We start from the raw sequence: 44,814 nt of genomic DNA on the forward strand, positions 1-44,814 counted from the left end.
ACCAAGTCTAGTACCTTGCGTTTCTGAGTTAGTAATTTTTAAGGTATAAATCCAGGTTAATTAGCTATAAATAAGAGCTTGAGCAGCCAAACAATTCGGTATTATTTCCAGGAATTATCGATTATTTGGCTGAATTATTATTACTTGTTAAGTGTTAAGTATTACTTTAAAATTGACCTTTGACAAGTAACAAGTAACAAGTGTCAAGTTTAAAACCTAGGAGAGATGTGAATGTCCTACAGTGATTTTAAATCTCTAGACACACTAGCTTCTCTAGGGATTGATATGCTAGAACCTGTGCCATCTCTGATTCAAGCAGACCCAATTTACCCCAGTGACTTTCTTCAGGAAGCTCTCAGACGCTTTGTGCCACTAGCAACTGCTATCAATACTGAAAAAGCTCGCTCTGAATATCTAATCGCTCCTATTTTAAGTGAAATTACAGTCATAAACCCTCGTATTAGTCTGTTTTCTGGCAAAAACTTTAATGTAGATCCAGCACAGGGACTTACTGGATTTTTTGATTTCATCCTTACTGATAACCCAGATAAGTTAACGATCAAAGCTCCAGTGGTGGTAGTGGTAGAGGCAAAAAACGAAAATATTAATGAAGGACTCCCTCAATGCCTCGCCACAATGTATGCAGCTCTATTGGTTAACCAAAAAGAGCCAGAGATGGCTGAGCGAACAGTATATGGAACTGTTACAACCGGACAAGTGTGGCGATTCCTGGCTCTTACACAAGAAGGCAAGGCGATGGTGGATCTTAATGACCGCTATTTAACACCTGTGGATGAGTTACTGGGAGTGCTGGTTGCTATGACAACTCGATAGTTTACTAAGTCAACAGTAACGGTTGGCCTGACATCCAGTTTCGTGGAGGACCTAAAGGATTCCTCAAAGTTCTGGACGATAAAACCTTGGGTTTTGTGGATTTTCAAGGAAATCTGCAATACATCAGTGTCGGTAACTTGTCTGAAAGCGATCGCGTTTTTCTATTTTTGATGGATTACGCTCACCGTCGCCGATTAAAGATTTGGGGAAGAGCTCAAGTTATTGATAACAACCCACAACTGCTCAATCAATATTCCCTAAAACCCAGGACTCTGTACCTCACCCAATTAAAAACCGCTATAAGTAGTCGGACAGGTGATGATAGTAGCAATCTCAAGCAATAATTAGAGATTCCAACAATAAACCTAATTTCAGGAGGTTACCATGCAGATTCATGCAGATTTAAGTCAACGAGTTGTTGTCTATAGCGAAGAGCTACCTTGGGTTGATTCTCCTATGGCCGGTGTACAGCGTCGGATCTTGGAAAGGGATGGAGAGGAAGTAGCCAGAGCAACGTCTCTAGTTCGCTATGAAACTGGTAGTTCCTTTTCTGCTCATACTCATGGTGGTGGTGAAGAATTTCTGGTTTTAGATGGCATATTTTCTGATTAAAAAGGAGATTATCCCCCTGGTACTTATGTCCGCAATCCCGTAGGTTCAAGCCATACTCCTAAGAGTGAATCAGGTTGTACGATTCTGGTGAAACTATGGCAAATGTCTCCTGAAGATCAAGAGCGAGTAGTAATCGATACAACTAACAACTCTTGGGTTCCAGGTTTAGTTAAAGGATTACAGGTAATGCCATTACATACTCATAGTACAGAGAATGTTGCCCTAGTGAAATGGGAACCTGGAACTGTTTTTAAACACCATAGTCATTTTGGGGGAGAAGAAATTTATGTAATTGACGGGGTGTTTGAAGATGAACATGGAACTTATCCTAAAGGAACTTGGATACGTAATCCTCATGGCAGTACTCATACTCCCTTTAGTAAAGAAGGCTGTTTAATTTACGTTAAAACAGGACATTTAAATTAAATGTAAATTTAATTCTAATAGTTTTTATAGCGTTTCTAGGATTTATGAGGTATGGTTATCAACCTCAAAGTCCCCCTTGATAAGGGGGATTTAGGGGGATCCCTTTGTACCTCATGGCATAGATAATTGCTATCTTCCAAATCACTACAGAGATAATATCATGAAACTCAAAAAACAAAATCTTCAAGAATCCACTGACAAAATTTACGACACAATTATTGTGGGAGGTGGCGCAGGAGGTCTCTCTGCGGGAATCTATCTCCAGCGTTACTTACTCAATACTTTGATTATCGATAAAGGCAAAGCCCGCTCTTTTTGGATGCAGGAACTCCACAACTACCTGGGTTTACCTCCCGATACCCCTGGTCGTTCTGTTCTTAGACAAGGTAAAGAGCATTATTTGTCTATCGGTGGCGATTTACTAGATGCTTTTGTCGAAGAAGTAATTGATGAGGGTGAGACCTTTGCTGTGCGAGTAAAAGTCGGTCGAAACAATAGTGAATACTATACCTTTCGGGCTAAATATCTGATTGCTGCTAGTGGCATTATTGACTATTTGCCAGCCTTGTAAAATATGCGAAATGTCTATGATTACGCAGGTTATAACCTCCAGGTCTGTCTCATTTGTGATGGTTATGAAATGGCTGATAAAAAGGTGGGGGTATTTGCTAGCACTGCAGGTAATGCGGAAGTAGTTTTTCCTCTGGGTTGGTTTACTTCTGAAATTACTTTATTTACCCAAGGATTGTTCGAGGTAAATGATGAATTGGGACAAAAAATACAACAACAGGGTTATCAAATCATAGAAACCCCAGTTGAGCAATTTTTAGGGGAAGACCATCAGATGACTGGAGTGGAATTAACCGATGGTCGAGTAATTGAGTTAGAAGCTGGCTTGATTTCCATGGGTTCCAAATACCATGCCCAATATCTAGATACATTTGATTTGGAGAAAAAGGGAGGGAATCTGGTTACAGATAAGATGGCCCGCACTTCCCATCCTCGTATCTTTGCCATTGGTGATTTAAAGGTAGGACTGAATCAGGTTGTCATTGCTGCTGCCGATGGAGCATTAGCAGCTACTCAAATTTGGCGGGATATCCGTCGTAGTCAGCCTCCCAAAGCCGCTAATACCGATAGGGTTTTGCGGTGATTAGGTTTAGCAGCTGCAGATCCTGAATGTCTGAGTTTGAGGCAATTTTTCCTTTCCTTTGCCTGCTATATTATGTTGATGCAGTCGCTGCCCATGAGCGACTGCATTGCTTGTGGAAGTGGTACAATTTGTTGTACGTTAGTAAAATGACTCATGAAAATTATCAGTGTCACCGAAGCTAGAGCCAATTTGTTGTGTCCTTTTACTTAACCCATGTAAGGCTCAATACTGCTGACCCAATCTTAATCTGATGGGTGGCTTTTTGGTTAGTATTTTCCAATACCTGCTTAGCCTGATCAGCTTGTTTTAGTTTTGTAATTAACTCATCTAACTTCAGTGCTGGTTGTCGTAGATAAGAAACAAGATAATCATGCACCAATTGATAGCGGTGAGCAACAATATCCGGTACCTTAACCACCAACCCCGACTCTACTAAAATCCTTAACACCAACTCTAATTTATCAGCTTCTGTTCCTAAATGATTAGCTAACTCAGCCTTGGTCTTCAGTGGACGATTCCCTTTTTCATCTGTCAGTAAATATAGCACCAGTTCCGCCACCTGCTGATTCTGTGGTCCACAATCCTCCACTACTCCAGTCAAATACCGCGCCATCAATCCTTGCTTTGAACCCCCTTCCCAATATTGTTCCAAGGTAGTAATACTTTCCGCCTGCAATTGCGCTCCTACTACCTGCAATTCAATCGGACGTACTTCCGAGAACTCCCCAGCTAAATCCTGTACCAATTCTTCAATCAAAGCTGGTTCCAGGTAAAAATGCGATTGTTTAGTTAATTGCTCAATCACCGACTTGGCATCATCTCGGGAAAAATTCCCTAAAGGATAGCGCACATGCTTACTCAATATGTCATTGCCAATAATTTCCATACTCAGCATGGGATTAGCGCTACCCGACCATGCTGCGCGTTCGCTGAAAGCGGGACTCTCGGCAGAGCCGACGCTACGCGAACGTCCATCGCATTCGAGTAAATAATGGAGATAATCCTCCCGCATCGACAGAATCACCTTCACTGACGGAGTATTAAGACACTCTCCTAGGAATTCAAAAAATTGCCGTCGCTCAGCTTTATCCAGGTAAACAAAGAAAAATTCTTCAAACTGGTCAAAAATCAGTACTGTCCGCAAATTGTGCTGTTCATTTTGCCGCAATTGCTGTATAATAATATCTGGACTTTGTAGAGATGTTCCATGCAATGTCTCTAAATTTATTCTATTTAATGCCTCTGCCAATAACCGTCCCAATTCTTCTACCCAATTGCTATAGACTGCCATCACTACAGGCAACACATCTTCTGTACCAATCACAGTCTGTTTCAACCCTGGTACTAATCCCCCATTCACCAGAGAACTCTTGCCCACCCCCGATTCCCCATGAATCACAATTAGCTTGTAATCATTGCTTCCAATCCGTTCAATCAAGCGATTCACATCCTGCTGTCGCCCAGATGCCGCAATTTCTAGCGCTATAGTTTTTCTATTCTCCTCCTCTAGGGGGGCAAGGCGTTGCGCTCCGATCAAATTTGTTGGCAACCCCACCAACCTTATCCGTTGTCGTGGCTGTAATCGACTAGCACCAATAAACCCTCCCCAACCATACTGTTGCGCTAACGATTGTTGATATTGCTTAAGTTGGAAAGCTTGGAGATACTGCCCCTGCTGGAAATAAAGCGATCGCAATCCCTGCAAAATCCGACTGTAAAACCGAGGATTATCCTGAGGTGCAATAACCCTTGCCTGTTCTAGGTGTTGGAGTGCAGCTTCAGCTTCACCTAGCCGTTGCTCAGATTGAGCTAACAGTAGTAGATACAGACTAGTTTGAAGTGAGTGCATTGTCTGGAGTGCATTCTCCTGAATGCCGACTCCTGAGTTAAGACATGGTTTTGTGCCCTCTGTACCCTCTGTTTCCTCTGTTTCCTCTGTGCCCTCTTGTGCCACACCAGAGGAAACTGTCGCTATAGTGTCTAATGCTTTCTGAGCATTTTGCTTAGCCTCTTGCCAACGAGATTGGTTAAGAGCGACTTCTGCTAAAAATCCGTAAGCTTGGGCTTTTAGTGGTGCCAGACCTTGCGCCCCTAATAGGATTTGGCGTTGCTGTAACCCTAGGGCATTGTGAGCTAAGTGATACAAATCATCCCAATCCTCTAGACGTTGCATCACCTCACCTAGTTGATTGATCAACTTAGTGACTAAATCATGACGATTCAACTGCTCAAACCTATCAAGACACTGCTGGAATAATCCTCTAGCATCGTTCCAATAGAGACAGTTTTCTGGTTCCCGAGACTTTTCCCCCTGCTGGAAATAACACAACCCAATGTAAAACAGGACGATTCCCTGACGCTCCAGGAATTGCTGATCAGAAACGGTAATCTCATTTACCGTAGTATCACTCCCGTTTTCTAAGTTATTTATATCTTCTAAATTATCTAGATATTCTAAGTTATTTACATCTTCTAAGTTATCTAGATATTCTAAGTTATTTACATCTTCTAAATTATCTAAATTAGATGAAGAAACATTTTTCCCACTCTCCCCATCTCCTGATCTCCTGATCTGGTAATCTCCCCATCTCTCAGTCTCCCTTGGCGCTGGTTGCCAAAATGCCAAACTTTGCTCATAGTGAGTTACTGCACTACCCAACTGAGAGTTAGCATAGGCCTGTTGACCGCGAAGGAATTCTATACTAGCTTTGAGCGCAGGTTCTAGGGTTTCACCGCGATGCTGTAAATCCTTCAGAGCAGCATCAATTTCCCGGTAACGTAGAATACCTATATCAGTAGGGACAAAATATGCTATAATATTATATTTTAAAATATAGTCAAAGATAGCATCGGTAGTCTCTTGGAGTTCAGTAATTAAGGTTTCTGTTGCGTTCGCAAATTCTATCGGTGTCCCCAAACTCTCGAAATCTGGAGCAAACTGGGTTAGTTGCTGCTGAACGTCATCTGTAATCCATAACACTAAGGGGAAAGGAAGATTTTTCTGAAACTCTTCGAGCACTTGATTAGTAACACTCAGCATCTGTGCTAGATTCTGCACCGATTCTAAGCCCAACACCATCACAGCACTAGGGCGTTCTTCTCCCACTATTGACCGAATGGTGTCATAGAGCACGTTGTCTGATGGCTTAAGGGTTACGGTATGAATGTCAAGGTCCCAGAGTGTTGATAATTGCGCTACCAAACGGAAACGCACCCTAATATAATTACAGCGGGCTAAAATCAGCTTGAACTGTCCCTGAGAGGCTTCTACTGCCGACGCCAGTTTTTTCAGGGCATGCTGATTATCAGTTGCGATCGCATTAGAGTTATCCATCGACCAATGTAGGGTCTTCCCGCCATTTAAGTAGCCATCTCAACTCTCAACTCTAACATCCAAACTCCAAAAAGGGACGCCAAGAGCCAACAACCCTCAACCACCGATTGCTAGGATAACTGTTGCAAAGCCAGTCACATTCAGACGGTCTTCGTTATATAAGGTAGTACGCACTACTAAATCGAGATAAACTCTAGGGCGTAATTCTCCTCGCCAACTAATCGAGTCACCCCCTTGGCGGTAGGGAGACTCTCCGGTCGGTAATCCACCCAACTGCGCACCTTTGTCGGTTTTGCCGGTATAACTCAAAGTGGTACCAGGAATTGTTTCTCCCTGCTTGACTCGGTATAAAACTGGAACCTTGTAAACCACTAGACTGGGGTTTGTTTGAGCCGGTACCTGCGGTACCCAACCAGGTTTAGAAGATACCCCATCTACCGTTAGACGAACAGTACCACCAGCCTGTAGGCGTTCATCACTATAAACTAATACCCGCTGGTTGAGGCGCATTTCGACTCCCCTCAGAGGACTTCCAGTCCAGTCTAGAGAGTCACCACTGCGCTTAAATGCCCGCTGTCCATTGATCAACACTTCAGCAGTTTTATCCTCCGTCCTACTGATGTACCGAATATCAGTCCCTGGTATCAATGAACCAGCTTTCACCTCCTGCCTAACTGGTCCTTTGTAGACCAAGGTAGAGTTTGACCGAGGCTGCCGTTCCAATAGACTGCAACTAGTTGTGGTAGGGACAACAGCCAACAGCACCGCTGTGGCAATTAGTAAACGTTTAAGCAAACTGAGTGCTGAGTTTTGAGTGCTCAGTCCATTGTCTTGAGTGCATTTTCCGGCGTTGCTGAATAATGGAATGATTTTAAGAGTGAGGTAGAATGGGCATCTTGGTGGAACTGGCATCTTGCGTAGAACTGGCATCTTGCGTAGAACTGGCATCTTGCCAGTTTCCTCCTTATTTCGCGCGGGCAGGATGCCCACTCTACTCCTATTCATTACTTGATTGAGCAACGCCCATTTTCCTAAGTCGTAAGACGTGCTCAAGACTGAATCACCTAGTTTATGCTCAGCTCTTGCAGTGTAGGATCTGTTTTCCAAGTCAGGTTTCATGTTTGGCCTCTTTTACATGCAAGCTTGCCCCCCGATCTTCGGTGAATATTGGGGGATAACCTTTTGCCTTTCTTAATTCCTACTATAGCGATTACCAAAACCTATCTGGCTTGGTTAACATCAAATTGGTCACAGTTTCTGCAGTGAGGGCTTCATCAAATAATAATCCTTGTCCATATTCACATCCTAAATCTTGCAAAATGTCTTTTTGTTCTTGGGTTTCTATTCCCTCAGCAATTACCTCAATTTTTAGCTTTTTAGCTAGATTAACTATCGCTTCTAGCGTATCAAAAGTTTTGCCATTTTTTTGAAATCCTTTGCTAAGAAAAGAACGGTCAATTTTCAGGATATCAATTGGCCAATCATTTAGATAGGAAAACGATGAGTATCCGGTGCCAAAATCATCGATACACAATTTTATATTTCTGTCTTTAAGTTTCTGCAAGATAGTGCTAGCAACTGAGGCATTATCTACCAACACACTCTCAGTAATTTCCAGCTTCAAGTTCGCCCCACTCAATTCTAAGGTGGTGCAGATTTGGTCAATCTGGTCAATCAGCTGGGGTTGGTTGAGTTGAATACCAGACAGATTCACACTGATACTCAAAGAAGAATAATCAGGAAACTGGTCTTGCCAAAAGCTTAACTGTTTGCAGGCTTCCCGCAAAATCCATTCCCCAAGGGGGATAATTAGTCCTGTTTCTTCTGCTACCGGAATAAACTCACTAGGACTAACCTTGATGCGAGTACGGTGCTGCCACCTCGCCAAGGCTTCAAAACCAATAGTTTTGCCCGTTGTCAGGGACACAATTGGTTGATAATTCAGATGCAATGTTTCGTATTTAATTGCCTGTTGTAAGTCGGTTTCTAACTGTAGTCGCTCAATAGCTCTCTGTTGCATACTAGGATGAAAAACTTCTGAGGAGCCAATACCTTCTAATTTGGCATAATACATCGCCGTATCTGCCGCTCGCAGCAAATCTTTCGGTTGCTCATACCCCATGGTACTCAGGACAATACCAATGTAGCAATTAGAAGACACGACTCGCCCATTGAGTTCAAATGGGATGGAAATCTCCTGATGGATACGCTCAGCTGTCTCTTTCACCTGATCTAAGTCTTGGATATTCGAGAGCAAAATCCCAAATTTATTCTCTCTCATCTGTGCCACTATATCCTGATCACCGATGCATTTCTGTAAGCGTTGAGCAGTAGCAACTAGGAGTTGTTCACTGAGTAGATCACCTAGACTGTATTGGATAAGTAGGTAGCGACTGAGAGTCAGACATAGCACAGCAAATACATTATCCTTCTGAGTGTTTCCAACAATTGGTTCATCCCAGCAAAGAGTTGGTAGAATCGGGTATGCCATCGGTAGACATTTGCGATTGTGAATTGGCTTTACTGGCTTAAACCACTGGCGAAGGTAGTATAAAAACAATGTCCGATTAGGCAAACCGGTCAATTCGTCATAAAACGTCAGGTCTTGTAACCTCTTGATTGCCTTCCGGTAATTTTTGCGCACCTTTGCTTCTCTTAACTCCCGCTCCACCGCCGGAACTAATCGTGCTAACTGGTGTTTAAGTAAATAGTCATGGGCTCCCGCTTTCATAGCAGCGATTGCCATATTTTCCTTAATCGAGCCGGAGACGATAATAAACGGTAAGTCTAAGCCTTTTTTTTGTAAGAGGAGTAAGGCACTAATGGCGCTAAACTTAGCCATGAAGTAATCAGCAATCACCAGATCCCACCCTTTATTATCTAGGGCTTCGTTCATTGCTCCTGGTGCTTCCACTCGTTCATAAATTGCTTCGTAGCCACCATTTTTTAGTTCAACCACTAGCAACTCAGCATCATCTTCTGAGTCTTCGACAATCAAAACTCGCAGTGGTTTATTCATAGATTTACCCTATCTATTCATCAATAATTTTCTACTTGATTAGAAAGATTGTGTCTTAGGAGATAAGTAATCTCCTTATAGAAATACAACTAGCTTAAGTTTACCTCATTTTGATGTAATTAATGGGCAAATTTTGATGAGTATACATGATCCAAAATTCAGAAATCAGGACAATAATTTAGCAAGGTTAGTGGGAGGAGCAATAACGATTAGTGGATTCCCAAGCCAATTTCTCCTAAAAATTCCTGGAAAATCAATTATTCTGACTCGAAGCTCCTAACTCGAAGCTTTTGACTCGGAGGATAGTTGGTTATGTATAATTCAGGTAATTTTAGGTTTAATCCCAACAGATCTAGAACTAGTTAAAACAATTGAACTATCCTCCGCGTCAAGCACAGGAGATTATAATTGGTTATAAGAAAAGCAGGCTTCAACTACCGACTTTAGTATAGGTGCGCTTGACCCATTAAGAATTAAATTCGCCACGGGTCGCACCTCCTGTTGACCTTGGTGAACAGGAGGTGCTTTGTAGTGCGGATTATCCTGGAAATCTTTGCAAAGTTGACCATAGGAATACTCTTGTGTTTTCGACCAACTCGGTACATATCATAAGCATCAAAGTAAGTGTAATACTGACAGTTTTCGTTTAGAAGTCTGTCTTACTGCCTACCAAGCCTGCTTGTACATGTTGTTGGCTGGTTCACACCATAAAACAAGTAGGTCATTAGTTTCATCTGGTATGTTCCCAGACAATAATCCAGATAATAATATTTTCTTTGTCCCGTATTGCACTAGTTAGATCACCTCCTAATCACAAACAAAGTAGACCAGGGGTGTGCATCCCCTAACTTATTTTCATCCCCCGCGTCAAGCATGGGGGCAAACAAGCTGCGATTTCTGTAAATTCAATTCCTAACAGCTTAAATTTACTAAGCGCCATAATTAACCTTAGCCATCTTCAATCCTGAATTTTCATAAAAAAGAAACCCATGGCTGCCATTTTGCCATTTTTATGTTTGGATTTGCATTAAAAATGAAACACATGGCTGCCATTTTGCCATTTTTATGTTTGCAAACAGATCATCAATTGTAATTTAACTAGTGCTAATCATTAGATCAGTAGTGATGGCCATAGTTTTCAGGTGTGGAGGAGACGAAGCAATGGTGTTATTATAACCAATAATTTGTGAAGGGTGGAAAGGTAAAATAAAAGGTTGCTCCATCGGGTCACCGCTAACTCTCGAAAGCTCTAGCAAATCGTCAATGAGTTTCCACATATGCTGACTGTTAGCAGATATACGTTGGAGATAGACTAATCCTATAGCCAACGACTAGCAATTGGCATCCGCCAGCCAGTACCAAAGGCGCGGTCAGTAACCTTTAAGCCTGGGGCAGCTTGTCGGCGCTTAAATTCAACACGAGCGACTAGTCGGATGATTTTGTTAACCACTTCGGGCTGATGACCTGCATCAATAATTTGCTCCGGGGCTTGGTGCTGGTGGATCAGTCGCTCCAGAATATCATCTAGGATATCGTAGGATGGCAAGGAATCTTGGTCTACTTGACCAGGTTTTAATTCAGCGCTAGGGGGCTTAATTATAATGTTAGAAGGAATAATTTCTGTTTGGCTTAAAGGTTGTTCGCCTTTGGCGTTCGAGTCAGTTAGGTTAGCCGGTTGAGGCTGATCAGGTTGAAGGTTAGAAGAGGAGTCTGAAGGTTCAACCTTGACCCTACTAACCTGCAAATCCTGATTAACCTGGGACTCCTCTGCCTTAGAATTTAGCCACCGACATAGGGAGTAGACCCGGGTTTTGGGAACATCGGCAATTACAGCTAATCCACCATTCATATCACCATAGAGGGTACAGTAACCCACTGCCATCTCTGACTTGTTGCCAGTAGAGAGCAGGAGATAGCCAAATTTATTAGCGATCGCCATCAGTAAGCTGCCCCGAATTCGGGATTGAATATTCTCTTCAGCCACACCAAACTCTGTCCCGGCAAATAGGGAGGCTAAGGTTTGGTCAAACCCCTGCATCAAGGAACCAATAGCTAGGGTGTGAGTCTTAATACCTAGGTTTTGTGCTAATGAGAGAGCATCTTTGACGGAGTGGTCAGAACTGTACGGAGAAGGCATGAGAATCCCCAAGACATTGTCTGCTCCTAAGGCGGCGGTGGCAATAGCAGCTACAAGAGCAGAATCAATCCCACCACTCAAACCAATTACGACTTTTTTAAAACCACACTTACGGGTGTAATCCCGGACTCCTAGGACTAAGGCTGACCAAATTTCTTCGTCTAGGCTGGCTGGGGCTGGTGCTATGGCTGCCGATGGTGGAGACTGTATAGTTGTTTCTGGTGGGGTGACCAGATCCTGTGTTTCTCGGTCATATTCCAAAATGACTAAGTCTGTTTCAAAGGCACGGGCGCGACATACCATCTCACCAGCCTGATTAAATGCTACACTACACCCATCAAATATCAGGTCATCATTGCCTCCTAGCTGATTGGCGTAGAGGATAGGTGTATGGTAACGGCTAGCGCTATGGCGCAACATTGCTTCCCGAGTTTTCTGTTTACCCGCGCTATAGGGTGAGGCGGACAGGTTTACCACTAGGTCTACACCCTGTTGAACTAAGTCTGTGATGGGATTGACTTGATAGCTGCGTTTGCCCCAAAACTCTTCATCGTTCCACAAGTCTTCGCAAATGGTAACACCGATTTTAATTGGGGAGTGGGCATTCTCAGTTGTGATTCGTGATGGTTGGTGATCAATGGTGAAGGAATTACTCTCCCGTCCTGGTTCAAAGTAGCGGTTTTCATCGAAAACATCATAGGTGGGCAAGAGTCGCTTGTGAAAAATCTGCCGTACTTTTCCCCCCTCTAGTAGAGCAATGCTGTTATATAAAGGTTTGCCACCAGCAAGCTCTGCTTTGGTATTCGGTGTTACTGTCCCCACCAAAACCGCTAGAGACATTGGTAGCTGCTGAGCTAGTTGTTGCACTTGTGTAGTCATCGACTCTCGAAACTTGGGATTGAGCAGCAAATCTCGTGGTGGATAGCCACACAAGGATAATTCTGGTGTCAGCAACAGACGCACATCCTGACTCGCAGCAGTCTTGGCTACTTCAAGAATCTGTTGAGCGTTGCCTGTAATATCACCAATGGTGGGGTTGAGTTGAGCGATCGCAATCTTCATCATTTTTGCTTGTTTTTTATAGTTTAGGCCATCTACTTCACACAATCTTTAGTAATCTGGGTTTGGTTAGTAATTAAAGGCGAAAATATACAGTTTATATCGTATATAAAAATTTTTTTTATATAAAAAGTAACTGGCTCATGATTAGCATTTTTCTTGGAAATTGCTTGGCTGGTTTTATTCTTTGATTACCTTGGAAAATAAACTCCAAAGCTTGCTGCTGATATCTTTGAACAATTTCTGGACAAACATAAATTTTAATAATTCCTAATACCGGTAATTATATAGGCATCTCATTTATGAAAATTTAATCGTTATATTTATTGATATTTAATTTAAAAATAATCCTAGGATTTTAACGAAATTAAACATAAACGTAAACTCGAACGTAAACCCTAACGCAAACCTAATACTTGATAGTGTAGATTAAGTAATCAAAAATAAATCATGAACGTAGAAGAACTCGAAAACCGTTATCGAGAAGAGATTCAAAGTCTAGCCAACCAACTTCAAAATGCAGTTCTCGGACTGTCTCAGACAGAAGCAAAAATTGCTAAGATGGGACGGTCTATAGAGAACCTGAGCGAAATCCTTCAGGAATTTCTCCTACAGCAGAATCAAAAAAACTAATTCCATGACTGATGAGACAATCAATGTCAATGATTTCCTTAACAGGACTTACGCAACAACCTTATCTGTAGGGTGCGTTATTAACCAACCCTACTTACTACTTAAGGGAACTTCTGGCCTAGTTTTGCGTAAGTCCTGCCTAAGACTTCAAACTCATATCATCTCCGGTACCATCGGTATTGTATACCACAAGAGTGTTTGGCAGGGGGCTCAACTTTGTGGCTCTCAAGACAAATGACAAAAAAAGCTGACTGGATATCAATTGGTTATTTCTTCCTCTATGGCTTGTTCTATTTCTCTGAGAAGCGCTGGTTTGACTAGATAACGACGAGCTCCTAGTCTGAGAGCTCGCTTTTTGTCTGCTGGGAAGGAGTAGGCAGAAAGGATAACTATAGGGATTGTTGCCCATTGGGATTTCTTGAGTTTTTCGATCAAGGTAAAGCCATCAACTTCTGGTAATTTGAGATCCAGCAGAATCAAGTCAGGTTGAAAGTCGGCGAGGTCTCGTTTAATGGTTAACCCATGGGGTAAAGCGCAAACGTCATACCCTTGCAACTGAAGGTATTCAGTGATAACTTCTCGATTAAAATCGTCATCCTCAATGAATAGGATTTTATGAACCACAATTACAGATGTTTTTTCATTGCTAAATAAATACCAACGGTTTATCCTTTAAACGAGCATATGCCTCCGCATCAAAGCGGTCCAAAATTCATGGACGATCTGCTCCCTGAGAGACTTTTCAACTAGTATCAGCCAGGAAGCATAGCTTTAAAAGACGAGGGCTAAAATTGTAATAATCAGAGACGTTTTCCCAAAAAAATGTGGTGTACAGTCGATAAATAGTATAGATATTTTTGAGGGTAAATACATCTCGGAACAGGTCAAAGGCGACAGAATTGTCTGCCAATTTGTTGCGCAAATGCCGATAACCATAGTCCAAAATTTGATTATGGTCAAAGGCGAGCTGCGGCACATGCTCGATGGAATACCAGGCAATACCACTGACATCATCTGTGTTGAATTTAGCTTCTTCTAGTCGCTCTAGGGCAAAGTAACTGACGGATAGGTAACCCATGGCGTAGTGGTGGTTATAGGTAACCTCGACTCTAACCAATTTTGGTTGATAACGACCTAGTTCTCCGAAAGTGTACAGTTGCTCTAGGTTCACGTTGTTAACTCGAATTTTCTCTGCCCAAATCCGTTCGCGTAGCGTGGCCAAACGCGCCCCGCGTGGCCCAAAGGCCAAGGCCAATCGGCAGCATGGTCTAATGATTCTCCGTCCCACACCAAGGTTCCTGGTAAACTCGATTTACCGAGGAAGGCTTCCTCTTGGAGTACCAAAAGGCGGCTTTGTTGGGTATTGACGGAAAAAATCACATGACGGGCCCTGACCTGGAGGTTGGCTAGAGCTGGTAGTTTGACCTTTATATTGCTGCTTTGGGTCATTGGTACAACTGCTCTTGATGGATATAGTCCTTAACCAGAGGAGTCAGTGCTGTTGTATCACCATTCTCACGATACGCTGTAGAGGAAACTGATGGTACCGTAATATTAGCGATCGCTAATTGTGCTCCTAGATGCTTCAACTTTTCTAAACTAGCCTGATCTACTCCATATCCTGAACGAGGTATCACCAGCAACTGTACTTGTTTTAACAATTGTTCAATTTGATACCAACGGGGCATCTGACGGACTAAATCAGTACCAATCACCAGAGTCAAGTTTGCCTGTAATCCCCAGCGCTGTTTAACTAGTGCTATGGTTTCCAAGGTTCTCGGGCTACTCAAGTCGGGGCTGACACGGATCGGATTTTGATACGGGTCAATCTCCTCAATCAGTAACGTGAGCATTTGGGAACGTTGTTCTAGGGTGGTCTGATGAGACTTGAATGGATTATCTGAGGCCCAAACCACCACTTGGTCATAGTGATGGGATAGCCACTGGAGAATGGCTTGATGAGCACAAGTTGGGGGATCTGCACTGGTACCAAACAGGGCAATATTGACCATAGTTAGTTAAAAGTTAGTTAAAAGCTCAAAGGGGTTTGAGATTAGGTTTGCTCTTCAGCATCTAGTGCGTGAAAAGTGATCTAAGCCTAGCGTTGGGTTTTAGCTTCAGAATTATAAAATTTAAACGCGCCACGGATTAGGGTACACTCAAAGGAAACAGAATGCGATGGACTTCGTCCCGCTTTCAGCGAACGCTTGAACTGCTACAAGCTATATATAGCTTATTTGCTTAACTCCTGATACAAATGGTGATAGCCCCCTAGTTGAAAGACTTTTGTCAATCAACTAGGGGGCATGACAGTAGGTACAATCGACAGAACCTGAGAAATGGGGCAACTCAAATAGGATTTACCCAGAACTCCAACTGATCAGGACTTACCTAGTAACTCCCTTGAGTAAGGTGAGTTGATAACTCACCCTACTAAGCTGTCGCCTATTTAACTTGTCTATTTTTGAATAAGCGGGAAAAACTCTACAATCCTCTCCCCTTGACGATTCAATTTATAAATCAATTAGATGTAAAGGCGACCGATATATGCCTGATATAGATGCCTGACAGCTGACTTCCCCCTCTTCCCGCTGTTCCATCTGTTCCATCCCACCACCAATCATCTCTCTAAAAGTGCAACGCCCCTCAAACTGTGGGAGTTTCAACCGCCCGTTCGCTTAGCGTGGCCAAACGCGCCCCGCGTGGCCCATTCGCGTAGCGTGGCCAATAGGCCAAGGCCAAGGCCAATCAACTGCTGCGATCTCACCTCCATTGCCTAGGCCCTATTGTTTCAAAATAAACACCGGATCCTGAAAGTTTAATTCAATGCCCTCCTGGTCAAAGAAATCCTTGATCATTTTACGAAGCACTAGCTTAATCAGGCGGTGCTTTCCAGGTTTAACTTTGGTAACGGTTCTTATGGACAGATCAAAATCCCCAAAGTCCTCGATTCCATCCACCTTGGTCGGTTCAATTACCTCGGAATACTTCTCTTTTAACTGGTGTCCCACCTTTTCGATCACCCTGTACACATGATCCAGGTCAGCATCATATTCTATCCCAACTTCCACTACAGCATAGATATAGTCCTTGGAGTAGTTGGTAATTGAGCCAATATCCCCGTTCCGAATAATATGCATTTGACCATTGAAGTGTCGAATACGGGTAGTTCTCAGTTCAATCGCCTCCACAATCCCCTCGGCTTCCCCTGTTTGGATATAGTCACCTACCAGGTAGTAGTTTTCAAAGAGAATAAAGAATCCACTAACCATATCGTTAATGAGATTCTGCGCCCCAAGACCGACCGCTAGCCCCACAATGCCAGCACCCGCTAGGATTGGGGTGGCGTCAATTTCTATGGTATCGAGGATCAATATACCCGAACCGAAGTAAATCAAGTACTTCAGTAAACTCTCTAGTATGGGAATAATCGTTAACCGCTTCTTTCGCTGCACATCAGTCAGCTTCGGGGACCTAAGCAGTGCTTCTTCGAGGAACAAATTGGCGATCACGATCAAGCCACGACTCAGGAAGATGATACCGATAATTTTGACAGCTTTCGATCCATAGGTGGCTAAGTTAGCAATTATCTCTACTTGCTCAACCACCAGGGTGGCCATGGTAACATAGATTATATATTCTAGGCACCCCTTAAAGAAAGGAATCCGATGCCTGAGATTGCTATAGAATCGCAGGATATTATCAGGGCTAGAGTATTGAACAGTCAGGTTGTCTATGCTATCGATAATGACCACGATGGATCTCAGAATGAGCAACCCGATTCCAATAATCAGATAGATGTTAAGAAGAACGTACAGATACTTAGTTGTGGATTCTGGCACTTTCAGAAACTGGGTACACCAGATTAGGGAAAGCAGCCAGAGTCCACTGGTAAGGATTTTGGTTAAGTAACTGAACAAATCCTCAATGCTTTCATCACTAGCAGTGATTTGTTCTAGTTTCTTTGCCCGAACGCAGCCATAGTTGAGCAAACGCTGCAAGGGTTTCATGGCGAACGCAACTAGCATCAGAAGGCAGATGCATTTGCCTAACCCAGTGCCAAGGGTTATCCAGAATCCTTTGGGAATATTGCTCACTAACCCAAGTGTGTATTCCTTGAGGTCTTTCCCGCGATAGATCAGCCAACCGTTGCCACCAACAATTAGAAGGCATAGCGCTATACAACAGATAACGATCAGCGCCTGGAGGTTCTGGCGGAGGTTTCTAGCATTGCTGTTCACCTTTTGGAACCAAGCAACTCTGATCAGTTGCTTGAATAGTATACCCACCAGCCAGTTGACTAGACAGAAAACTACGATGACCAGGCTGACTTCAGCCAAGATAATAATTATGTTGTTCACTTAACAAATTAGCTCAACCTTTCAGTATAATACAATACTTTACTTATTAAATATAAATTATATTCTTAACTACAATTAAATTGATACCACTACAGGAAGGTTCATCCACCGCCTCATAGCCAGAAGTTCATGAAGGTTTCAAAAGGTTTTTCTTGACAGTGTTCCATGGACAGGAGACCTCTAGGTCGATCTGCGCCATTTGATCACAACTTGAGCTCAGATCATCAGTTGAGCTTAATTTCACATTATTTCACATTTATTTCACATTTATTTCATAATTAATCCCTGTTGTTACTTATGCTTCATAAGCTTTGCTTAAAAGGTTTAATGGTGTATTGTTTTATTTAATTAAAGAATTAAACAAGTATCTAAACCTGGAAAAGCGAACATTCAGATGAGAGCAACAGAAGTTAACCCTTCCAAAGCTGACGGCTGAGGAGCTGATAGATGAATAGTTACCACCTATTAGTTTATCGAATTTATAGCACGGAAGTGCCGGTGATATCCCTGAGGATCTTAGCTAAAGCAATTGCTATGGCTCTATTACAGAAAATAGGGAATAGGGAATAGGGAATAGGGAATAGGGAATAGGGAATAGGTAAAAAATTATGTCTACCTCATTAATATCATAACCGCTATATTAAAAATAAGTAATAGATATAATAAAGTCAATAGAGAGAATAAAATTAAAAAAATATTGATTAAATTGCCACCTAGTTTATTCTAAAAGTCCTAAGGGATGTTTTTTTTAGACAAGGTTGATTGTAAAAAGGTTGACTTGGCTATAATTCAGTCTATTAATCATTGATCATTGATCATTTTTCACAAGCCTTTATCCTGTTTTAAATAATTTTATTGACAGTTCTAATTCGTGGTTTTTAGAAAGGTTTAATCGCCGCCATTGCAGCAAGGGCGTGATTGCCCACTCGCGAAGCCAGGTAAGGTTGAACGCGATGGACGAAGTCCCGCTTTGCTGCGAAGCGCGTGGCCTTTTGGCCAAGGTTTGAAGGTTGATGGTTTGAAGGTTGAAGGTTGAAGGTTGAAGGTTGAAGGTTGAAGGTTGAAGGTTGATGGTTGATGGTTTGATGGTTGATGGTTTGATGGTTGATGGTTAATGGTTTGATGGTTGATGGTTGATGGTTTAAGATAGAAGGTTTGATGGTTGATGGTTTGAAGGTTTGATGGTTGATGGTTGAAGATTAGAGGGTTAACAACTGAAAGCCGGATGTATAACTGGCAACCTGTAACGTTAAACATGTAACATGTAACCTGTAACGTAAAATATAAACTTTATAACGTTAAACCTGTAACCTGTAACCTTGGCCAAAAGGCCACGCTACGCGAACAACCTGTAACCTTGGCCAAAAGGCCACGCTACGCGAACAACCTTCAACCTGTAACTTTCAACCTGTAACTTTCAACCTGTAACCTTGGCCAAAAGGCCACGCTACGCGAACAACCTGTAACCTGTAACGTTAAACCTGTAACGTTAAACCTGTAACCTGTAATCTGTGACCATTCAACTGATCAGGTGATATATGCTAAAAAAAGCCATCGTATTAGTATCTATAGTACTGCTTGCCTGGGCTACAGTTGTAGCAATTGATACCTTCGAGGGATATCAAGAGAGGATAACCATTGCGATCGCAGCTCCGTTAAGCAATGCTAGTGAATCAGCCCAACGCTCAGGCAGAGCAATGGTAGACGGTGCTCAACTTTACATTAAGCAAGTTAACAAGGCTGGCGGTGTTAAGGGGAAAAAATTTAAGCTTGAAGTTTATGATGACCAAGGCAATCCGGATGTGGCACAGCAGGTTGCGAAGAAGATTGCTCAATCAAATGCGATCGCAGTGATTGGTCATTACAGTAGTGGGGTATCTACGGCTGCTGGCAAAGTTTATCAAGACTATAAGATTCCTGCGGTGACCGGCTCAGCTACTGCTGATGGGGTCACCCAATCGAACAGTTGGTATTTTCGCACCATTTTTTCTAACAGTGCTCAGGGTACTTTTATTGCCAATTACATCAAAAAGATTCTGGGATCTTCAAAGATTAGCCTAGTTTCCAGCAGCAGCAGCTATGGCTTGACCTTAGGGAAGACTGTTGAAGAGACGTTTCAGGAGTTAGGGGGAGAAGTAGTCAGTAAGTGGGTATTAGGGGATGATATAGACCAAGGCATAGAAACGATTTATCAAGATTTATTGGCTTTAAAAAATAGTGGGAAAGACCCAGGAGTGATTGTGATGACAGCGAATCGCAATCAAGTGGCTGGATTAATTGCCAAAATGAAGAGTTCTGGGATGGATTTCCCCATTTTTGGCGGTGACTCTTTAGCAGAAATATCCCTGGCGCAACGGTTTGAATACTCCCCAGAGGAGAAGGATGAACCAGGCTTCTTTACCAATGGAATTTATGCCATTGCTCCGATTATTTTTGACATTTCTGATGATGGGGGTCAACAGTTCAGAAACGAATTTGAAAAGCAGTACAAACAAGCGCCGGGATGGGTGGCGACTTGCTATTATGATGCGGCAAAAGCCATTGTTGAGGCAATTAAACGCTCTGATATTACCTGGGACGATTTACCGAAAGACCGTTTGATGCTTAAAGAAAGCTTAGCAACTATTAATAGCCAGGAAACGGCGTTCAAGGGGGCAACCAGAAATATTTATTTTGACTATTATGGTAATGCAGTAGCACCCGTTTTTGTGGGTATTTTTGATAGAAGAAATTTTATTTCAGCATTTAGCCAGCTGCAAATAATCCCGGACTTACGGGCTGTTGCTAATCTGGAGGAACAGCTCGACAGTGGTGAAATTGTAAAGGTTGGTAATAACTATATGGTAAAAACCCATATCGTTTACACCGGGATGGATATCAATGAGATTAGTCACATAGATGAAAAAACCTCCTCATATTTGGTTGATTTTTTCATTTGGTTTAGGTACCAAGGGGATATTACAGCCGACCAAATCGAGTTCACAAATTATGGCATTGAGCGGCTAGATTCAGGAGAAAAATTGACCTTAAAAGAACCGATAGATACAGATTTAAACAATGATATAAAATATAAAGTATACCGGGTTAAAGCCGATTTTCATGAAAAGTTTGATTTTCACGATTACCCGTTTGACCTTCAGACCCTATCAGCGAGATTTCGACATCTCAACCTAACTCGGGACAAGCTAATTTATGTAGTGGACTTCGTGGGAATGAGAGATACCACTACAGAAGAAGTTCTCAAAAATTGGAAGACAGCTAAAGTGTTTGATCAGATTACCGATTGGAGTGTTGAGAGTGCTGCCTTTTTCCAGGATACGGTGATTAACAATTCCACGTTGGGCAATCGACGATTTATAGACACAGATTCGGATATCGAATATTCTCGATTCAATGTGGTTATTAAAATCAAGCGGGATTTAGTCAGTTTTAGTATCAAGAATCTTTTGCCTCTACTATTTTTTGTGGTGGTGGGATACCTGTTTATGTTTCTCCCCTTCGATCACATGTCCGTAGAAGCAGTAAGTGGCTTGCTACTAGCGATTGTATTTTACCATCTAAGCTTGATAGAAGGACTACCGGAGGGGGTTGGCTATGTAGTGGCTCTCGACTATGCCTTTTATATCGTTTACATACTCAATGGCTTACAGTTGTTGATGGTGGTGATTGGGAATAGTGAGGGGTTTCAGTCTGGTAAAATCAAGATTAGCAAATTAATGGAGTTTGGAAGAGTGGCGTTTCCAGTGATTTTGGTAGTTTATACGTCTCTTCTGTGCTGGCGGTATTTGTAGTTATTTGTTATAGCGGTTTACGATTTTATTAAGTACATATTTCTGGTTTTTTAGGGAGCAGGGAGTAGGGAGTAGGGAGTAGGAAATAGAGCAGTTGGCATTCAATCTAAGTTATTGATTAATGTGACAGGTTACCTTTTGGAGGTAGCTATGGTGAGCTGTTGTAGGGCATCAGAAATTTCTACAGGTAGTGGGCTTGGCTGATGAAGTTGTCGGGTTGACGTGGCAAGACTGGCAACAGAGGCAGCTGTGCGTTTTTGGATGGTGTCTAAGGATTCTGGTGGCTTGAGTCGTTGACCTTGTTTGATGACTTGTTCGAGCAGGGGTTGTTCATGATCTTGGCAGGATTCAGCCATTAATCCTAGCCGGTCTTTGATCACTGTATCTTGGTGAAATTGGCGATAGATTTGCTTGCGTCCTGGATAGGTGACTTTGCTACTGGACTGTTTCATGGTGGGAATGCCATCAATTTCTACTAATTTGTAGACTCCATTGACTGGGTTTCCAGTGACTAGGCGAGTTCCGAGTCCATAACCGTCGATACAAGCACCAGCCTGTTTGAGTCTGGCTATTTCATACTCGTCTAAATCCCCACTGGCAAAAATTGAGACATTGGGTAAATGCGATCGCACTTTTTGGGACAAGGTGACTAAATCCCCAGAATCCAAACGTACTCCAGTCACTTGGATTTCTCCAGCTGCGATTCGTTGAGCCAGACTTTTAGCGGCTGCTACTGTATCATAGGTATCTATTAATAAGGGAGCATTGGGAAAATAGCGATAAAAGGCCGTAAAAGCATCCTGCTCACTTCCAGATACTGCTGTGATCGCCATGACCAAAGCATGAGCCATGGTTCCTTTAGGCTGACATCCTAATTTCAGGGCTGCTAATACATTAGATGTGCCATCCAACCCACCTGCTATAGCTGCTCGTGCTGCCCACAAGGATGCCTGAGGACTAAAGGCTCGTCGAGTGCCAAATTCTAGTAAGGTAGCCTCGGCCCCCGCCACATCTCTTAGCCGTGCTGCCTTAGTGGCAATCAAGGTTTGATAGTTAATTGTATTGAGTAGGTAAGTTTCTACTATCTGTGCTTGCCACAGAGGAGCATCCACCCGCAACAACGGTTCATTAGCAAACATTGCTGTTCCCTCAGGCACTGCCCAGACATCACCGGTGAAGCTTCCTTCTGCTAAGAGTGACCAAAACTGTTCCGGTGCTCCCTGAAAAATTTCTGTCTGTTGTAATGCTTCTAGTGCCTGGGGACTAAAGCGAAACTGTTCCAGGTAGTCGAGTACCTGGGCGAGTCCCATAGCAATCAAGTAACCAAAGCCATTAGGTAAACGTCGCGCAAATAGTTCAAAGGAAGCTGGTTTTTGGGCTAAGCCTTCACCACTATAACAGGCTGTCATGGTCAGCTGATACAGGTCAGTTAATAAGCTATAGTCCTCAGGTGTAGGTATTAATTCCTGGTGTTTATCATTCATGGTAGTAGTGTTTAAGTAGTAATGTTTAACATAAGGTAAAGGAACTTTAAATAGGTACAGATTTGTTAACAAGCCTCTCAAAATTTCCAAACAAATCTTAGTGATTAGTCAAGCTTGATAAAAGTATTGCAAATATTGCCAAACAAATATTACTAACCTGCCACCAAACCGATAATTCTCGATAAGATAAAGTACACCAAGACAAAAACGTCTTTCAGTCTTTACTGAGAGTTAATACTCAATAATTTGAGAACAGCAATTTGATGAGAGCAGGAAAGTAATCGTGAACCACCAGAAAAGCTAAAGGTTCGCGGTAATTATAACCACTGCTGCTGTTTTCAACTCTAACTCAACTAATTCAGGAGAGCAATTTTATGGGTTTTTACAAACTATTGGAAAGCAGTATTCAATATCTTTCTGAAGCAGTAGCTAGGATTTTTGGTCCTAATGATGACATTTATCCTGCTATTGGTGTTCAACCCTTTAGCGGTGACCCCTTTGAGCAGAAAGAGGCATCTTGGTAAATTCTTCGGTAAATTCTTCGATTTTAGCTAGAATTTGAACGCTAGTTATAGTGGTTCTTGCTGGAATACACAACACCCTTAGGGGCGCACAGCGTGCGCCCCTAAAGCTAATGTGGGGTTGCCTATTGGTGGGATGATTTAAGCTGGGAGCGAACACTGTGATGTAGGTCATGTGGTAATTTAGCGGTTCTCATAACTCCCTACTCCCTACTCCCTACTCCCTACTCCCGTTAACTCAGGCGTTGCCAATTTTCTAGTGGTTTACCGTGACAAAATTGCTTTCACCTTTGCTTTAAACATATGAAGCTTCCACCATCTGAACGAGGTGGTGGTGTCCTATGCTAACCTGGAACTACGAAGCGTCCACAGGTCACATAGACAAGCCCAGCTTCTAGGCGGTCGTCGAGATCTTTTGCTGGAACGACCCTCCTCGCCATTTCTGCGAGTGAGTTTAAACACGCCTCTGGCACCGATGTTGTAAGCACCGTTTAAATCTGCATTAAACCGCTTACCTGAAGGGAAGGTTGCCAAGGAGTATTTTTGGGAATTTCGTTTGACCGTACCAGAGCCATCAAAAGCCAACTTTGAAGTATAGGCAGCAACAACCTCTATTACTCTGCCACCTAATTCAGCCCATTTCATTTCCGTAAAATCACGAATCTTTGCTTTAAGCCAACCGTGGAATCTTTGCCTTAGATTAGACCGCTTTCGTCCACCCTTCGGCTTCCATCCTTTAAGATTCTCAAATACGATCGCTTCAGAGTTAAATTTCTCAGCCATCTCAACAATTCGCTTAGAAACTATGTGGCTGATTTGGTTGTTGATTCTTTGGCATTTTTTATAGGTTTTAGAGCAGAAACCCTTGTGAAGTTTGCCGCCTTTACCCATAGTTTTAGATGCTCGTACAGATACGGATTTTAGTCGTTTATCCCTGCGGTCTATGTCTCTTCCAAGGTGAATAAAATCACGATGGATTACAGTGCCGTCATGGGTTACGACTGCTACGGTAGCCGTAGTGTTTATACCTAAATCTACCGCAGTAACATTAGCCTCTGGTTTGCGTTTTTCTGGCTTACAAGTGAATGGAACAGACAGATGGCAGCACCTATCATTGAAAATCAACGACGGAGACATCATTTTGTTTGTAGTCACCTGGTGGCGCTCTCTTAAAACGGTGATTTGAACCATAGTCCAGACCCAGTTTTTGCCATCAAAAACTTTGATTTCTACTTGGTCGAAACCATGCAGCTTGTAACACTGTCCTTTGTACAAAGCAGGATAGCAGCCAGCATCACCATTTAGTCTTGGCGGCTTACTATCTCTCTTTTTTCTGTTACCAGATTGCCATTCCCGATATCGAGTAACAAAGCTACTAACCTGTCCAGCCGCAAATGCAATTGCAGCTCGACGGTAATAGCTAGGAAATTTGTAAAAAGCTTTATTGAATTGTGGATATTTGATATTTGGACGCTTGGCTGTTTCATGCATTAACTTTTCGACAGCAGGAGTTAACTGATCTGCTGTCAATCCACCAAGCTCAGACCAATCAGTATAAATAATGCCAACCAAGTACCTACAAGCCTGACGATAAACTTTGACCGTCTCCGCAAACAAGGCTTTTTGTTCGGAAGACGGATTAAGTTTCCATTTGTCAGTTCTGATGACTTTGGTCGGCGTTTTCACTGGTCTATAATAAGATTGATATTTAACATTTTAGCATCCAAAAATGGAGACGACAATAGATTGATTGATGTTCCAGGTTTTTGGCTATTGTTATTAGCGTGGACTAACCATGGAGACGAAACCTTAGAAGAGTAGAGCCTTACTACAAAAGTTTCAACCTTTTATACATAGCCGACCAACCATAAAGGCTCTACTCTTCTTACGGTAACTTTAAAACCTGAACGTTCGCGTAGCGTGGCCTACGGCCAGGTGGGCGAATGCGTCTCACGTTCTGTTCAAACTCTTCTGGTGTTGGTTGAACTTGCTGCCAACTTTCCCGTTGCTGTAAAGCTGTTTGCCAATTTTGGACTGAGGGATAGTCAGCTAAAGAAACGCCGATCTTGCTGAGAAAATATACCGACAAACCGGCGACAATATCGGCTACCGTAAATTGCCCTTCTACAAAATAGTTTTGATCGCCCAATTTTTCGCTATAAAATTTCATCACTGTGGCAACTTGTTTTTGAGCTTGTTCTAATTTTTTTGCTTCTACTTCAATCTCCAAGTTATGGCGCATAAATGTTACGATAGCAGGAGCAAGCTCATTGACATTGACCAGTTCTATCATCCTCACTGTAGCAATAGCTTGAGGATCAGTGGGCATCAGAGCAGGAGTTGGATATTTAGCTTCTAAATAATCTAAGATGGCTAAGGATTCTATCACTTTAAATCCATCATCGATTAGGACTGGAACGTGATGAAAAGGATTGATTTCAATAAATTCTGGCGTAAATTGATCACCATCTAATTTTATTTCAACAGGCTCAAACTCAATCTGTTTTTCTAATAAAGCAATCCATACCCGTCGGGCATTGTTGGACATGGGATTTTTGTAAAACTTTAACATTGAATCAACTCTCCATTCCTATCAACGTTTGATTTATTCTTAGTTTAATATCTACTTTCAAGCACAAGCTCATAAACTGATCTATTTCAAGAACCCTTTAACCCAAGGTGAGGATTTGACTTAAAAAGAACCCTACTGCTGCACTACCGATAGGAACTGTGAGATTATCAATACCGAACTTGGAGAAGGCTTCTAAGACTGTGGCAAAGAATGCGATCGCAATTGACATCAACCAGGTTTGCCAGACATTACCTTGAACAGCGAAAAGGATCAGGCTACTGACTACATAGCTAGTTACCGCCATGGTTCCAGACCCTTCCCAGCTTTTTTGCATCCCCCAAGCCTGATAGGGATGTTGACCAAATTTCTGACCAATCAGTCCTGCCAGTCCATCTCCCCATGCCATCACTAAAATACCAATAGCGGCATACTGGAATTGTTGTAATGGCCAAAACCAGGCAATCACGACACCAATACTGACAGCATAGAAGAAAGTGCCTAGGCTTTTGCGCCCAACGCTGTTAATACCAGGCAAAATAGGAATGTAATAGGACAAAAGAGCGATCGCACCAGCGATAACTGAGGCCAAAATACCTACCCAGGCAGGTATTTGTAGCCACCAAGCCACTAAAATCACGTTACCCGTGCCAATGTGAACAATTTTACGGGTAATTTCTGAATCCCGGGCGGTGCGCTGATGTAGTGTTTCCGCCAGCAGCACAATCGCACCGAGACCGACAGCAATCAGTGCAATTTGCAGCCATAGGGTTGGTATTGATTCTATCGAGGGTACAGAATTAAACAAGGATCTGATGGCAGCATACTGTAAAACTTATTTATTACTGTATTAGATGGGGTGACCATTACATGAAATTTTTACTTATTTGGCTAATTCGAGGCTATCGAGCGTTTATTTCCCCCCTATTTCCCCCAGTCTGTCGCTTTCAACCAACCTGTTCCCAGTATGCTATCCAAGCCATTGAGCGGTTTGGTGTCTTTCGGGGCGGTTTGCTAGGCATTCGGCGTATTCTACGGTGTCATCCTCTCTATCCAGGAGGTTATGATCCCGTGCCTGACGTTTATCCTAATGGTAATAGCGATAAATCTAGAAGTGTTGAACAGGGAACAGGGAACAGGGAACAGGAAACAGGGAACAGGGAACAGGGAACAGAGAAGAAGTAGTGACTCTTGTGGTTTGAGTATGCTGAAAAAACTGATAACTGCTATAACTTATGAAACCTTATCAGCAAATCCCAATTGTAGAGTGTGGAGAACCCCTCATCCCCATTCCCTTAGAACAATTTGCCGCTCGTACCCCTCATCCCTACCAAAAACTGGGGGCACCTTATGGTAAAGCTTCCCCTTATTATCTGCGCCAGAGTGTGATAGAAGCACTCTTTGTGGCTCAAAGCCAACTCCAACAGCAGCATCCAGGTTGGCGCATCCAGATTTTTGATGGCTATCGACCGGTGGAAGTCCAACAATTCATGGTTGACCATACCTTTGCCCAAGTAGTTCAGGCACAACAACTCAACCCAAGCACCCTATCGGAAAAACAACAGCAAGCCATTTGGGAACAAGTCTATCAATTTTGGGCAGTACCCAGCTCTAACCCTATGACTCCACCCCCTCACAGTACAGGTGGTGCGTTAGATATTACCCTGGTCGATGCTACCGGTGAAACCATTGATATGGGCTCTGAGATTGATGAAGTCTCACCACGCTCCCATCCCGATTATTACGCCAATCAACAAGACTTGCCTTATCATCACAATCGACAGCTGTTAAAAAATTTAATGTACTCGGCTGGGTTCCGGTGTCATCCTAGAGAGTGGTGGCATTTTTGCCTCGGAGACCAAATGTGGGCTTGGCTGCGCAATCAAGAAGATTCAACCAATACCTTGATCGCACGATATGGTGGTGTTGAGTGCGGAGCATGTTGAGTCCTGAGTACTGAGTCGGAGAGTCGGTCAGTCCTAAGTGGGGAGCGTGCTAAGTGGGGAGCGTGGTGATAGCTCAGTTGCTGCTAAGATGGTTTAGCAGTGGCATTGTAGTGGAATTGTTAATCAAGTAGCTCAAAGAATGCTACAAATAGACCATTTTTTATTGCCCCTCTTGCCTCTCTTGGCCCTCCTGCTATCTCTCCCTGGCATTAAAGCAAAATGGTATCAGATATCCTATAAAAACAATTAAAAAATAACGATTACTTAAGGTTATATAAGATTTATGATGGCACCTAAGCAAGTATACGTCCTTTTATTTAATGCCCGGACAGAAAACGAGGGAATTCACACCATCCAAATTGGCGATAAGCAAACGGTATTGATGTTTGAAGAGGAAGACGATGCTACCCGCTTTGCTTTATTGCTCGAAGCCCAGGATTTCCCAACAGCAACCGTGGAAGCTATCGATCTAGAAGAGATTGAAGAGTTTTGCCAATCGGCTGGTTATGACTCGGAGTTGGTTACTGAAGGAATGTTGGCCATGCCACCGGAAACAAATCTAGAAAAGACTGATTGGCAACCTGACGTCAAGAAAACCGAAGAACCAGAAATATCAGAGCTAGACCGCATTCGCCGTCAGTTGGAAAATTTATTGTAAACTGATAAAAATTTGAGGAATACTTTTTAACTGTCCCCCTTGACCGGTAAACCAAACAACCAAACAACCTACCAGACACCGAATCGGCAAAGGCGAACAACCGTCAACGGTTCAACCTTCAACCAAATAACCTTCAACCTTCAACCAATGACTAAATAAATAATGCAAAATTTAGAACAACGGGGACATCTACTGACCGAACAGATTAATCCCAATAGTCAGAACCTTGACCAGCTGACATCCCTAGAGTTAGTCGATCTATTTAATCAAGAAGATACCAAAACCCTAGATGCGATCGCAGCAGCTCGTAGCCAGCTAGCTCAAGCCATTGACTGCACAGCAAAGGCATTGCGTCAAGGAGGATGCCTCTTCTACGTGGGGGCTGGTACCAGTGGACGCTTGGGAGTCCTCGATGCTGCCGAATGTCCCCCCACCTTTTGTACACCCCCAGACCTAGTCCAAGGGATCATTGCTGGAGGAGCAGGGGCATTGGTGCGGAGTTCTGAAGATTTGGAAGACCGACGGGAAGATGGTGCAAAAGCGATCGCCCATCGCCGGGTACATGACCTAGATGTGGTGGTAGGCATTACCGCAGGTGGTACCACACCCTTTGTCCACGGCGCACTCCAAGAGGCACGACGGCGGGGCGCAACCACTATTGCGATCGCTTGTGTCCCCCCTGAACAGGTCAGTATTGATGCTGATATCGATATTCGGCTGCTAGTTGGTCCGGAAATCCTAGCTGGCTCTACTCGCCTCAAAGCCGGTACTGTCACTAAAATGGCCTTGAATATCCTTTCCACTGGAGCCATGGTAAAGCTTGGCAAAGTCTACGGCAATCGCATGGTAGATGTGGCAGTGACCAACAAGAAACTTCATGACCGAGCCCTGCGCATCCTCAAAGACCTGACCAACCTCAGCCGAGAAGACTGCGCTCACTTACTAGAGCGCAGTGGACGCCAGGTAAAACTAGCGCTACTAATGTACTGGACAGGATTAGACCAAGTAGAGGGAGCCAGCTTCCTACAGCAAAACCAAAGTGATCTCAGAGCCGCTCTCCAAAGTTGGAAACAAACTAGTACTCCATCAAAATTGAATTGATAATGTTTAACGGATCACAGACTACTGTCACTTTGGTAATCATACTCGTAGCCCTTGGTGTTCTAGGTTGGGGCTATAACCGCGCTCGTTCTTACGGCAAGCTGGGAATTTTAGCCTGGTTACAGTCAGTAGTCTTGACACTGCCCTGGCTATTATTCTTTGGCTTAGTCAGCATCGGAATTTACCTGAATATCGTTGGGATCCTATTTCTGCTACTCGCTTCCACCGGCCTATACATCTACTTGGGCAGGCTCTTACGTGCAGCAGGTCAAGATGAGGTTTGGCGGGAGCGTGCCACCAAACTGTTCGAGGATCAACAACAAAGCAAAGATGCCCAAAAGTCTGAGGAGCAAGATACTGCAGCTTACAACAATTTAACTGCCGTATCCGAGGGTCCGAATACTACCAGGATCGGAGTAGCTACAATTCCTGATGAAGACCTACAACTGATTAAAGAGATTTTTGGGATTGATACCTTCTTTGCGACGGAAACTATAAAATATCAGGAAGGGGCAATTTTTACAGGCAATCTGCGGGGAAACGATGCAGAAGTTGTACATTCTCGTTTGTCAGCTAATCTAAAGGAAAAATTAAGCGATCGCTATCGGCTATTTTTAGTCGATAATCCAGAAGGGAAACCAGTTGTCATTGTCTTGCCCAGTACCAATGACCCACGAACCACTACAGTTGCGCAAAAAATATTAGCCCTGGTTCTGGTAATTGCCACATTTTTCACCACTTTAGAAGTATCTGGGTTACTGCTTGACTTTGATTTATTCAGTGAACCCCAACGGTTTCGGGAAGCCTTACCGATTACCATCGGAATTTGGATAGTTCTGATTACCCATGAACTCGGTCACTGGTGGCAAGCCAAAGCTCACGACATTCGCCTCAGCATACCCTTTTTCCTGCCCAGCTTGCAAATCGGCTCATTTGGTGCTATGGTTCGCTTTGAATCCTTATTACCAAATCGAAAAGTATTATTTGATATTTCTATAGCTGGACCAGCCGTAGGTGGTGTAGTGTCTCTACTGATGCTGATGGCGGGATTATTCCTTTCTCATCAAGGCAGTGCCTTTCAGGTGCCAGCGGAATTCTTCCAAGAGTCAATTTTAGTCGGAGGGCTGGCAAAGTTAGTGCTCGGTAGTGCTCTCCAAGAGTCTTTAGTGGATGTTCACCCTCTCACCATTGTCGGTTGGCTAGGTTTAACCATAACAGCTTTGAACCTAATGCCAGCAGGACAACTCGATGGTGGGCGAATTGTCCAAGCTATCTACGGACGCAAAACTGCTCGACTTACTACCATTGCCACCTTAGTAATTTTGGGGATTCTGGCCTTAATCAATCCAGCCAATCCCATCATTTTGTACTGGGGAATCTTGATTTTGTTCTTGCAGCGGAGTTTAGAACGTCCTAGCCTCAATGAAATTACCGAACTCGATGATACTCGAGCATTGTGGGGGTTATTGGCATTATTTTTAATGGTCGCAACTCTGATTCCCATTAATTCAGCTTTGGCAGGAAGGCTAGGAATTGGGGGTTAATTTCAAGGGTTGAACGCGATTGCGTGGCCTTTTGGCCAAGGTTGAAGGTTGAAGGTTGTTAGGTTGAAGGTTGTTAGGTTGAAGGTTGAACGCGATGGACGAAGTCCCGCTTTGCTGCGAAGCGCGTGGCCTTTTGGCCAAGGTTGTTAGGTTGAAGGTTGAACGCGATGGACGAAGTCCCGCTTTGCTGCGAAGCGCGTGGCCTTTTGGCCAAGGTTGTTAGGTTGTTTACCATAGGCGTTGGGTGTAGGTTAGATTGAGATTTACATGCTTCTTGGGGGAAACTTCAACATTAGTTAATCCTAGTTACACACAATGAGCAAATTTTGGAATAATGGTAAAAAAGCGATGTATTGCTATTCCCTAAAATCCCAAACTTGTCTACCTCATTTAATTTAAGTCTCACTATGCAATCTACTTCCCAAATTAACCAATGTACACTTCTCCCTGAGACCTTAATTAAACTCGCTTACCAGGGATTTCAACGTAAGCATTCAGCCGTCAGCCGTCAGCCGTCAGCTCTACAGCGAAATGCTCCTCACTCTGCGGCGGTGGAGGTCTTAACTAGACTACAACTCGACCTGCTACTGGCTTTAACACCACCTGGGAAAAAGAAACCCGAGAAACTGACTATTGACTGGTATTCTAGCTTACGGAATCGGAGAGCGTAGTACAATGACCTTTGAACTGGTGTGGGCGTACGAAGGGTTTGTGGGAGTGTTTCTTCTATGTTACAGATGGTTTCAATGTGTATCCCAACTACATCCATCGATGGTGACCAGATATCGTCAACCCGTTGTATATGACCCGAGTCTAGGGTGATTTCACTCGATTGAGGCACTATCTGGCTCGGCTACATCCCAAGACTTTGTGTGACTCGAAGTCAATAGAAATGCTGAAGCATTCGATCGGACTGTTAGTGCATTACCTGAAGTTTTGGGAGGTGCCGGTGCCACCGAGGCACATACCTGTCTATCCCTGATTCATCCGGTAATTCAGTAACGCTTTGGAGTTTAGTCATTTCTATGTTGAATTGGAGAAGGAAACATGGTCAATCTGCATAAGAAGTACGAAGTTCAGAATGTTCAACAAAATCGTTCAGAACACGACCCTTTTACCTTGAAAAGGTACGAACAGTTCTTCAGTTTTTTTCAGAAAGGAGCTGTAAAGATTCTTGACGTAGGTTGCAATACGGGTAGAGGTGGATTACGTTTTAAGGAGTTGAACCCGAACCTGACATTATTTGGTCTTGATTGTGTACAAGAAAGATTAGATGTTTTGCCTGAGTGCTATTCACAAAAAGTCTATGGTCTTTCAACAGACATACCTATGGAAGATCGATTTTTTGATGTGATTACTGCTGGTGAGTTTCTTGAACACCTGTATCCTGCCGATGTAGATAAAACATTATGTGAATTCCAAAGAGTGTTGAAGATTGGCGGAAGGCTGTTGCTTACCACTCCCAATCCTAATTACATAAAAAATAAAATCATTGGAATGTCAGTTTACGGTGTCAGCCATTTAACTCAGCATTTTCCAGAAGTTCTGCGATTGAGATTGCAAATGCATGGATTCTCAGGAGTTAAATTATATGGATCAGGTAGGGTATCCCAGTATTTAGGTTGGCATTTTCCGTTGATGTCAATCTATGGTAGCTATCTCGTTGTAGCAAATAAGTACTGATCAGGCTAAGATTACCGTTTGTCTGCTTAAGGAGAAAATATCCCACCTGGAAAATTAAAAGGAAATGTGGCAATTCTTCCAGGGGGTAGGCTGTCCTGGAATGCCCTCCTCTGTAAGGTCAATGGCACTGAAGCAGAGGAATTAGCTCAAGGAGGTGCTAAACCCTCTGCTAAGATTCTCGAAGAGATGAATTTCGTGGAAACTTGGCTCAAAGGTATCGGAGCGAAAGCCGTTAAGCCTGCATCTGAGCTTTATAATATCTTCCATGCAGGCAATATTACTGGTGTAGTAGACCCTCTCTATGGATCCCAAATGCTCTTAGGTGGCACACCCAATTGGTGCGCTTTAGGAACCTTTGGCTATCATTTTGATGTGCGCGGGGGTATCGAAGGTCTTGGTACCAGAGCCTCTGAGAACGGGTTTAAAAGTGTAAGTTTTAGTAAGCCAATTTTCAACATAGGCATCCAGCATCCCCAAATTAAAGCAGTTACTAATTTAGCTGTTGTCAGTCCTGGTTCTGGGTTTCAAGGGTTGGCTTCATCCGCTGGTAGAATTGTGGAATTCAATGCTGGTGTTGGTCAGGCATTGGGGATAGCTGCCATTACTGCCCTTCTTTCTGGCAGGAATCTAAGTAATGTATCCAACTCTGAGGTCAGAAAAGTACTTTTAAGCACGAAGCAACTTCCTCGCGTCTATGGATATGCTAATAATAATGAAGCTAAGAAATTGAATAATTTCGAGTCTTTATTAGTGTTGGTTTGAGAGACTTTTGATAAAGTAAATATTACAGTCGTTTTCCTGACGGGGCGCTTGTCGCCCCGTCAGCTTATATGGTCAAACTTGGGTGAGTTTTATGGAGTCGTGTTGGGATTTGGTGAAGGAGTTAATGAAGTAAAATCCCAATAAACTGGAGTATTATTTACGAGGTATAAGAGCTAGGTCCCTTATTTTGGCTACATTCTAGCTTCCATGTCACCCCTTCAGGATAAACGACTATCGACTGGAATTCAAAATACAAACGTACCAGTACGTGGTTGATTAGTTTTGTCAGTCAACCCGCGCTTGTTCTGTCAGCTTTATAGCCATTCATGCAGGGTAAGCGCAAGAATCAATAAGCCGTAGCTTATTGAGAAAAAAACCACGTCATTCTCAACAAATTAACTCTATTGCGAGTACAGTTCGACGAGATTATAGGGGTTTCGAGCCACGAGCAACCGAGATCCAGCCAATGCACATTATGGGCAATTTTTTCTTGCGCTTACCCTGGCCATTCATGTCGCCCCCCCAGCAAAAATTAGATGCACCCTCCCCGTAGCGGTGGGCTAAAGTGTTTTTGTTACTTAAATCAACAAAACTTTATAAAGTTAATAAAATCTTATGTTGACAGGTGACACCAATCTGTTAAAGTTACCAGGGTAATCGCATCTTAGTAGAGTTCTAAAAATACAGTAACCTGACCTAAAATTTGACTGTAGAATTGCTGATTATACCCTGATAAAAGTTTTAAGATCTCGTTTGTTTGTACCAGGAGTGTTAGTAAACACTCCTGGAGCCTAACCGGCTTCGGTTAATAGATTCAGCCCATCACCTCCTTTTATGGCTCCTCAACAATCTTGCATCACCCTCAAAAAATGCATCACTTCGCCGCACTGGCGGCCAGGATTTTGATGATAGAGTCATTATCCATCCCCGCCCTATAACGCTTCATTTTCCGACAAGGCGCGGGAGGGTTCGCGATCCACGCAGGTTAACACTCAGGCGGCGCAACAGCCCTAGATTTTCGCTTCTCATAGCCCTGGCGAACCCGACTGGCATCTTCATTAAAAGTGACATCCAGGACACTTTGTAGACCATTTTCAACACCCCAATGGGAGCGAATCACCCGGTTGTGTTGCTGGCCATCTGGTTCTTTGGCACTGAGGTAAAACTGAGTCTGTGTCGTGGCGCATGTTCCATAACTGTCGCCTTCGCTTCACCATCACCACGCTGGTTAAAGCAAGCCAGGTGTGTTTGCCGATGCAACGGGGGTAGTTGACTCACAGGCACCGCCCACACCTGACGGGTTTAATGGCGGTGATGCCCGGCCTCGACCGCGCGCGTGGTAACTCAATTTCTACCCTTGCCAGTTCTGGTAATAGGCCTCGCGCAAACCACTCTTCCACCTGCTGAGGGGGCTTGCCCTGGTTGCCCTTGAGCGCCAGGACATACTCCCCACCGGCTTCCTTAATTTGTCGGGCAATGTCGGTTTGAGTGCCCATGGCATCAAGAGTCACGACCGCTCCAAAGAGGTTAAGCAATTTCAGTAGCAGTGGTACCGCTGTAATTTCATTAGATTTGCTCTCAACTTTTTGTTGTGCCAACACCAGCTGATGTTCACACCGCGACCGGCGCTCACACGCTCGCTGCGCTTTGAGGTGGTTCTCCCGGTCAATTGAGCCAATGGCTGTCTTGCCGTCAATATGAATGAGTTGAATATCTAAGCTTTCGGTGATGCTGCGCACCCAACAAAGGCAAGCAAGTTTCGAGTTCCTGGGGATCTTGAAGGCCAAATACACGACCATTGGTATCGTGGGATGGTATCCCGTTGGGCAAATCTAAAAATGTCTTGGGGCCACTCAAGTTTTGCGTGTGCCTTAGGTTTCGATAGCCACAAACCCATCCGCTCCCGCAATCACTGCCAAAATTGCAATGGAGACAATCCCGACCAGATTATGTACCCTTCTGGAGCCGACCCGGGGTACCAAGAGATGCTCAAAATGATTGAGCACACTCTTTTTGAGGATCTCAACCTCCCGCTCCTGGATTGGGTTAACAACGGGTTTGCCAAAACCAATAGCCATCAGACCAAACCCGTGAAATCTAAATTTTTGCTTATCTAATGGTTAACCGCTGGCGCGTCTGTAAGACAGAGGCAACGGCAAAAATTAGTTACATTACATATCTTGGTTTTTGTCAAGTACAATTTATACCAAACAAAATGCGATTACCCTGTTAAAGTTACAAGAGAAATAATTGAAATAAAGGCAAATGATGATACTATTAAGGCTGTAGTTAAAGCTAAGGCTGTAGTTAAAGCCTCTCAACATCAAGAGAAAAATTGAAATATAAAAAATCTTAATGTTAGGAATGTCAAGGGAATAACAATGGCTCTAGAGGATTACATCAAGAAATGGAATTTTGTAAAGAACAATTACGATTTTTTATATCAACCCAGGAAATTAACAAAAAAAGATTTAACTATTCAGATTCCTGCTAGGGGAAAGCTTTCAGATGATGGAATTCGCCGGGACGTGCAGCTATTGACACATCTATATGGTTTTTTTGTTCTCCGTACTCACGAAAATGATGCGTTATTAGATAATCGACGTTTTAAGGAATGGCGAAATCAGTTGCATTTATTGCTCGGGAAACAAGTGCGACAACCCTATAGTAATTCTGGCAAAATAGAATCAAATGAGAATGCTTTAGCCAGAAAAGTGTTCGCTGACTATGGCGTTGATTTTAAAGAAAATGATGTTTTGATGATGGCCAATCTAGCTGATCGTGTTAAGGGTAATAAATACAACGGTCATCTAGAAGTCCATCAAGACGGCACATTCTTAAAAGTCGTTCCTGATTGGGTGGTGTTTACAGTCCTACAAAATGCTCAATCAGGAGGGGAAACTCGTGTGGCGAGTGGACAGCATCTTTTAAATGCTATTCCTTTGCCTTATCTAGCTGTTTTAAAAGAAGCAGATGCTGTTACCTTTTTTAGGGAAGGAACGGATGGTCATCTTAGTAAACCAATTATTAATTACCATAAGGAAAAAAGATGCATTACAACGGGTTATCGCGCCGATGGCGATGTTGACTATAAGTGTAAAAACGCCCTGACGAAAATAGCAATGGATTGGATCTGGAATTTTAATAAAAATCCAGAGAATTACACAAGCGTTTTGCTAGAAGAACTTAGGGAAAGTTTAGTGCTGGCAAACTTAGTCGCTTTTCATGGTAGAGAAGGATTTACTAACTCCGAAACCAAGATTAGAAAAGTTCTGCGTTGGACTTTCGATAATAATACTGCCAATCCCCTCGACCAGGGAATTTATTTTACTGGACACAAAAAACTAGAAAAGGTGGTTACAAGCCAAAGTTTTGAGGCGTATTTACAAGATGAATTGGCCTGGAAAACACAAAGAGACATTCTATCTAAACTTGCTCACCTTAGTCCCGATAACTATCCAGAAAACTTAGAGAGTAAACTCAGAAGCGAGGATATTAATAGACAAGTAATGACAAGAATAATATGAATAATTTTGAACACAATTTTAGGCAAGAAAGGGACAAGAATAATCAGCATAAAAATATGATTATTTTTTGTAACGAAGATATTATCGCTAATAGAGTTCTAAATTATTTGCTTCCTTTTTTGAGAGAAACTTTAAAATTAATATATTTTTGTCACAAAAAGTATCGAGAAAAGCAGAAAGCCAAGTCGAAAAATTGTCTAAGTTTAATTTTTTGACTAAAGATTATATCCGTAACATAGTTTTTCCTTGCATTGAAAAAAATCTAGGCAATAAAAAATGCCATTTGATGACATTCAATCAACTGGCGAGACAGTACGAATGCGAATTATATCGCATCAAAAGTACTAAAAACAGAGAAGAACAGGATAAAATTATTGCTATTTATCAAGAACATGAACCTTACATTAGTTTGTCTTTAAGGAACAATCTAATCATCAGTTCAGAAATTATTAAAGTAGCAAGTGAGTATGGTGTGGGGAAGATTTTCAATATTCACTCATCAAAACTTCCTGAACGTGCTGGCGTGTGGTGTTCCTTGTGGGATATGGCTGAAGGAAAATCTCTTTACGGAACTTTACATATTGTTGAGGAAGGAATTGATACAGGTAGCATCATAGGAGCTTACTCTGTAGATCTTAATAAAAACTACAGCTATCTAAAAAATTTATGTTTGATTTACAAAAAAGGTGCCCAAATCTTTTTAGAATACATCGATGAGTTAGCTCAAGGATATTCTTTTCCTTTTTCTTGGGAGGGAAAACAGGATCTTAGTAAAAGAACATATTATCGTACTCCCACTTACCAAGAAGTTAATCAAATGGAGGATTTGGGAATAGAACTATTTTCTTACAGTGAAATTTTCGAAATCCTAGCATATTATTTCCTAGAAAAAACAGTTTAAACTTTCCAATTAGTGTAGCTTTACCGAGTACAAATAGAATTCATGAAAACTCCCGAGCTAAATTTATAAACAGACAAAGATTTATGTGCAAAAAAAACAATTATTACCTACGATTCGGACAGTAACATTGATTATCAGTCTTTAGAGGCGGGCACGATTGTCAAATATCATCTCAGTAATGACTTAGATATTTTACTAGAAACCCATCCTAATGCTTGGACACCTTCTTCACTATTTTCCCTCACAATGTGTGAGCTAGTAGCTGCTGATGATTGTAGGGGCAAGGTGGTGATGGATTTTGCTGGTGGCTTAGGCATGTTTGGCATAGTCGCCGGAAAAGGTGGTGCAGCTCAGGTAATTGGCACGGAATTAAACCCTTATGCCGTTACCCTGCAAGGAAGCAATTGGGAATTGAATGGTCTTAACCCAAAGGATTTCCAAAGTTTTGAGTCTAACTGCTTTGCTGCAATTCAAGGGAATCGAGAGATTGAAGGGAAAGTTGATCGCATTTATAGCAACCCGCCAGCACTACCTGATACGGAGGAAAAATTGCAAGCAAGGCTGAAGTTTGCTGACCAATTTCGGGGTGAAGAATGGAACCGCAATGGCGATCGCGGCAGGCTAGTAATGGACACTTTAATTACCCAAGGTAGTTCCTACCTGGCACCAGGAGGGGAAATTCTCTTCATCGCCACCAGTAAAAATGGCCCCAGACTAACCCATAGGTTAATGGAAAAATACTGGGGAAAAGGAATTCAAAGCGATAGTGACAATCCTTTAGACTATTGTATTAACTGGGAAGAGCGGGGTGATGCCAATTGGGCTGTTGTCCACAGAATTAATGTTGCCTTAGCTAACTATCACACAGAGTTTGTCCAAAGCTATCAAAAACTAGCAGATCTAGAAGGAGAACCCTCCCCCTTTCTAGAACAAGAGGGCAATCTCTATCAGCAGTTATATTTTATCCGTGCCAAGAAAGCATGAGTAAACTCCTAAGTTTTGCTCATGCTAAAGTAACTTTCGATTTAAGATAAAAAAGCAATGTCAAACCACGCAAATATCAATAAAGCTACTGCCGAAAATTTTCAATGGGGAACTGGCTGTCAAGGATGGCATTTATTAGCCAATGACAATTTAACCGTTGCACAGGAAATTATGCCTCCCAACAGCAGGGGAGTAGAACATTACCACGAAGTTGCCCAACAGTTTTTCTTTATACTTGAGGGTGAAGCATCTATAGTAATTGAGAACACAACACATGTTCTTAATTCGGGTGATGGCATACTAATATCTCCGGGAGCGCTGCATCAAATTAGGAATGAATCAAGCAATGACCTACACTTTATAGCCATTTCTTCGCCAAACAGCTTTCATGATTTTAAGAATGAAGTGGGAGAAGTGCCTGCAGATTGGAAACCAGATTTCTTTCCTAGCCAGAAATCCTGAATCTTAACCTAATGGAACTAATGCAATGATCAAGATCGCAGAAAAAACATTTCTGGTAACAGGAGCGGTAACTGGAATCGGCTACTCCATTGCCCAATGTCTTATTGCTTCAGAAGCGCGAGTTGTGCTCCACTGTAATTCTCATGTTGAGCAAGCCCAGAAGTTAGCCTCCGAAGCAAAAACTGATTGTGTTGTCATTCAAAAAGATTTATCCCAGCCCCAAGCAGGACAAGAATTAGTGGAGGAAATTCTTAATCTGGGATATTCCCTGGATGGTGTTGTCAATAATGCCGCCATCATGACCGAACTCAGCTTGGATGATAATCCCTCAGTCTGGGAAGAGAAATGGATCGAAACTCTTCAGGTTAACTTGATTGCTGTTAGTTCCATCACCAGACGGGCAATAGAACACTTTAAGTCCAAGGGAGGAGGAATTATTGTTAACATCTCTAGTCGTGCAGCTCATCGTGGTGACACCCCAGAGTATATGCACTATGCAGCCTCCAAAGCAGCATTGAGTAACTTAACTAAAAGTATTGCTCGTAACTTCGCTGCTGATGGCATACTAGCCTATTAGACATCTCCGAAAAATAATTAAATTGTAGTAAACTGATAGAAAAGAGTGTTTATACCAACATATTCCTATAGTCGAACATATCCAAAATCATCCTCAGTAAATGCAGCGTAAGGTATGTCTGAAGTATGAGCGGGGTTGCTAATTATGGGTATGATTGTGTCCCCTGAACCCCAATCCTGGGGGAGAAAAGTAAATTAAATTCCCCCAACGTTGGGGGATAATGGTGCCATTACCAAAATCAGACGATCGCGCATTCATACTTCAATTCAGCAACGCCTCAATTGGATTTCTTCCAATCCTCTATATCTGGTGCTTTCACAAATTCAGGAAACATGACCTCAAAACCTCTCTGACGCTTAGAAGCTGGTTCATCACTCATATTCAACAAGGTTTCATAGAAGAAAAACGACACACCAGCAAATCCCCGCAGTCGGACAGCATCCACTTGCCGCTGAATTTGTGATACCGGAACTAAACGAGTTCTGAGACCACTTAAAATACCAATTCCTACCGGAATATGACTCCGTGCTCTTTTGAGTTCTGTCTGGTCTAATTCCGAGATGAAAGTGCTGAAATTATCTCGATAAATCTGGACAATTAGTTCCTCTACTAAACCCCGTTGTTCCCAAGTTGCCCAGTCAGCTAAAAAGAATTGGTAAGAAAAACGCTGGGGATTGGGAGATAGGGAAATAATCACATCATTGTTACTGTCTTCAACACTGTCTTTAACTGCTCTAAACAGCTTGGTTAGGAAATCCGTAATTTTGTTGGCTCGCCAGCGTACCCATTCCTCATCCTTTGGGTCAGTGGGGGGAGATTTACCTTGGTGTTCTTTTTTGTACAATTCTACTGTGAAATCATCGTAACCAAAGGTCACTGGCAAGCCAAAGTGGTCATCGAATTGGATACCATCAACATCATAGTTGCTGACAACTTCGATAACTAAATCTTGAATAAATTGCTGTACCTCTGGTTTAAAAGGATTGAGCCAAACAATCTCTTGTAGTCTTTCATCCTCTGGTTCTAATCCTTTAGTAGTTTGAGTCTTGACCCCATCTTTGGTTTGGGTCAGCCAATCTGGGTGGCGTTTGGCTAATTCAGAATAGGAAGGTGCTTTGAAGCCAAATTCAAACCAGGGAATAACTCTCAAACCATTTTCATGTCCCACCTCGACAATCTCTTTGAGAACATCTCGTCCTCCCTGTACCCCCTTCTTTGGGTCAAATAAGTCTTTTTCTAACTCCGTCGATATTCGTGCTTCCAGTCCCACTACCCGTTTAGCTACTTGAGACGGATATAGTGTATAACCCCAATTCCACACTGTAGGATATACCGTGTTAAAGTTGAGCTCCTTAAGTTTTTGTAGGCTATCCGTTACTGCTCTATTAGACAACAGTACCTCACTATCAATATTTGTCAGCCATACCCCTCTTAACTCCGCTTCAGTAGAACCAGGAGTTGGTGGCTCAACCTTAGCAATGTATTGATTAGGAATCAATCCAGTGGTTTGGGTAGCTTGGCACAAAAAAGCAGCTACCTCAGCTCGACTAGCTTGTTGGTTAGGTTTGAATTGCTTCACATTAGGGGGATTGACCACAATCTGATTTTCCGTAGCTGCTGCGATCGCATTTTGAGCATAGTTCGGAATTGCCGTAGCATCAGTAAACGCTTCCTTTAAAGTCTCTAGGGAAGGGTTAACCGGTTTATACTTCAATCCACTAGCTAAAGATACTAACGCTTGGACACGAGGGATATTTTGCTTAGGGCGGAAAACTCTACCAGGATAGCCAGCCAAAAATCCCGTTTTATCAGCATTACGAATAGCCTGATTAGCCCAGTAATTAGTTGGTACATCTACGAATTTTTGGTCACTGCGCACTTGAGGAGCACTAGGGAAAGCCTTCAGAAGCAGTGCAGCAAACTCAGCTCTGGTGATCGGAGCATTCGGTTTAAAGGTACCATCTGGGTAACCCCTGATAATATTTTGTTGTGCTAATTTAGTGATACACGGTTGAGCCCAATAATTCTCTGGGACATCTTTAAAGGTGCTACTGGCGTAGGATGGGGAAAGCTGCCATAGAGGAATTATCATCCCGATCACAAATAGCAAAATCCACCAACCCTGATGTTTAATGGTTTGCTGAAAGGAAACCAGTCTATTTACCAAGGCTATAGGCCAGAGTTTGAGTAACGGTTTCATTGGTTGAACAAGCTCCGGGTGAGGGTGTTAGGTTAATCAGGATTGTGATTAACCGCGAAGATGCAAAGAACACGACACTAGATTAGCAGAGGTTATGGATTAGAAGAGGAATTATCCAATGGAGCTAATATGGAGCTAATTAACCGTTACCGTGGCAGTCTCTTAGGATTGGCTGTCGGGGATGCAGTCGGTACTACTTTAGAGTTTAAGGCACCAGGCTCCTTCACCCCGATTGAAGATATGGTGGGTGGTGGGCCTTTTGGTTTAAAGCCTGGCTACTGGACTGATGATACATCCATGGCTCTGTGTTTAGCTGTCCGGCAAAAGAAGCCCCACACAAATATGCGTAGCATAGGTGTGGGATGAATTTTGCACAGGGTATTAAAAAATTGCTATAATATATTTACTGATAAACAAAGCCGTTCGCGAAGCGTGGCCAAAGGCCTTAAATGCTGGTTTGTCAGCCACCTACTAATCAAAAATACAACTTATTGTATTGTTCCGGCGCGGAGGGGCATCCCGTGTCGTTAATAAAGCTTACCGAGTATCCGTTCGCGCAGCGTCGGCGAAAGCCGATACCGTTGGGTGGAGTTGGTAAGAAGCCCACACTGAACTCAAAGAGTCAGTGTGGGAGTATGTCACCCCATAGTTTGATTGAGCAACAGGGGTTTGATCCAGTTGATCAATTACAGCAGTATCTGCGATGGTACCGAGAAGGTTATCTAAGTAGCACAGGTCAGTGTTTTGATATTGGAAACACAGTATCCCAAGCCTTGCAGCAGTTTCAAATCACCCAAAACCCTTACTGTGGGTCCACAGCTCCCCGTAGTGCTGGTAATGGGTCTATCATGCGCTTGGCTCCTGTGCCTTTGTTTTATGCTAAAAAACCAAAAGAAGCGATCGAGAAGTCTGGTGATAGTTCACGCACTACTCATGGAGTAGCAACCGCTGTCGATGCCTGTCGCTACTTGGGGGCCCTGCTAGTCGGAGCAGTTAATGGAGTAAGCAAAGAAGAACTGCTTTCGGAACTCTATTGCCCCATTCCTCAATACTGGCAAGAAAACCCAATGGTTGGGGAAATAAACGAAATTGCCACAGGATCCTTCAAATACCGCCAGCCGCCAGAAATTAAGGGGACAGGTTATGTAGTGAAATCCTTAGAAGCCGCTTTATGGGCCTTTGAGCACAGTAGCTCGTTTCGGGAAGGCTGTCTGTTAGCCGTCAACTTAGGTGATGATGCTGATACCACCGGGGCAGTTTACGGACAATTGGCAGGGGCATTTTATGGAGACCAAGGGATACCAGAATCTTGGCGTTCCCGACTGGTTAAACGGGAGCTGATTGAGTCCACAGCTGACCAACTATTTGCCCTGGCTCAACGCGCTTAAGTTATATCAATTAAGTGATATCAAGTAAGTTATATCAACAGTTATAGCGTTTCTCATACTTATGAAGTACATTCAATTTACTTCCCCCCTCCCACCCTTCCGCCAGCAGTAGGGAGGATTACGACTCCCAACTCCCGACTCCCGACTCCCGACTCCCGACTCCCGACTCCCGACTCCCGACTCCCGACTCCCGACTCCCTAAAACCCTAAGGGCGAAAGTCCCTCACCCAGAAGCCAGCAGACTTGATATCAAAGAGAATAGACCTGACCATCAATTAATAATCGGGTAATTCCTTTAGCTTGCAAATAGGAAGAGGTCTTCTGAAGCATCTGAGCATCAGGAACCTTGATGACTCGCTCAGAACGGTTAGAAAAACGCCGTGCCACCCTATGGTTTTCGAATACTGGCAAGGTTGTCTCTTGAACTTCTTCGTCAGGAATTTGTCCGAGGTCGCTAAACTCATTGAGAGGGCGAGCAATTAACTCCGCCGCTCGGCTGACTACCAGATAGCAGGTTTTAGGAAGAGAAGCTTCCGAGAGGGGCAAAATTTCAATGTAAGAACCGCTTTTAGCCACAGAGGTTCTGATGGATTCGTGAATCTCGGAATCCGGCAAGTCATCGTCCCAATCTTCATCGAGGTCATCGAGGTCATCGAGGTCATCGAGGTCATCGAGGTCATCCAAATCCTCTAAATCTTCTAAATCATCATCTTGATCCAAATCCCCTAAATCCTCGTCGAGCAACTCAGCGAAGCTCCTAGTTGCTAGTCCCTTATCCTCAGGTAAGAATTCATCTTGGTCATCAACAGACTTATCTTCATCTGAACCTGATGTGGTAATATCAAGTTGCAGTTGGGTATGTTGCTCCTCTTCCTCCACTGGTGGTTGAGCAGCCACAGAGGAACGCTTACGCCGCCGACGTCCATCAGTAGAGGTTGAAGTCAATAAATCACTGATAGATTCTGCTAATGGTTCATTTGCTAATGGTTCATTTTCGAGTCCAACTAGTGATGGTTGAGCTGCTGATTCTACCACAGGCTTAGACGTTTTGACAGTAGAAGAGGAAACATGATCAGCAGTACGATTAGAGCGCTTTTGTTGAATTAGAGCCTCGTATTCTGGCTCCAACAAGTTGCTCTTAAGGATAC

The 44,814-nt window shown here is 43.0% G+C and carries 43 protein-coding genes and 5 pseudogenes; 25 read left to right on the forward strand and 23 right to left on the reverse strand.

Going from position 1 to position 44,814, the window contains the following annotated elements; all coding sequences use genetic code 11:
- The first annotated feature begins 231 nt into the window (after positions 1-231).
- From F6K57_RS17590 to F6K57_RS42030, 6 genes and pseudogenes are all read left to right on the forward strand, one after another.
- Entirely contained in the window at positions 232-834 is a 603-nt protein-coding gene (locus F6K57_RS17590) for a hypothetical protein (protein WP_293039909.1), read from the forward strand.
- 20 nt (positions 835-854) lie between these two features.
- Positions 855-1,178: pseudogene (locus F6K57_RS17595) on the forward strand (pyridoxamine 5'-phosphate oxidase family protein); the annotation flags it as partial.
- A gap of 40 nt (positions 1,179-1,218) precedes the next feature.
- Positions 1,219-1,533: pseudogene (locus F6K57_RS17600) on the forward strand (cupin domain-containing protein); the annotation flags it as partial.
- Positions 1,534-1,872, forward strand: a complete 339-nt coding sequence (locus F6K57_RS17605; protein ID WP_293024778.1) for a cupin domain-containing protein — start codon at positions 1,534-1,536, stop codon at positions 1,870-1,872.
- A 160-nt stretch (positions 1,873-2,032) separates the two neighbouring features.
- Positions 2,033-2,443 carry an FAD-binding protein gene (locus F6K57_RS42025; protein ID WP_364303352.1) on the forward strand — a complete coding sequence of 137 codons (411 nt, stop codon included), beginning with the start codon at positions 2,033-2,035 and terminating at the stop codon, positions 2,441-2,443.
- A gap of 3 nt (positions 2,444-2,446) precedes the next feature.
- Complete coding sequence (locus tag F6K57_RS42030) at positions 2,447-3,025, forward strand: FAD-dependent oxidoreductase (protein ID WP_364303355.1); 579 nt, start codon at positions 2,447-2,449, stop codon at positions 3,023-3,025.
- A gap of 202 nt (positions 3,026-3,227) precedes the next feature.
- Here the strand turns inward: F6K57_RS42030 and F6K57_RS17615 are convergent, their stop codons facing one another.
- The 5 genes from F6K57_RS17615 to F6K57_RS17635 all read right to left on the reverse strand — a co-directional run bounded on the left by F6K57_RS17615 (position 3,228) and on the right by F6K57_RS17635 (position 12,577).
- On the reverse strand, positions 3,228-6,359 hold the full coding sequence (locus tag F6K57_RS17615) for a hypothetical protein (RefSeq protein ID WP_293069570.1): 3,132 nt from the start codon (positions 6,357-6,359) through the stop codon (positions 3,228-3,230).
- A gap of 96 nt (positions 6,360-6,455) precedes the next feature.
- Complete coding sequence (locus F6K57_RS17620) at positions 6,456-7,478, reverse strand: hypothetical protein (protein WP_293069572.1); 1,023 nt, start codon at positions 7,476-7,478, stop codon at positions 6,456-6,458.
- 91 nt (positions 7,479-7,569) lie between these two features.
- Positions 7,570-9,378 (reverse strand): GGDEF domain-containing response regulator, encoded by a 1,809-nt coding sequence (locus tag F6K57_RS17625; RefSeq protein ID WP_293039646.1) that lies wholly within the window; start codon positions 9,376-9,378, stop codon positions 7,570-7,572.
- A 1,094-nt stretch (positions 9,379-10,472) separates the two neighbouring features.
- Positions 10,473-10,655: a hypothetical protein gene (locus F6K57_RS17630; RefSeq protein WP_293024753.1), complete on the reverse strand. Its 183-nt coding sequence runs from the start codon at positions 10,653-10,655 to the stop codon at positions 10,473-10,475.
- Positions 10,656-10,696: 41 nt separating this feature from the next.
- On the reverse strand, positions 10,697-12,577 hold the full coding sequence (locus F6K57_RS17635) for an NAD+ synthase (RefSeq protein WP_293069618.1): 1,881 nt from the start codon (positions 12,575-12,577) through the stop codon (positions 10,697-10,699).
- 447 nt (positions 12,578-13,024) lie between these two features.
- Here F6K57_RS17635 and F6K57_RS17640 point away from each other — a divergent pair, with 447 nt between their 5' ends.
- Positions 13,025-13,207: a hypothetical protein gene (locus F6K57_RS17640; protein ID WP_293039650.1), complete on the forward strand. Its 183-nt coding sequence runs from the start codon at positions 13,025-13,027 to the stop codon at positions 13,205-13,207.
- Between the two features lie 258 nt (positions 13,208-13,465).
- Here the strand turns inward: F6K57_RS17640 and F6K57_RS17645 are convergent, their stop codons facing one another.
- From F6K57_RS17645 to F6K57_RS17670, 7 genes are all read right to left on the reverse strand, one after another.
- A complete protein-coding gene (locus tag F6K57_RS17645) occupies positions 13,466-13,831 on the reverse strand; it encodes a response regulator (protein WP_293024747.1) in 366 nt (121 codons plus the stop codon).
- 118 nt (positions 13,832-13,949) lie between these two features.
- The gene (locus F6K57_RS42035) at positions 13,950-14,456 is read right to left on the reverse strand and encodes an NUDIX hydrolase (protein WP_364303361.1); all 507 of its coding nucleotides are present in this window, start codon (positions 14,454-14,456) and stop codon (positions 13,950-13,952) included.
- On the reverse strand, positions 14,375-14,656 hold the full coding sequence (locus F6K57_RS42040; protein WP_364303364.1) for a hypothetical protein: 282 nt from the start codon (positions 14,654-14,656) through the stop codon (positions 14,375-14,377). Before F6K57_RS42040 ends, F6K57_RS42035 begins: the two co-directional genes overlap by 82 nt.
- Entirely contained in the window at positions 14,653-15,219 is a 567-nt protein-coding gene (locus F6K57_RS17655) for a nicotinate-nucleotide adenylyltransferase (RefSeq protein ID WP_293069575.1), read from the reverse strand. Before F6K57_RS17655 ends, F6K57_RS42040 begins: the two co-directional genes overlap by 4 nt.
- A gap of 501 nt (positions 15,220-15,720) precedes the next feature.
- Positions 15,721-15,873: a hypothetical protein gene (locus F6K57_RS17660; RefSeq protein WP_293069577.1), complete on the reverse strand. Its 153-nt coding sequence runs from the start codon at positions 15,871-15,873 to the stop codon at positions 15,721-15,723.
- A gap of 117 nt (positions 15,874-15,990) precedes the next feature.
- Positions 15,991-17,568: a mechanosensitive ion channel family protein gene (locus tag F6K57_RS17665; protein WP_293024740.1), complete on the reverse strand. Its 1,578-nt coding sequence runs from the start codon at positions 17,566-17,568 to the stop codon at positions 15,991-15,993.
- Positions 17,569-18,456: 888 nt separating this feature from the next.
- On the reverse strand, positions 18,457-18,825 hold the full coding sequence (locus tag F6K57_RS17670) for a hypothetical protein (RefSeq protein ID WP_293069579.1): 369 nt from the start codon (positions 18,823-18,825) through the stop codon (positions 18,457-18,459).
- A gap of 281 nt (positions 18,826-19,106) precedes the next feature.
- On the opposite strand from F6K57_RS17670, the gene F6K57_RS17675 reads away from it, so the two are divergent.
- The gene (locus F6K57_RS17675) at positions 19,107-21,359 is read left to right on the forward strand and encodes an ABC transporter substrate-binding protein (protein ID WP_293069581.1); all 2,253 of its coding nucleotides are present in this window, start codon (positions 19,107-19,109) and stop codon (positions 21,357-21,359) included.
- Positions 21,360-21,490: 131 nt separating this feature from the next.
- Here the strand turns inward: F6K57_RS17675 and F6K57_RS17680 are convergent, their stop codons facing one another.
- Positions 21,491-22,843 carry a nicotinate phosphoribosyltransferase gene (locus F6K57_RS17680; protein ID WP_293069583.1) on the reverse strand — a complete coding sequence of 451 codons (1,353 nt, stop codon included), beginning with the start codon at positions 22,841-22,843 and terminating at the stop codon, positions 21,491-21,493.
- A 374-nt stretch (positions 22,844-23,217) separates the two neighbouring features.
- Here F6K57_RS17680 and F6K57_RS17685 point away from each other — a divergent pair, with 374 nt between their 5' ends.
- Entirely contained in the window at positions 23,218-23,367 is a 150-nt protein-coding gene (locus F6K57_RS17685) for a hypothetical protein (RefSeq protein ID WP_198954255.1), read from the forward strand.
- 336 nt (positions 23,368-23,703) lie between these two features.
- Here F6K57_RS17685 and F6K57_RS17690 read toward each other — a convergent pair whose 3' ends face one another.
- The 3 genes from F6K57_RS17690 to F6K57_RS17700 all read right to left on the reverse strand — a co-directional run bounded on the left by F6K57_RS17690 (position 23,704) and on the right by F6K57_RS17700 (position 26,741).
- Positions 23,704-25,050 carry a transposase gene (locus F6K57_RS17690; protein ID WP_293069585.1) on the reverse strand — a complete coding sequence of 449 codons (1,347 nt, stop codon included), beginning with the start codon at positions 25,048-25,050 and terminating at the stop codon, positions 23,704-23,706.
- Between the two features lie 199 nt (positions 25,051-25,249).
- Positions 25,250-25,936, reverse strand: a complete 687-nt coding sequence (locus tag F6K57_RS17695; RefSeq protein ID WP_293069587.1) for a glutathione S-transferase family protein — start codon at positions 25,934-25,936, stop codon at positions 25,250-25,252.
- 97 nt (positions 25,937-26,033) lie between these two features.
- Complete coding sequence (locus F6K57_RS17700; RefSeq protein ID WP_293041996.1) at positions 26,034-26,741, reverse strand: diacylglycerol/polyprenol kinase family protein; 708 nt, start codon at positions 26,739-26,741, stop codon at positions 26,034-26,036.
- 62 nt (positions 26,742-26,803) lie between these two features.
- Here F6K57_RS17700 and yidD point away from each other — a divergent pair.
- The 5 genes and pseudogenes from yidD to F6K57_RS17725 all read left to right on the forward strand — a co-directional run.
- A pseudogene (yidD, locus tag F6K57_RS17705) lies at positions 26,804-27,010 on the forward strand (membrane protein insertion efficiency factor YidD); the annotation flags it as partial.
- A gap of 158 nt (positions 27,011-27,168) precedes the next feature.
- Entirely contained in the window at positions 27,169-27,879 is a 711-nt protein-coding gene (locus F6K57_RS17710; RefSeq protein WP_293069590.1) for a M15 family metallopeptidase, read from the forward strand.
- A gap of 286 nt (positions 27,880-28,165) precedes the next feature.
- Positions 28,166-28,537, forward strand: a complete 372-nt coding sequence (locus F6K57_RS17715) for a DUF3110 domain-containing protein (RefSeq protein WP_364303389.1) — start codon at positions 28,166-28,168, stop codon at positions 28,535-28,537.
- A 162-nt stretch (positions 28,538-28,699) separates the two neighbouring features.
- Positions 28,700-29,638: an N-acetylmuramic acid 6-phosphate etherase gene (gene murQ / locus F6K57_RS17720; protein ID WP_293059956.1), complete on the forward strand. Its 939-nt coding sequence runs from the start codon at positions 28,700-28,702 to the stop codon at positions 29,636-29,638.
- 2 nt (positions 29,639-29,640) lie between these two features.
- Positions 29,641-31,182, forward strand: coding sequence for a site-2 protease family protein (locus F6K57_RS17725; protein ID WP_293069592.1), 1,542 nt, complete (start codon positions 29,641-29,643; stop codon positions 31,180-31,182).
- Here F6K57_RS17725 and F6K57_RS17730 read toward each other — a convergent pair.
- The gene (locus F6K57_RS17730) at positions 31,165-31,323 is read right to left on the reverse strand and encodes a hypothetical protein (RefSeq protein WP_293069594.1); all 159 of its coding nucleotides are present in this window, start codon (positions 31,321-31,323) and stop codon (positions 31,165-31,167) included. The two genes, F6K57_RS17725 and F6K57_RS17730, sit on opposite strands and share 18 nt — an antisense overlap.
- Positions 31,324-31,589: 266 nt before the next feature.
- Between F6K57_RS17730 and F6K57_RS17735 the strand changes: the two genes are divergently transcribed.
- The 4 genes and pseudogenes from F6K57_RS17735 to F6K57_RS17750 all read left to right on the forward strand — a co-directional run bounded on the left by F6K57_RS17735 (position 31,590) and on the right by F6K57_RS17750 (position 33,627).
- Positions 31,590-31,853, forward strand: a complete 264-nt coding sequence (locus F6K57_RS17735; protein WP_293028420.1) for a hypothetical protein — start codon at positions 31,590-31,592, stop codon at positions 31,851-31,853.
- Positions 31,819-32,164 (forward strand): annotated as a pseudogene (locus F6K57_RS17740) (IS1 family transposase); the annotation flags it as partial. The gene F6K57_RS17735 and the pseudogene F6K57_RS17740, both read left to right, overlap by 35 nt.
- Before the next feature lie 65 nt (positions 32,165-32,229).
- A complete protein-coding gene (locus F6K57_RS17745; protein ID WP_008179339.1) occupies positions 32,230-32,865 on the forward strand; it encodes a class I SAM-dependent methyltransferase in 636 nt (211 codons plus the stop codon).
- A 66-nt stretch (positions 32,866-32,931) separates the two neighbouring features.
- On the forward strand, positions 32,932-33,627 hold the full coding sequence (locus F6K57_RS17750; RefSeq protein ID WP_293069596.1) for a hypothetical protein: 696 nt from the start codon (positions 32,932-32,934) through the stop codon (positions 33,625-33,627).
- Positions 33,628-34,617: 990 nt separating this feature from the next.
- Here the strand turns inward: F6K57_RS17750 and F6K57_RS17755 are convergent.
- From F6K57_RS17755 to F6K57_RS17770, 4 genes and pseudogenes are all read right to left on the reverse strand, one after another.
- A pseudogene (locus F6K57_RS17755) lies at positions 34,618-34,744 on the reverse strand (ISAs1 family transposase); the annotation flags it as partial.
- Positions 34,744-34,905, reverse strand: a complete 162-nt coding sequence (locus tag F6K57_RS17760) for a hypothetical protein (RefSeq protein ID WP_293069598.1) — start codon at positions 34,903-34,905, stop codon at positions 34,744-34,746. The pseudogene F6K57_RS17755 and the gene F6K57_RS17760, both read right to left, overlap by 1 nt.
- Positions 34,902-35,426 (reverse strand): ISAs1 family transposase, encoded by a 525-nt coding sequence (locus tag F6K57_RS17765; RefSeq protein ID WP_293069600.1) that lies wholly within the window; start codon positions 35,424-35,426, stop codon positions 34,902-34,904. Before F6K57_RS17765 ends, F6K57_RS17760 begins: the two co-directional genes overlap by 4 nt.
- Before the next feature lie 72 nt (positions 35,427-35,498).
- Entirely contained in the window at positions 35,499-35,705 is a 207-nt protein-coding gene (locus F6K57_RS17770; protein ID WP_293069602.1) for a transposase family protein, read from the reverse strand.
- 303 nt (positions 35,706-36,008) lie between these two features.
- Here F6K57_RS17770 and F6K57_RS17775 point away from each other — a divergent pair, with 303 nt between their 5' ends.
- The 5 genes from F6K57_RS17775 to F6K57_RS17795 all read left to right on the forward strand — a co-directional run bounded on the left by F6K57_RS17775 (position 36,009) and on the right by F6K57_RS17795 (position 40,078).
- Positions 36,009-37,154, forward strand: a complete 1,146-nt coding sequence (locus tag F6K57_RS17775; RefSeq protein WP_293069604.1) for a TauD/TfdA family dioxygenase — start codon at positions 36,009-36,011, stop codon at positions 37,152-37,154.
- Between the two features lie 148 nt (positions 37,155-37,302).
- The gene (locus F6K57_RS17780; RefSeq protein WP_293069606.1) at positions 37,303-38,055 is read left to right on the forward strand and encodes a formyltransferase family protein; all 753 of its coding nucleotides are present in this window, start codon (positions 37,303-37,305) and stop codon (positions 38,053-38,055) included.
- 246 nt (positions 38,056-38,301) lie between these two features.
- Positions 38,302-39,039 carry a methyltransferase gene (locus F6K57_RS17785; RefSeq protein WP_293069608.1) on the forward strand — a complete coding sequence of 246 codons (738 nt, stop codon included), beginning with the start codon at positions 38,302-38,304 and terminating at the stop codon, positions 39,037-39,039.
- A 57-nt stretch (positions 39,040-39,096) separates the two neighbouring features.
- A complete protein-coding gene (locus F6K57_RS17790) occupies positions 39,097-39,501 on the forward strand; it encodes a cupin domain-containing protein (RefSeq protein WP_293041961.1) in 405 nt (134 codons plus the stop codon).
- Between the two features lie 25 nt (positions 39,502-39,526).
- Positions 39,527-40,078 (forward strand): SDR family oxidoreductase, encoded by a 552-nt coding sequence (locus tag F6K57_RS17795; protein ID WP_293069610.1) that lies wholly within the window; start codon positions 39,527-39,529, stop codon positions 40,076-40,078.
- A 277-nt stretch (positions 40,079-40,355) separates the two neighbouring features.
- On the opposite strand, the gene F6K57_RS17800 is transcribed toward F6K57_RS17795, so the two are convergent.
- A complete protein-coding gene (locus F6K57_RS17800; RefSeq protein WP_293069612.1) occupies positions 40,356-42,278 on the reverse strand; it encodes a family 10 glycosylhydrolase in 1,923 nt (640 codons plus the stop codon).
- Between the two features lie 129 nt (positions 42,279-42,407).
- On the opposite strand from F6K57_RS17800, the gene F6K57_RS17805 reads away from it, so the two are divergent.
- Both F6K57_RS17805 and F6K57_RS17810 read left to right on the forward strand, forming a co-directional pair.
- Positions 42,408-42,644 carry an ADP-ribosylglycohydrolase family protein gene (locus F6K57_RS17805; protein WP_364303384.1) on the forward strand — a complete coding sequence of 79 codons (237 nt, stop codon included), beginning with the start codon at positions 42,408-42,410 and terminating at the stop codon, positions 42,642-42,644.
- A 269-nt stretch (positions 42,645-42,913) separates the two neighbouring features.
- Positions 42,914-43,666 (forward strand): ADP-ribosylglycohydrolase family protein, encoded by a 753-nt coding sequence (locus F6K57_RS17810; RefSeq protein WP_293069614.1) that lies wholly within the window; start codon positions 42,914-42,916, stop codon positions 43,664-43,666.
- Between the two features lie 249 nt (positions 43,667-43,915).
- On the opposite strand, the gene F6K57_RS17815 is transcribed toward F6K57_RS17810, so the two are convergent.
- Positions 43,916-44,814, reverse strand: an 899-nt coding sequence (locus F6K57_RS17815) for a hypothetical protein (protein ID WP_293069616.1), incomplete at its 5' end; no start/stop codon positions are given.

Source organism: Moorena sp. SIO4A5, from assembly GCF_010672005.1.
Classification (GTDB): Bacteria; Cyanobacteriota; Cyanobacteriia; order Cyanobacteriales; family Coleofasciculaceae; genus Moorena.

Coding starts and splice junctions, on each gene's coding strand:
- F6K57_RS17810 (WP_293069614.1), top strand. CDS start 42,914: ATGTCACCCCATAGTTTGATTGAGCAACAGGGGTTTGATCCAGTTGAT.
- F6K57_RS42040 (WP_364303364.1), bottom strand. CDS start 14,656: ATGACCCAAAGCAGCAATATAAAGGTCAAACTACCAGCTCTAGCCAAC.
- F6K57_RS17795 (WP_293069610.1), top strand. CDS start 39,527: ATGATCAAGATCGCAGAAAAAACATTTCTGGTAACAGGAGCGGTAACT.
- F6K57_RS17590 (WP_293039909.1), top strand. CDS start 232: ATGTCCTACAGTGATTTTAAATCTCTAGACACACTAGCTTCTCTAGGG.
- F6K57_RS17620 (WP_293069572.1), bottom strand. CDS start 7,478: ATGAAACCTGACTTGGAAAACAGATCCTACACTGCAAGAGCTGAGCAT.
- F6K57_RS17655 (WP_293069575.1), bottom strand. CDS start 15,219: ATGGTCAATATTGCCCTGTTTGGTACCAGTGCAGATCCCCCAACTTGT.
- F6K57_RS42025 (WP_364303352.1), top strand. CDS start 2,033: ATGAAACTCAAAAAACAAAATCTTCAAGAATCCACTGACAAAATTTAC.
- F6K57_RS17735 (WP_293028420.1), top strand. CDS start 31,590: ATGCAATCTACTTCCCAAATTAACCAATGTACACTTCTCCCTGAGACC.
- F6K57_RS17675 (WP_293069581.1), top strand. CDS start 19,107: ATGCTAAAAAAAGCCATCGTATTAGTATCTATAGTACTGCTTGCCTGG.
- F6K57_RS17615 (WP_293069570.1), bottom strand. CDS start 6,359: ATGGATAACTCTAATGCGATCGCAACTGATAATCAGCATGCCCTGAAA.
- F6K57_RS42030 (WP_364303355.1), top strand. CDS start 2,447: ATGCGAAATGTCTATGATTACGCAGGTTATAACCTCCAGGTCTGTCTC.
- F6K57_RS17770 (WP_293069602.1), bottom strand. CDS start 35,705: ATGGCTATTGGTTTTGGCAAACCCGTTGTTAACCCAATCCAGGAGCGG.
- murQ (WP_293059956.1), top strand. CDS start 28,700: ATGCAAAATTTAGAACAACGGGGACATCTACTGACCGAACAGATTAAT.
- F6K57_RS17805 (WP_364303384.1), top strand. CDS start 42,408: ATGGAGCTAATTAACCGTTACCGTGGCAGTCTCTTAGGATTGGCTGTC.
- F6K57_RS17635 (WP_293069618.1), bottom strand. CDS start 12,577: ATGAAGATTGCGATCGCTCAACTCAACCCCACCATTGGTGATATTACA.
- F6K57_RS17765 (WP_293069600.1), bottom strand. CDS start 35,426: ATGGTCGTGTATTTGGCCTTCAAGATCCCCAGGAACTCGAAACTTGCT.
- F6K57_RS17640 (WP_293039650.1), top strand. CDS start 13,025: ATGAACGTAGAAGAACTCGAAAACCGTTATCGAGAAGAGATTCAAAGT.
- F6K57_RS17745 (WP_008179339.1), top strand. CDS start 32,230: ATGGTCAATCTGCATAAGAAGTACGAAGTTCAGAATGTTCAACAAAAT.
- F6K57_RS17680 (WP_293069583.1), bottom strand. CDS start 22,843: ATGAATGATAAACACCAGGAATTAATACCTACACCTGAGGACTATAGC.
- F6K57_RS17710 (WP_293069590.1), top strand. CDS start 27,169: ATGAAACCTTATCAGCAAATCCCAATTGTAGAGTGTGGAGAACCCCTC.
- F6K57_RS17630 (WP_293024753.1), bottom strand. CDS start 10,655: ATGTGGAAACTCATTGACGATTTGCTAGAGCTTTCGAGAGTTAGCGGT.
- F6K57_RS17800 (WP_293069612.1), bottom strand. CDS start 42,278: ATGAAACCGTTACTCAAACTCTGGCCTATAGCCTTGGTAAATAGACTG.
- F6K57_RS17790 (WP_293041961.1), top strand. CDS start 39,097: ATGTCAAACCACGCAAATATCAATAAAGCTACTGCCGAAAATTTTCAA.
- F6K57_RS17685 (WP_198954255.1), top strand. CDS start 23,218: ATGGGTTTTTACAAACTATTGGAAAGCAGTATTCAATATCTTTCTGAA.
- F6K57_RS17785 (WP_293069608.1), top strand. CDS start 38,302: ATGTGTGAGCTAGTAGCTGCTGATGATTGTAGGGGCAAGGTGGTGATG.
- F6K57_RS17625 (WP_293039646.1), bottom strand. CDS start 9,378: ATGAATAAACCACTGCGAGTTTTGATTGTCGAAGACTCAGAAGATGAT.
- F6K57_RS17670 (WP_293069579.1), bottom strand. CDS start 18,825: ATGTTTAACGTTACAGGTTGCCAGTTATACATCCGGCTTTCAGTTGTT.
- F6K57_RS17715 (WP_364303389.1), top strand. CDS start 28,166: ATGGCACCTAAGCAAGTATACGTCCTTTTATTTAATGCCCGGACAGAA.
- F6K57_RS17775 (WP_293069604.1), top strand. CDS start 36,009: ATGGCTCTAGAGGATTACATCAAGAAATGGAATTTTGTAAAGAACAAT.
- F6K57_RS17725 (WP_293069592.1), top strand. CDS start 29,641: ATGTTTAACGGATCACAGACTACTGTCACTTTGGTAATCATACTCGTA.
- F6K57_RS17695 (WP_293069587.1), bottom strand. CDS start 25,936: ATGTTAAAGTTTTACAAAAATCCCATGTCCAACAATGCCCGACGGGTA.